55 protein-coding genes and 1 pseudogene (2 of these 56 cut by a window edge) are annotated in these 54,663 nt (G+C 70.9%); 27 read left to right on the top strand and 29 right to left on the bottom strand.

Annotated features, from left to right (window positions below; genetic code table 11):
• Positions 1-351: the 3' portion of a PLAT/LH2 domain-containing protein gene (locus IEY88_RS12525; protein ID WP_189154862.1), read on the top strand. Its footprint begins 75 nt before the window's first position; only the last 351 of its 426 coding nucleotides appear in the window; the start codon falls outside the window, past its left edge; its stop codon occupies positions 349-351.
• A gap of 384 nt (positions 352-735) precedes the next feature.
• Here IEY88_RS12525 and IEY88_RS44145 read toward each other — a convergent pair whose 3' ends face one another.
• The 5 genes and pseudogenes from IEY88_RS44145 to IEY88_RS12505 all read right to left on the bottom strand — a co-directional run bounded on the left by IEY88_RS44145 (position 736) and on the right by IEY88_RS12505 (position 5,849).
• Positions 736-885 (bottom strand): hypothetical protein, encoded by a 150-nt coding sequence (locus IEY88_RS44145; RefSeq protein WP_229693314.1) that lies wholly within the window; start codon positions 883-885, stop codon positions 736-738.
• Between the two features lie 109 nt (positions 886-994).
• Positions 995-2,479 (bottom strand): putative bifunctional diguanylate cyclase/phosphodiesterase, encoded by a 1,485-nt coding sequence (locus IEY88_RS12515; RefSeq protein ID WP_373294092.1) that lies wholly within the window; start codon positions 2,477-2,479, stop codon positions 995-997.
• Between the two features lie 24 nt (positions 2,480-2,503).
• Positions 2,504-2,560 (bottom strand): annotated as a pseudogene (locus IEY88_RS45450) (hypothetical protein); the annotation flags it as partial.
• A 684-nt stretch (positions 2,561-3,244) separates the two neighbouring features.
• Entirely contained in the window at positions 3,245-4,636 is a 1,392-nt protein-coding gene (locus tag IEY88_RS12510) for a hypothetical protein (protein WP_189154860.1), read from the bottom strand.
• Between the two features lie 211 nt (positions 4,637-4,847).
• Positions 4,848-5,849, bottom strand: a complete 1,002-nt coding sequence (locus IEY88_RS12505) for a hypothetical protein (protein ID WP_189154859.1) — start codon at positions 5,847-5,849, stop codon at positions 4,848-4,850.
• A gap of 197 nt (positions 5,850-6,046) precedes the next feature.
• Between IEY88_RS12505 and IEY88_RS12500 the strand changes: the two genes are divergently transcribed.
• The 3 genes from IEY88_RS12500 to IEY88_RS12490 all read left to right on the top strand — a co-directional run bounded on the left by IEY88_RS12500 (position 6,047) and on the right by IEY88_RS12490 (position 9,312).
• Positions 6,047-6,616 (top strand): TetR/AcrR family transcriptional regulator, encoded by a 570-nt coding sequence (locus tag IEY88_RS12500; RefSeq protein WP_189155395.1) that lies wholly within the window; start codon positions 6,047-6,049, stop codon positions 6,614-6,616.
• 20 nt (positions 6,617-6,636) lie between these two features.
• A complete protein-coding gene (locus IEY88_RS12495; RefSeq protein ID WP_189155394.1) occupies positions 6,637-8,583 on the top strand; it encodes an ABC transporter ATP-binding protein in 1,947 nt (648 codons plus the stop codon).
• A gap of 69 nt (positions 8,584-8,652) precedes the next feature.
• A complete protein-coding gene (locus tag IEY88_RS12490) occupies positions 8,653-9,312 on the top strand; it encodes a Type 1 glutamine amidotransferase-like domain-containing protein (RefSeq protein WP_189154858.1) in 660 nt (219 codons plus the stop codon).
• Here IEY88_RS12490 and IEY88_RS12485 read toward each other — a convergent pair.
• Positions 9,283-10,116 (bottom strand): aldo/keto reductase, encoded by an 834-nt coding sequence (locus tag IEY88_RS12485; protein ID WP_268241229.1) that lies wholly within the window; start codon positions 10,114-10,116, stop codon positions 9,283-9,285. The two genes, IEY88_RS12490 and IEY88_RS12485, sit on opposite strands and share 30 nt — an antisense overlap.
• Before the next feature lie 98 nt (positions 10,117-10,214).
• On the opposite strand from IEY88_RS12485, the gene IEY88_RS12480 reads away from it, so the two are divergent.
• Both IEY88_RS12480 and IEY88_RS12475 read left to right on the top strand, forming a co-directional pair.
• Positions 10,215-11,132 carry a LysR family transcriptional regulator gene (locus tag IEY88_RS12480; protein ID WP_189154857.1) on the top strand — a complete coding sequence of 306 codons (918 nt, stop codon included), beginning with the start codon at positions 10,215-10,217 and terminating at the stop codon, positions 11,130-11,132.
• Positions 11,133-11,220: 88 nt separating this feature from the next.
• Positions 11,221-11,751, top strand: a complete 531-nt coding sequence (locus IEY88_RS12475; RefSeq protein WP_189154856.1) for a hypothetical protein — start codon at positions 11,221-11,223, stop codon at positions 11,749-11,751.
• Positions 11,752-11,753: 2 nt separating this feature from the next.
• Here IEY88_RS12475 and IEY88_RS12470 read toward each other — a convergent pair whose 3' ends face one another.
• Positions 11,754-12,020 carry a UBP-type zinc finger domain-containing protein gene (locus tag IEY88_RS12470; RefSeq protein WP_189154855.1) on the bottom strand — a complete coding sequence of 89 codons (267 nt, stop codon included), beginning with the start codon at positions 12,018-12,020 and terminating at the stop codon, positions 11,754-11,756.
• 56 nt (positions 12,021-12,076) lie between these two features.
• Here IEY88_RS12470 and IEY88_RS12465 point away from each other — a divergent pair, with 56 nt between their 5' ends.
• The 3 genes from IEY88_RS12465 (at position 12,077) to IEY88_RS12455 (ending at position 15,551) form a co-directional block, all read left to right on the top strand.
• Positions 12,077-13,744 (top strand): NAD(P)/FAD-dependent oxidoreductase, encoded by a 1,668-nt coding sequence (locus tag IEY88_RS12465; protein ID WP_189154854.1) that lies wholly within the window; start codon positions 12,077-12,079, stop codon positions 13,742-13,744.
• Positions 13,744-15,156 carry an ATP-binding protein gene (locus IEY88_RS12460; RefSeq protein WP_189154853.1) on the top strand — a complete coding sequence of 471 codons (1,413 nt, stop codon included), beginning with the start codon at positions 13,744-13,746 and terminating at the stop codon, positions 15,154-15,156. The genes IEY88_RS12465 and IEY88_RS12460 overlap by 1 nt, the downstream gene beginning before the upstream one ends.
• A gap of 80 nt (positions 15,157-15,236) precedes the next feature.
• A complete protein-coding gene (locus IEY88_RS12455) occupies positions 15,237-15,551 on the top strand; it encodes a hypothetical protein (protein WP_189154852.1) in 315 nt (104 codons plus the stop codon).
• Here the strand turns inward: IEY88_RS12455 and IEY88_RS12450 are convergent.
• On the bottom strand, positions 15,538-16,458 hold the full coding sequence (locus tag IEY88_RS12450) for a LysR substrate-binding domain-containing protein (RefSeq protein ID WP_189154851.1): 921 nt from the start codon (positions 16,456-16,458) through the stop codon (positions 15,538-15,540). The genes IEY88_RS12455 and IEY88_RS12450 overlap by 14 nt on opposite strands.
• A gap of 78 nt (positions 16,459-16,536) precedes the next feature.
• Between IEY88_RS12450 and IEY88_RS12445 the strand changes: the two genes are divergently transcribed.
• The 4 genes from IEY88_RS12445 to IEY88_RS12430 are packed head-to-tail and all read left to right on the top strand — an operon-like array spanning position 16,537 to position 19,940.
• Positions 16,537-17,748 carry an acetyl-CoA C-acetyltransferase gene (locus IEY88_RS12445; protein ID WP_189154850.1) on the top strand — a complete coding sequence of 404 codons (1,212 nt, stop codon included), beginning with the start codon at positions 16,537-16,539 and terminating at the stop codon, positions 17,746-17,748.
• A complete protein-coding gene (gene pcaD / locus IEY88_RS12440; protein WP_189154849.1) occupies positions 17,748-18,512 on the top strand; it encodes a 3-oxoadipate enol-lactonase in 765 nt (254 codons plus the stop codon). Before IEY88_RS12445 ends, pcaD begins: the two co-directional genes overlap by 1 nt.
• Positions 18,509-19,285 (top strand): CoA transferase subunit A, encoded by a 777-nt coding sequence (locus tag IEY88_RS12435; protein ID WP_189154848.1) that lies wholly within the window; start codon positions 18,509-18,511, stop codon positions 19,283-19,285. Before pcaD ends, IEY88_RS12435 begins: the two co-directional genes overlap by 4 nt.
• Position 19,286: 1 nt before the next feature.
• Positions 19,287-19,940: a CoA transferase subunit B gene (locus tag IEY88_RS12430; RefSeq protein WP_189154847.1), complete on the top strand. Its 654-nt coding sequence runs from the start codon at positions 19,287-19,289 to the stop codon at positions 19,938-19,940.
• On the opposite strand, the gene IEY88_RS12425 is transcribed toward IEY88_RS12430, so the two are convergent.
• The 3 genes from IEY88_RS12425 to IEY88_RS12415 form a co-directional block, all read right to left on the bottom strand.
• Positions 19,909-20,580: a DUF4166 domain-containing protein gene (locus tag IEY88_RS12425; RefSeq protein WP_189154846.1), complete on the bottom strand. Its 672-nt coding sequence runs from the start codon at positions 20,578-20,580 to the stop codon at positions 19,909-19,911. The genes IEY88_RS12430 and IEY88_RS12425 overlap by 32 nt on opposite strands.
• Entirely contained in the window at positions 20,577-21,287 is a 711-nt protein-coding gene (locus tag IEY88_RS12420; RefSeq protein WP_189154845.1) for a hypothetical protein, read from the bottom strand. Before IEY88_RS12420 ends, IEY88_RS12425 begins: the two co-directional genes overlap by 4 nt.
• 61 nt (positions 21,288-21,348) lie before the next feature.
• Entirely contained in the window at positions 21,349-21,984 is a 636-nt protein-coding gene (locus IEY88_RS12415) for a TetR/AcrR family transcriptional regulator (protein WP_189154844.1), read from the bottom strand.
• Between the two features lie 77 nt (positions 21,985-22,061).
• Here IEY88_RS12415 and IEY88_RS12410 point away from each other — a divergent pair, with 77 nt between their 5' ends.
• Positions 22,062-22,724 (top strand): RraA family protein, encoded by a 663-nt coding sequence (locus IEY88_RS12410; protein ID WP_189154843.1) that lies wholly within the window; start codon positions 22,062-22,064, stop codon positions 22,722-22,724.
• 6 nt (positions 22,725-22,730) lie between these two features.
• Here IEY88_RS12410 and IEY88_RS12405 read toward each other — a convergent pair whose 3' ends face one another.
• Both IEY88_RS12405 and IEY88_RS12400 read right to left on the bottom strand, forming a co-directional pair.
• Positions 22,731-23,894 (bottom strand): LLM class flavin-dependent oxidoreductase, encoded by a 1,164-nt coding sequence (locus IEY88_RS12405; RefSeq protein ID WP_189154842.1) that lies wholly within the window; start codon positions 23,892-23,894, stop codon positions 22,731-22,733.
• Positions 23,895-24,011: 117 nt separating this feature from the next.
• On the bottom strand, positions 24,012-24,734 hold the full coding sequence (locus tag IEY88_RS12400) for a GntR family transcriptional regulator (protein ID WP_189155392.1): 723 nt from the start codon (positions 24,732-24,734) through the stop codon (positions 24,012-24,014).
• A 108-nt stretch (positions 24,735-24,842) separates the two neighbouring features.
• Between IEY88_RS12400 and IEY88_RS12395 the strand changes: the two genes are divergently transcribed.
• The 3 genes from IEY88_RS12395 to IEY88_RS12385 are packed head-to-tail and all read left to right on the top strand — an operon-like array spanning position 24,843 to position 27,806.
• Positions 24,843-26,099, top strand: a complete 1,257-nt coding sequence (locus tag IEY88_RS12395) for an MFS transporter (RefSeq protein ID WP_189154841.1) — start codon at positions 24,843-24,845, stop codon at positions 26,097-26,099.
• Between the two features lie 20 nt (positions 26,100-26,119).
• Positions 26,120-27,502: an acyclic terpene utilization AtuA family protein gene (locus tag IEY88_RS12390; protein WP_189154840.1), complete on the top strand. Its 1,383-nt coding sequence runs from the start codon at positions 26,120-26,122 to the stop codon at positions 27,500-27,502.
• A complete protein-coding gene (locus IEY88_RS12385) occupies positions 27,495-27,806 on the top strand; it encodes a DUF4387 domain-containing protein (RefSeq protein WP_189154839.1) in 312 nt (103 codons plus the stop codon). Before IEY88_RS12390 ends, IEY88_RS12385 begins: the two co-directional genes overlap by 8 nt.
• On the opposite strand, the gene IEY88_RS12380 is transcribed toward IEY88_RS12385, so the two are convergent.
• The 3 genes from IEY88_RS12380 to IEY88_RS12370 all read right to left on the bottom strand — a co-directional run bounded on the left by IEY88_RS12380 (position 27,793) and on the right by IEY88_RS12370 (position 31,796).
• Positions 27,793-30,027, bottom strand: a complete 2,235-nt coding sequence (locus tag IEY88_RS12380; RefSeq protein ID WP_189154838.1) for a molybdopterin-dependent oxidoreductase — start codon at positions 30,025-30,027, stop codon at positions 27,793-27,795. The two genes, IEY88_RS12385 and IEY88_RS12380, sit on opposite strands and share 14 nt — an antisense overlap.
• An 11-nt stretch (positions 30,028-30,038) precedes the next feature.
• Positions 30,039-30,614, bottom strand: coding sequence for a TetR/AcrR family transcriptional regulator (locus IEY88_RS12375; RefSeq protein WP_229693311.1), 576 nt, complete (start codon positions 30,612-30,614; stop codon positions 30,039-30,041).
• 582 nt (positions 30,615-31,196) lie between these two features.
• Positions 31,197-31,796 carry a sigma-70 family RNA polymerase sigma factor gene (locus tag IEY88_RS12370; RefSeq protein ID WP_189154837.1) on the bottom strand — a complete coding sequence of 200 codons (600 nt, stop codon included), beginning with the start codon at positions 31,794-31,796 and terminating at the stop codon, positions 31,197-31,199.
• Between the two features lie 101 nt (positions 31,797-31,897).
• Between IEY88_RS12370 and IEY88_RS12365 the strand changes: the two genes are divergently transcribed.
• Positions 31,898-32,650, top strand: a complete 753-nt coding sequence (locus IEY88_RS12365) for a zf-HC2 domain-containing protein (RefSeq protein ID WP_189154836.1) — start codon at positions 31,898-31,900, stop codon at positions 32,648-32,650.
• A 49-nt stretch (positions 32,651-32,699) separates the two neighbouring features.
• Here IEY88_RS12365 and IEY88_RS12360 read toward each other — a convergent pair whose 3' ends face one another.
• A complete protein-coding gene (locus tag IEY88_RS12360) occupies positions 32,700-33,776 on the bottom strand; it encodes a BtrH N-terminal domain-containing protein (protein WP_189154835.1) in 1,077 nt (358 codons plus the stop codon).
• Between the two features lie 274 nt (positions 33,777-34,050).
• Between IEY88_RS12360 and IEY88_RS12355 the strand changes: the two genes are divergently transcribed.
• Genes IEY88_RS12355 through IEY88_RS12345 form a run of 3 tightly spaced genes read left to right on the top strand, consistent with a single transcriptional unit; the run spans position 34,051 to position 35,728 of the window.
• Positions 34,051-34,407, top strand: a complete 357-nt coding sequence (locus IEY88_RS12355; RefSeq protein WP_189154834.1) for a P-loop NTPase family protein — start codon at positions 34,051-34,053, stop codon at positions 34,405-34,407.
• On the top strand, positions 34,404-35,291 hold the full coding sequence (locus IEY88_RS12350) for a WXG100 family type VII secretion target (protein ID WP_189154833.1): 888 nt from the start codon (positions 34,404-34,406) through the stop codon (positions 35,289-35,291). The genes IEY88_RS12355 and IEY88_RS12350 overlap by 4 nt, the downstream gene beginning before the upstream one ends.
• On the top strand, positions 35,288-35,728 hold the full coding sequence (locus tag IEY88_RS12345) for a hypothetical protein (RefSeq protein ID WP_189154832.1): 441 nt from the start codon (positions 35,288-35,290) through the stop codon (positions 35,726-35,728). The genes IEY88_RS12350 and IEY88_RS12345 overlap by 4 nt, the downstream gene beginning before the upstream one ends.
• 57 nt (positions 35,729-35,785) lie before the next feature.
• Here IEY88_RS12345 and IEY88_RS12340 read toward each other — a convergent pair whose 3' ends face one another.
• Together IEY88_RS12340 and IEY88_RS12335 are read right to left on the bottom strand one after the other, a co-directional pair.
• The gene (locus tag IEY88_RS12340; protein ID WP_189154831.1) at positions 35,786-36,784 is read right to left on the bottom strand and encodes a glycosyl hydrolase; all 999 of its coding nucleotides are present in this window, start codon (positions 36,782-36,784) and stop codon (positions 35,786-35,788) included.
• 156 nt (positions 36,785-36,940) lie between these two features.
• Positions 36,941-38,008, bottom strand: coding sequence for a LacI family DNA-binding transcriptional regulator (locus IEY88_RS12335; protein ID WP_229693309.1), 1,068 nt, complete (start codon positions 38,006-38,008; stop codon positions 36,941-36,943).
• A 121-nt stretch (positions 38,009-38,129) separates the two neighbouring features.
• On the opposite strand from IEY88_RS12335, the gene IEY88_RS12330 reads away from it, so the two are divergent.
• Positions 38,130-39,155, top strand: coding sequence for a LacI family DNA-binding transcriptional regulator (locus IEY88_RS12330; protein ID WP_189154830.1), 1,026 nt, complete (start codon positions 38,130-38,132; stop codon positions 39,153-39,155).
• On the opposite strand, the gene IEY88_RS12325 is transcribed toward IEY88_RS12330, so the two are convergent.
• Genes IEY88_RS12325 through IEY88_RS12310 form a run of 4 tightly spaced genes read right to left on the bottom strand, consistent with a single transcriptional unit; the run spans position 39,152 to position 44,546 of the window.
• Positions 39,152-41,512 carry a glycoside hydrolase family 2 protein gene (locus IEY88_RS12325; RefSeq protein ID WP_189154829.1) on the bottom strand — a complete coding sequence of 787 codons (2,361 nt, stop codon included), beginning with the start codon at positions 41,510-41,512 and terminating at the stop codon, positions 39,152-39,154. The genes IEY88_RS12330 and IEY88_RS12325 overlap by 4 nt on opposite strands.
• 21 nt (positions 41,513-41,533) lie before the next feature.
• Positions 41,534-42,367 carry a carbohydrate ABC transporter permease gene (locus IEY88_RS12320; RefSeq protein WP_189154828.1) on the bottom strand — a complete coding sequence of 278 codons (834 nt, stop codon included), beginning with the start codon at positions 42,365-42,367 and terminating at the stop codon, positions 41,534-41,536.
• A complete protein-coding gene (locus IEY88_RS12315; protein ID WP_189154827.1) occupies positions 42,364-43,224 on the bottom strand; it encodes a carbohydrate ABC transporter permease in 861 nt (286 codons plus the stop codon). The genes IEY88_RS12320 and IEY88_RS12315 overlap by 4 nt, the downstream gene beginning before the upstream one ends.
• Before the next feature lie 8 nt (positions 43,225-43,232).
• The gene (locus tag IEY88_RS12310) at positions 43,233-44,546 is read right to left on the bottom strand and encodes an ABC transporter substrate-binding protein (RefSeq protein ID WP_189154826.1); all 1,314 of its coding nucleotides are present in this window, start codon (positions 44,544-44,546) and stop codon (positions 43,233-43,235) included.
• A 195-nt stretch (positions 44,547-44,741) separates the two neighbouring features.
• Between IEY88_RS12310 and IEY88_RS12305 the strand changes: the two genes are divergently transcribed.
• Positions 44,742-45,341, top strand: a complete 600-nt coding sequence (locus IEY88_RS12305; protein WP_189154825.1) for a hypothetical protein — start codon at positions 44,742-44,744, stop codon at positions 45,339-45,341.
• Here IEY88_RS12305 and IEY88_RS12300 read toward each other — a convergent pair.
• Complete coding sequence (locus IEY88_RS12300; RefSeq protein ID WP_229693308.1) at positions 45,338-46,315, bottom strand: ADP-ribosylglycohydrolase family protein; 978 nt, start codon at positions 46,313-46,315, stop codon at positions 45,338-45,340. The genes IEY88_RS12305 and IEY88_RS12300 overlap by 4 nt on opposite strands.
• A gap of 18 nt (positions 46,316-46,333) precedes the next feature.
• Positions 46,334-47,062 (bottom strand): SDR family oxidoreductase, encoded by a 729-nt coding sequence (locus IEY88_RS12295; RefSeq protein WP_189154824.1) that lies wholly within the window; start codon positions 47,060-47,062, stop codon positions 46,334-46,336.
• 88 nt (positions 47,063-47,150) lie between these two features.
• On the opposite strand from IEY88_RS12295, the gene IEY88_RS12290 reads away from it, so the two are divergent.
• A complete protein-coding gene (locus IEY88_RS12290) occupies positions 47,151-47,741 on the top strand; it encodes a TetR/AcrR family transcriptional regulator (protein WP_229693307.1) in 591 nt (196 codons plus the stop codon).
• Here the strand turns inward: IEY88_RS12290 and IEY88_RS12285 are convergent.
• Both IEY88_RS12285 and IEY88_RS12280 read right to left on the bottom strand, forming a co-directional pair.
• Positions 47,721-48,827, bottom strand: a complete 1,107-nt coding sequence (locus tag IEY88_RS12285; RefSeq protein WP_189154823.1) for a DNA alkylation repair protein — start codon at positions 48,825-48,827, stop codon at positions 47,721-47,723. The two genes, IEY88_RS12290 and IEY88_RS12285, sit on opposite strands and share 21 nt — an antisense overlap.
• Before the next feature lie 25 nt (positions 48,828-48,852).
• A complete protein-coding gene (locus IEY88_RS12280) occupies positions 48,853-49,815 on the bottom strand; it encodes a helix-turn-helix transcriptional regulator (RefSeq protein WP_189154822.1) in 963 nt (320 codons plus the stop codon).
• Positions 49,816-49,890: 75 nt separating this feature from the next.
• Here IEY88_RS12280 and IEY88_RS12275 point away from each other — a divergent pair, with 75 nt between their 5' ends.
• On the top strand, positions 49,891-50,301 hold the full coding sequence (locus IEY88_RS12275) for a hypothetical protein (RefSeq protein WP_189154821.1): 411 nt from the start codon (positions 49,891-49,893) through the stop codon (positions 50,299-50,301).
• An 8-nt stretch (positions 50,302-50,309) separates the two neighbouring features.
• Here the strand turns inward: IEY88_RS12275 and IEY88_RS12270 are convergent, their stop codons facing one another.
• A complete protein-coding gene (locus IEY88_RS12270; RefSeq protein ID WP_229693306.1) occupies positions 50,310-51,515 on the bottom strand; it encodes a multidrug effflux MFS transporter in 1,206 nt (401 codons plus the stop codon).
• Positions 51,516-51,569: 54 nt separating this feature from the next.
• Here IEY88_RS12270 and IEY88_RS12265 point away from each other — a divergent pair, with 54 nt between their 5' ends.
• A complete protein-coding gene (locus IEY88_RS12265) occupies positions 51,570-52,046 on the top strand; it encodes a MarR family winged helix-turn-helix transcriptional regulator (RefSeq protein WP_189154820.1) in 477 nt (158 codons plus the stop codon).
• A gap of 240 nt (positions 52,047-52,286) precedes the next feature.
• Here IEY88_RS12265 and IEY88_RS12260 read toward each other — a convergent pair whose 3' ends face one another.
• Entirely contained in the window at positions 52,287-53,270 is a 984-nt protein-coding gene (locus tag IEY88_RS12260) for a hypothetical protein (protein WP_189154819.1), read from the bottom strand.
• A 561-nt stretch (positions 53,271-53,831) separates the two neighbouring features.
• Between IEY88_RS12260 and IEY88_RS12255 the strand changes: the two genes are divergently transcribed.
• Positions 53,832-54,663, top strand: partial view of a glycoside hydrolase family 10 protein gene (locus tag IEY88_RS12255; RefSeq protein WP_189154818.1) — the 5' portion only. The gene runs 512 nt beyond the window's last position; 832 of the gene's 1,344 nt are visible here — the first part of the coding sequence; its start codon is at positions 53,832-53,834; its stop codon lies off the right edge, out of view.

The raw sequence follows: 54,663 nt of genomic DNA, 5'->3' as shown, positions 1-54,663 counted from the left end.
GCCGCCGATGGCATCAGCACCTACTACCTCACCTTCCGCACCGGCAACCTGACGAACGCGGACACCGAGGACCCGGTCCGGGTGACGATGTTCGGCACCGAGGGCAAGTCCGACCCGATGCAGTTCGACCGGGACTTCCGCCGCGGCGAGACGTGGACGTCCGGACCGCACCGGCACCCGTCCTTCGGCACCATCGGCTACATCAGCCTCGGCAAGGGCGGCCGGGAGTCCGACGCCTGGTACTCCGAGTACGTCGCCATCCACGAGGAGAGCACCGGCAGGGTCTACCACTGCGCGGTCAACGAGTGGTTCCCGCAGAGCAGCCTGACGCGGTACTACGCCTGCTCGTGAGCTGAGCACCCGGTGCGGGCGGACTCCCGCCCGCACCGGGTGGCGCCGGTGTCCGCTCCGCTACGCCCGCGTCCGTCCGATGTAGACGTTGCGAGCGCGGTAGACCGTCTCCGCGGTCGGCCCCGGGCTGCCCGACGAGCCCTCCATCTGCAGGTTGAGGATCAGCAACAGCGGTTTGCCCGCGAAGTTCCTCCCCGTGTGCTTCGCGATCCACCTGCCGTCGCGCCGGAGTGGTAGCGGATGGGCAGGTGCGGGTCGGCGCTGCTGTTGCCTCGTTCCACGAGATCCGCGTGGCCTTCACCATGAGCACGCCGCCCGACAACGACACGTGGTTGTGGTCGTGGCGCTCGCGTACATGCGGGCGGTGCCGTTGTGGTCGGAACCTCACGGGTACCGGTAGTTCCACTCCGACTCCAGCGCGCCGTGGCCGCCGAAGGAACCCGGCCCGATCACGTCCTCCCACACGGCGGCCCGCGCGGGACTCGGGAGGCCGCTCATGAGCACGAGCACGAGTCCGGTCGCCGCGATTCTCATGGATCGCACCGTGGGGCAGGGAGTTGCTGCGGCGCGACGACTTCCGCGATTCGACCGCCGTTCGACTCGAATCCGTCGGGGTCGGTGGCGTGTGGCCGTGGAGCGGAGGTCACCAGCCCGGGGACGCCGCCGACGAGTGCGCGTGCCAGCTCGCCGCGTCCGCCGGCCTGCCGAAGAGGTAGCCCTGCGCGTAGGAACAGCCGGCGTCGCGGAGCCAGTCGGCCTGCTCCGGTGTCTCGATCCCCTCGGCGACGGTCTTCGCGCCCAGCACGTCTGCCAGCGCGATGATGCACCGGATCACGCCCTCGGTGCGCCCGTTGCGGCCGAGGGCGCCGGTGAACGAGCGGTCGATCTTCACGACGTCGAACGGGTAGCGCTGCAGGTAGCTCAGCGACGAGTAGCCGGTGCCGAAGTCGTCCAGCGCCACGCGGATCCCCGCGTCCCGCACGGACACCAGGGTCCGCATCGCCGGCTCGTCCGCCCACACGCTCTCGGTCACCTCGATGGTCAACCGGCTCGGCGCCAGCCCCGCGGTGGTGATCACCCGTTCCAGCCGCGGCAGGAAGCCGGGGGTCGCCAGTTCGCGCGTGGAGACGTTCACCGTCACCCCCAGGCACCGGCCCTCCGCGTGCCAGCGCACGGCCTGCTCGCTCGCGGCCTGGAGCACCTTCTCTCCGAGCGGCACGATGAGGCCGGTCTCCTCGGCCAGGCCGATGAACGCGTCGGGACCGAGCAGCCCCACACCGGGACGCTGCCAGCGGACCAGTGCCTCGGCGCCGGCCACCGCGCTCGTCGCCAGGTCGACGATCGGCTGGTAGTGGACGACCAGCTCGCCACCCTCGATCGCGGCGCGCAGGTCCGTCCTGTCGCGTTGCCGGGCGAGCGCCTGCTCCCCCATCTCCTGGCGGAACATCCGCACCCGGTTCCCGCCGTCCCGCTTCGCGACGTACATCGCGGTGTCCGCGTCCCTGAGCAGGTCGGCCACGCCCGCGCCGGTCTGCGAGACCGCGGCACCGACGCTCGCCGCGAACGGCTGCGCGGCACCGTTCAGGCTCGACAGCACGGACTTCGCGAGCCGCACGGTGTCCCGGACGTCGAAGCCGGGCGCGAGCACCGCGAACTCGTCACCACCGAGCCGTCCCGCGACGGCCTTGGGCGGTAGTGCGGATCTCACGCGGCCGGCCGCGGCCTCGATGTACCGGTCGCCCACCTCGTGGCCGTCGGCGTCGTTGACGTCCTTGAACCTGTCCAGGTCCACGACCAGCAGCCCGACGACGGGTTCGAGGGCCATCGCGTCCCGCACGAGGTGCAGGAAGTGCGCCCGGCTGGCCAGGCCGGTCAACGCGTCGCGCTCCGCCCGGTCGCGCAACGCCTCCTCCCACTCCCGGCGCCCGCTCACGTCCACGGCGGCGACCACCACGTGATCAGGCCCGGCGTCCTGTTCGACCGGACCGGTGTGCACGGACAGCACCACCCCGTCGCGCGGCTCCACCTCGACCGCGCGCCCCGCGCACCCCTCGCGGCACTGGATGATGCCGACGCCGTGCGGGCACAGCACCGTGCTCGCCTCGACGTCGTCGTCCCAGCCGAACATCTCCCGGGCACGGAGGTTGTGCAGCAGCGGAGTTCCCCGCTCGTCGAGGACGGCCAGCCCGACCGGACTCGCCTGCAGCACCGCCCCCACCGTCCTGCGGGCGGCTGCTGCGCGCGGACCGCACGCACCGTCTCGTGCAGCGCGAACGTCCCGATCACCAGGCCCAGCAACGGCATCACCCCGGCCATCACCACGCCCGGATCGACCCGGTCGAGCCGCGACAACGACACGCACAGCCCTCCCACGTAACCGCCCAGGCTGACGAGCGACCTCACCGGATACCGCCCCGGACCGCCGTGCAACGCGCGCCGCGTCGTCGTGCCGAACAGGAACGCGAGCACCGGCTGGGCGTTCGGGAGGACCACCACCGCGCCCGCCGTGACCACGCCTTCGGCGACCGCGACCGCCCAGCCGTCGTGACGCGGCCACCACAACCACGTCCCCACCACGAGCACGACCACCGCGGCCAGCGGGAAGCGGACGATCCCGTCACCGGCGAAGACGAGGTTGCCGGCCAGTGCGGCGGCACCGAGCCAGGCGAACACGTTGGTGAGCGATCGAACCGTGCGCACCGAAGCACGGGTCGCGCGGCTCACCGACCCGTCGACCAGCCCCGTTGCCGTCGCACTGGAACGGTGCGAACCTGCCACGGCCCGATGCCCCCATGGATTCGACGTAGCTCGGCTGTACAGCCCAACAAAATGTGCACTATCTGCCGAAAACCAGTCACCGTACAGCCGCCGTTCGGGTACCGAGCAGCTCGGCTCAGCCGGAGCCGGTCTCCCTCGCCCGCAGCCACCCCGGCTCCGTGATCGTCCACGCCGGTTCCCGCCGCCATCGGCCGAGCACGTCACACGGCTGCCACGGCGCGTCCGGGTGCTCACGCGTCGCCTCGCCGGCCGGCGACCAGCGGATGAACCTCATGAAGCCCGGTTCCCCGTTGACGATCTGGAAGTAGCGGGTCTCACCGGACAGCCGTGCCGCGATCGCGTGCAGGTCGGCCGCGCCGATCGGCTTCGTGACGAGGCTCAGCGGCCCGCTGGTCGGCAGCCATTCACCGGCGCGCAGGAACAGCTCCCACCGCGGTGCGGAGTCCGCGGGGCAGCGGATCAGCGAGACGGCCCGGCCCGCGTCCGCGGCGTCGCGCAGCGAGTCCAGCACGGCGAAGTAGTAGTGGCCGTCGACGGGCCGGGCCTCGCGGCGGGCGAGGCGCAGACTGAGCCGCAGGAAGAGGCGGTAGGCCTCGAAGTCGGTCAACGGCAGGCTGACGCCCTCGCTCTCGGGGACCGGCTCGCGGGAGATCCCGATCGCCGAGTCGAGGTCGAGCACGTCGACCTGGCGCTGGAACGTGGCGTAGCCGCCGGTCAGCTTGGCGCGGTCCTGGTCCCTGCGGAAGCAGACGAGTGCGGCCATGACCCTGACCGCGTAGTCGTACGGCACCTCCTCGGCCGCCGCGATCGGGTCCTGCTGGGCCCTGCTCACGAGCTCGCCCGGCGCGAACTCGCCCTTGTCGTCGTCGAAGACCATCTCCTGCACCGAGGCACTGGCGCTGCGGGACCTCGCGGCCACGGCGGCCGGGTTGCCGTTCACCGTGATCACGTAGTGGCGCAGGGCCTCGTTCGCCCACCACGCGTCGAGCCGCTGCCTGAACTCCGCCGCCTCCTGCGCGCTGATCGCGACGTAGTCGCCCTGCATGTCCTCGCCGCGGTCGACGTCGTGGGGACGGTCGGTGTCCTCCCACGTGTTGTGTCCCATGTACTCCTGGTCGCCGTAGTACTCGGGGCGCCGGATGAGCGCGTGCGCTTTGCGGAGGTCGAGGACGTCCACCGTCTGGCGGAAGTAGGCGAAGTACTTGTAGTCCGCGAACTCCGAGAGATGTGTCCGGGCGCGGACCACCTGGACCATCTCGACGAGGAAACCGTTGGCGTAGCCGACGTTCGCGGGTTTCGCGGTCCACGTCGGCTCGCTGGGAACCCGGCTCAGCAGGGTCGACGGCTCCCAGCGCAGCTCGTGGGTGAAGGCTTCTTCGACGCCACCGGTCAGGCGCACGACGGCGAGCGGAAGTGCTTGTCCCGCAACGAGGATGATGGTGTACGTGACGTTCGGGTCCTCGTCGCCCGCGTAGAAGTCGCGGAGACCCCAATCAGAGTCGAACATGTGAACCGCCCCCCAGGGTGATCTTTTGGGGAGTCTACGACAGGGAGGCGCTCGCGGGACAGGTTTCGCACGAGATCACACCCAGCCGGACAGCGGCAACCCAGAGTACACAGTGGAGGGTCGCCTGCGGCTGCGGCAGAAGTGGGAGCGCTTCGGCCCCAACGCCTCTGCGGTCATCTCCTACCTGGACCAGGTCGGCTGAGCGGCCTCGTCAGGCCGAGCCGAGGGGAACCTGCACCCGCACGTCGTGGAGTCCGGCGAGGGGCCAGGCGATCACGAGGTCGAGCACGTCGTGGTCCGGGCGCTTCAACGTGAACTCCTGGATGGACGAGAAAGCCTGGTCGCCGCCGGAGGCCCCCCGGTCGCCCGACCGGACCCAGACGGCCTCGTGTCCCCGGATGATCGCCACTGAGGCGCCAGGACCTGCCGCCCGCGCCTGGGCCGGGTCGTCCACAACAGGTTCGGCACGTCTCGAAAGGTCGAAGGCCACGGCGTTGATCCTGTCGGCGGGATCGCCCTTGGCGACGCAGAGCAGTTCCATGGACAGCAGCGAGTCCGTGGCGGCCAGTCGCGTGAGCACGACGGCCGCGTGATCGTCGCGGTGCAGCACCCGTGGCGCCGCGACGCTCGTGCCCGTCTCGAGGTCGACCGCGTCGTAGCTCGGGTCGGCGCGGTGGGTGAGGCCTTCCGGCAGGGGCCGGACGTCCAGTGGCGCCTGCCAGATCGAGGTGGTGGCCTGCTCGACGGTGTCGCGGTCGGGCAACGGCAGGGTGAGGACCACTTCCGGGAACCCGATCTCCGGCCACGCGAGCACGAGTGACATCCGGCCGAACGCCGGCGGGAACCGGAACGCGGCGCGGTAGCTGGGACCGGACGAGCTGAGGAAGTGGTCGCCGCCGTTCGACGAGTAGGAGGTGGCGAACTCCCAGTGCGCCCGGCCGTCGTCATCGAGCCAGCCGACGCGCAGGTCCATGCCCTCGTCCCACGCCGGCAGCAACCTGCGGGGCGCGACCGGCGGGCCCGCGAGCCCTGCACGGATGTCCTGCTGCCGTTCGGTCGCGCTGCGGCGGTCCAGCGGGCGGCGGGCCAGCAACTCGATCTCCAACCCCGAGAGCCGGGACAGCGCGCGCACGACGCCTACGGTCAGCTCCGGTCGTTGCATGAGAAAGCCGCCTGGATGTGCCACGGCCCCCAGGAATTCAGTCGTGTCCACCGCTTCACCATCCCACGGTCTCCTCGCGTGCCGCAGCGGTCAGGAGTGCGTGCCGCCGATCGGACCATCGACGTCACGAGCCGTGAAGGACTCGCTCGTGGGGCACACGACACCGAACCCATTTGACGGAGTGAGCGCTCACTCCGCACACTGGAGGCATGACACCAGCATCCGAAGCCCGGCGACGAGCGCCGAGCATGAGCGCCGAGGACCGGCGCGCGATGATCGTGCACGCCGTGCTGCCGCTCCTGATCGAGCACGGCGCGAACGTGACGAGCAGCCAGATCGCCCGCGCCGCCGGCATCGGCGAAGGCACCATCTTCCGTGCGTTCAAGGACAAGGACGAGCTGTTCGACGCCTGCACCGCCGAGGCGCTGCGGCCCGACCACGTGCTCGACGCGATCGCCGAGATCCCCGTCGACCAGCCCCTGGAGGATCGGCTCGTCGAGGCCGCCGAAGCACTCGGCGCGCACCTCGAGCGGATGGGCGCGCTGATGGGCGCCCTGCACGCGTCCGGCCGGGTCAAGCACCGCGAGCCCGGACAGCGCGGCAGGGGCGGGCGCCGTGAGTCGATGGCCGCCATCCGCGGGGCGATGGTCGAGCTGTTCACGCCCGGGGAGGACCGGCTGCGGCTGCCGCCCGAGCAGCTCGCGTCCCTCTTCCTGACCCTGCTGTTCGGCGGCCGGCGACTGGCCTCGGACGTCGACGCGCCCACCACGCGCCAGGTGGTCGACTTCTTCCTGCACGGCGCCGTGGAGGCTGGATGATGCCGGGCGGAGGTGGCGGCCTGGAGTTCGCGCTGGGCCGGCGTGGACGGCGGCGGCGCCCCACGACGGTGCCGGACAGCGGGCTCACCGGGCCGGTCGACATCCCCGAACCGGCGCCGGACGACGAACCGAAGGACCTGCGCTCCCGGCTGAAGCGCGCGAGGACGTCCGTCGCGGGCACCGTCCGCGGCTTGCCGAAGGTCGCGCGGCTCACGTGGCAGGCCAGCCCGGTGCTGACCGTCCTGCTGACCTTGATCACGCTCCTGTCCGGACTCCTGCCGACCGCGACCGCCTACATCGCGAAGCTGTTGCTGGACTCCGTCGTCGCGGCGATCCAGCACACCGGCACCACGGACGACATCGTGAAGATCGCGTTGTTGCAGTTCGGCGTGCTCGGCGCGACGGCGGTCAGCAGTGCGCTGACGTCCATCGCGCAGTCGCTGCTGCAGGAACGCATGACGCTGACCATCCGCCACCGGGTGATGGCGCACGCCAGCGAACTGCACCTCGCGTACTTCGAGGGCTCGGCGTCCTACGACATGCTGCGCCAGGCAGCGCAGGAAGCGCCGACGCGGCCGTTGTCGATGATGAACTCGGCGCTCGGGCTGCTGCGGACGCTCATCACGTTCGGCAGCATGATCGCGCTGCTCGTCTCGATCAGCCCGCTGCTGGCCCTGGTCGCGCTGCTGGCGCCGATCCCGGCGTTCATCTCGCAGTCGAAGTACGGCTCGCGCGCGTTCTGGCTGACCTTCGTGATGTCGCCGATCAAGCGCCGGATGGACTACCTGTCGTCGTTGGTCACGACGGACACCTACGCCAAGGAGACGAAGCTGTTCGGGCTCGGCCCGTACTTCGTCGACCGGTTCCGCCGGCTCGGCAGCGTCTCCTACGAGCGGCAGCGGAAGCTGACGATCAACCGCAACATCAGCTCGACGTCGTGGGGGCTGCTCAGCACGCTCGCGGGCTCGGCGATCACGCTGTACATCGCGCTGGAGGCGGTCGGCGGGCGGCTCACGCTCGGAGACCTGGCGCTGTACACGGCCGCGGCGGCGTCCGTGCAGACGTCGGTGTCGGGGCTCTTCACCGCGCTGTCGGGGATGTACGAGAACAACCTGTACCTCGACACGCTGTACAAGTTCCTGGACACCGAGCCGGAGATCACCAAGCCGGCCTCTCCCCGGCCGATGCCGTCCACGGTGGAGGGTCACATCAGGTTCGACGCGGTGACCTTCAGCTACCCCGGCGCGCAGGAGCCCGCGCTGGACCACGTCACCTTCGAGATCCGCCCCGGCGAGACGGTGGCGGTGGTGGGACGCAACGGCGCGGGCAAGTCGACGTTGTTCAAGCTGCTGTGCCGCCTCTACGACCCGACCGGTGGCGCCATCCTGCTCGACGGCGTCGACATCCGCGAGTACGACCCCGACGAGCTGCGCAAGCGGATGAGCGCGATGTTCCAGGACTACGTGACGTACCAGGGCACCGCCGCGGAGAACATCGGACTCGGCGACCTGGCGCGACTGGAGGACCGGCCGCACATCGAGAACTCGGCCCGCCGCGCCGGCGCGGACGAGCGGATCGAGCGGCTCCCCCGCGGGTACGACAGCCCGCTCGGCCGCTGGTTCGACCAGGGCGTCAGCCTGTCCGGCGGTGAGTGGCAGAAGATCGCGCTGGCCAGGGCGTTCCAGCGGGAGGCACCGATCCTGGTGCTCGACGAGCCGACGTCGGCGCTCGACGCACAGGCCGAGCACGACCTGTTCTCACGCCTGCGGGAGCTGTCGGAGGGCCGGACGACGCTGTACATCTCGCACCGGTTCTCAACCGTGCGGCAGGCGGAGCGGATCTTGCTGCTGGAGCACGGGAAGGTCGCCGAGTACGGGACGCACGAGGAGCTGATGGCGGCCAAGGCCGGGTACGCCGAGCTGTTCACGTTGCAGGCGAAGGCGTACCTGGACGAAGTGCCCGGCTGAGCCGCGATGAGTTCCGGCCGGGTCCCTGGTCTGAAGGCACGACCACGTTCCGCGATCCAGGAGGCACCCTTGAAGCTCTTGCTCACCTCAGGTGGCGTCACGAACCCGAGCATCCACTCGGCGCTCGTGCGGCTTCTCGGCAAACCGATCTCCGAGTGCCACGCCCTCTGCGTCCCGACCGCTCTGTGGGGCAGTTCGCCTAGCGCCCCGGCGTCGGTGCGAGGACTCGCCACCGGCGAGGGCCGGTGGCGGCAGTTCACCGGCCTGGGCTGGGCCTCCCTCGGGATGCTCGAACTCACCGCCCTGCCGAGCATCGGCGCGCAACGGTGGGTTCCCTGGGTGCAGGAGGCGGACGTGCTCCTGGTGGACGGCGGGGACGCTACTTACCTGAGCCACTGGATGCGGGAGTCCGGGCTGGCCGACCTGCTGCCCTCCCTGCCCGGCAAGGTGTGGGTGGGGGTGAGCGCCGGGAGCATGGTGCTGACGCCCCGGATCGGTTCGTACTTCGTCGAGTGGCCGGCCGCGCCGGACGACCGCACCCTCGGCGTAGTCGACTTCTCGATCTTCCCGCACCTCGACTTCTTCCCCACGAACACCTTGGCCGACGCGGAGAAGTGGGCCGCCGAGATCGGTGGCCCCGCGTACGCGATCGACGAGCAGACGGCCATCCAGGTCGTCGGCGGGTCCATCGAGGTGGTCTCAGAAGGACACTGGACGAAGTTCGGGTGACAGCCGGTCGAGGAGCGCGAAGTCCTCGTCGGACAGCTCGATGTCGATCGCGCCGACGTTCTCCTCCAGGTGCCGCGGGGAGGATGTGCCGGGGATCGGGAGCACGACCTCCGACCGGCGCAGCAACCACGCCAGCGCGACCTGCGCCGAGGTGACGCCGAGCCGGCGGGCCACCTCGCCCACCGGCGAGTCCGGCCGCACGCTCGGCGCGATCGGCAGCCAGGGCAGGAAGGCGATGCCGTGCCGCTCGCAGTGCTCCAGCACGTCCTCCGAGCGCCGGTCGGCGAGGTTGTACCGGTTCTGCACGCTCACGACCGGGGTGATCCGCCCGGCTTCGACGATCTGGGCGACGGAGACCTCGGACAGTCCGACGTGCCGGACCTTCCCCTCGTCCTGCAGCCGGCGCAACGCGCCGATCTGGTCCGCCAGCGGGACCGCGGGGTCGACCCGGTGCAGCTGGAACAGGTCGATGCGCTCGACCCGCAGCCGCCGCAGGCTGAGCTCGGCCTGCTGGCGCAGGTACTCCGGCCGGCCGAGCGGGATCCACTCGTCGCCGGGGTGGCACTGGCCCGCCTTGGTGGCCACCACGACCCCGTCGGGGTACGGGTGGAGGGCCTCGGCCAGCAGCTCCTCGTTGCGGCCGAGGTCGTAGGAGTCGGCGGTGTCGAGGAAGGTGACGCCGAGCTCGACCGCGCGACGGGCCAGCGCGTGCGCCGCGGCGGGGTCGTCGGCGGGCATCCGCATGGCGCCGAAACCCAGGCGGTGGACGGGGAGGTCGCCGCCGAGGACGAGGTGGGAGTGCACGGGTTCTCCTTGCGAAGGTGACGGTTCGTCCAGCCTGCCGACCCCGCGTCGCTAAGACAATCGAAACATTCTTGGCCTGATTGCGTAGCATCGCTGATGTGTTGAACCTGGAACGCCTGCGCACGCTCCACGCGGTGTCGACGACGGGATCGGTTCGCGGCGCCGCCGAGGCACTGCACGTGACCACCTCCGCGGTGTCGCAGCAACTGTCCAGACTGGAACGCGAGGTCGGGCAGCGCCTGCTGGAAAGGCAGGGGCGCGGCATCCGCCTCACCGACGTCGGCGACCTGCTCGCCGAGCACGCGGGCAGGCTGCTGCGGCAGGTCGAGCTCGTCGAGACCGACCTCGCCGACCACCGCGGCGCCGTGACGGGAACGCTCTCGGTGGCCGCGTTCGCCACGGCCGCCCGCGGTCTGCTGCCGCCGGTGCTGCACTCACTGCGGCACCGGTACCCGTCCCTGGCGGCGCGGCTCGTGGAACTGGAGCCCGTCGAGTCGATCACCCAGCTGCGCCACGCCGACGTCGACATCGCCGTGGTGCAGGACTGGCCGGAGGAACCACTCGCGGTGCCCGAAGGGATCTCGTGCGCCCCGCTCCTGGAGGACGTCCTCGATGTGGCGCTGCCGGCCCCGCACCCGTTCGCCGACCGGCCCGCGGTCACCCTGGACGAGCTGCGCGACGAGGACTGGGTGGGCTGGCCCAGCGACGAGATGTGCCACGGCTGGCTGCGGAACACCCTGCGCCGCAACGGGATCGACCGCCCGATCAGGCACACCGCGTCGGAGCACTCCACCCAGCTCGCGCTCGTGGCGGCGGGGCTCGGCGCCGCGATCATCCCCCGGCTCGGTCGCGGCCCCGCACTGGAGGGCGTGCGGTTCGTGCCGCTGCTGCCGGCACCACGGCGGCGAGTGTTCGCGTTGTGGCGCAACGGGAGCACGAACCGTCCCGCATGCCGGGCGGCGTTGCGGGCCCTGCAGGAGACCGCCCAGCAGTGCGACCTCGGCCGCCCGGAGTAGGCCGGCGGTGGCGCCGCGCGGTGTCCGACAGGAGCGCGTTCCCGTGCGAGACTCCTGCACGGTGATCACGTCTACGAGAGGCCCGTCGATGGTTCCCGAAGACCTCGCAGTCTGGCGCCGCCTGCAGGACGCGGGCAAACCGAACCCCTGGTCGGAGAGCCTGCGCCTGCTCGCCCACGACGAACGGCCGGAGGCGCTCGACACCGGCTACCTCACCGCGGCGGACCTCGCGAATCCGGACATCGTCGCCAACGTGCGCGCGATCGAGGAGACGGCCGCGCTGATCACGTGGGTGGCCGAGGACGGGGACGAGGGCCGGGCGTTCGGGTACTGGCGCGGGCCGGACGACCTCCCGCTCACCGCGGCGCCCGTCGTCAGCCTCGACAACGAGGGCCAGTACCAGCTCCTGCGCGGCACCAGCCTCAGCGAGGCGCTGAGCGACGAGTACGGCCAGTGGTCGGACGACGGTTATGCCGAGGTGGTCGCGCGGTGCCGGGCCCAGGGCGTGCCGATCAGCGCCGACGACCCCGACGACCTGCCGGAGCCGGCGGTGTCGCCGACCCCGGACGAGCACCACGTCGCCCGCTACCGCGAGCTGCTGGCGGCCGGTACAGCCTGACGTCAGACGATCGTGTTGTCCTCGAAGCACCAGCGCCAGGTCTCCCCCGGCTCGAACGAGCGGATGACCGGGTGCCCCTCGTCGACGAAGTGCTTCGAGGCGTGCTTGGCGGGCGAGGAGTCGCAGCACGCGACCTTGCCGCAGCCGAGGCACAGGCGCAGGTGCACCCACCGGCCACCGGCGGCCAGGCAGTCCTCGCACCCCTCCACCGTGGACGGTGCGGGCTCCGGCCCCAGTTCGGCGACGTGTTCACAAGTAGTAGTTGCCACAGCACGAAGGTACCTCGCTCGCGGCCATCGGCGAGTTCTGGTGTTTGACTGGGCTCATGACGACTGCCGGTCGCGTCTCGCGGCCTTCGATCCTCACGGTCGACGACGACCCCGCCGTGTCGCGGGCGGTGGCGCGCGACCTGCGCCGGAAGTACGGCGAGCAGTACCGGATCGTGCGGGCGGAGTCCGGGCCCCAGGCGCTGGAGGCCCTGCACGAGATCAAGCTGCGCGGCGAGGAGGTGGCGGCGTTGCTGGCCGACTACCGGATGCCGCAGATGAGCGGCATCGAGTTCCTCGAGCAGGCGATGGACGTGTTCCCGCAGGCGCGCCGGGTGCTGCTCACGGCGTACGCCGACACCGATGCCGCGATCCAGGCGATCAACGTCGTGGACCTCGACCACTACCTGCTCAAGCCGTGGGACCCGCCGGAGCAGAACCTCTACCCGGTGCTCGACGAGCAGCTGCGCGCGTGGGCCGTGAGCGACCGGCAGCCACCGCAGCGGGTGCGGGTGGTCGGACACCGGTGGTCGCCCCGCTCGTACGAGGTGCGGGACTTCCTGGCACGCAACAACGTCCCGTTCCGCTGGCACGCGCTCGATGAGCCGGAGGCGCGCTGCCTGCTCACCGCCGCGCACCAGGACGGGACGACGCTGCCCGTCGTGGTCACGGCACAGGGCAAGGCCATGGTCGACCCCTCGGACGCGGAACTGGCCGCTGAAGTCGGCCTGAGCACGCAGCCGTCGTCCGAGTTCTACGACCTGATCGTCGTGGGCGGCGGACCGGCGGGGCTCGGCGCCGCGGTGTACGGCGGGTCTGAGGGACTGCGGACCGTCCTGGTGGAACGGATCGCGACCGGTGGCCAGGCCGGCACCAGCAGTCGCATCGAGAACTACCTCGGCTTCCCCGACGGCGTGTCCGGCGGGCAGCTGACCGAACGAGCGCGCAGGCAGGCGGTCAAGTTCGGCGTCGAGCTGCTCACCACGCGCGACGTCGTCTCCCTCGAACGCCGGGGTGCCGCGCGCGTCGTGCGGTTCGGTGACGGCACCGAGCTCTCCGCCCACACCGTCATCCTCGCCACCGGTGTGTCGTACCGGTTGCTCGACGCGCCAGGACTCGGCGAGCTGACCGGGCGGGGCGTGTACTACGGCGCCTCGACCACCGAGGGACCGAACTGCGCCGGTCAGGACGTCTACCTGGTCGGGGGCGCGAACTCGGCGGGCCAGGCGGCCGTCTACTTCGCCGGGCACGCGCGCAGGGTGGTGGTCCTGGTGCGGGGCGACTCGCTGGAGCAGTCGATGTCGCGGTACCTGATCGACCAGCTCGCGGCGATCCCGAACGTGGAGGTGCGCACGCACACCGAGATCCGCGGCGGCTCCGGCGAGGACCACCTGGAGACGCTGACGTTGCTGCACAACAAGACCGGCGAGACGACGACCGTGCCGGCGAGCTGGTTGTTCGCGTTCATCGGCGCCGCCCCGCGCACGGACTGGCTGGACGGCACGCTGGAACGGGACGACCGCGGGTTCCTGCTCGCCGGGCCCGACCTCGGCGGCTCACCTCCCGGCTGGGACCTCGAACGGGCGCCGTACCACCTGGAGACGAACCTGCCGGGCGTGTTCGTCGCGGGCGACGTCCGGGCGGACTCGGTGAAGCGGGTCGCGTCCGCGGTCGGTGAGGGCGCCATGGCCGTCACCCTGGTCCACCGCTACTTGGAGAGGTCCTGATGGAGAGGCTCACCCCGGACGCGCTGCGCGAGCTGTTCCTGTTCGAGAAGCTCGACGCGAACCAGCTCCACTGGCTGGCCGGGCACGGTCACGTCGAGACCCGCGAGGCGGGCACGCCCGTGCTCACCGAGGGCGAGCCCGCGACGTGCTTCTTCGTGCTGCTCGGGGGCACGGTCGCCCTGTGCCGCAACATCGGTGGCCAGCGCGTCGAGGTGAGCCGCAGCGACCTGCGCGGCTCGTACTTCGGCGCCACCCAGGCGTACCTGGAGCTCGACCAGCCGACCTACCAGATGACCGTCGAGTCGATCACCGCCACGTCGATGCTGCAGTTCGACGCCGACGAGTTCGGGCCGATGGTCCGCGCGTGGTTCCCGATGGCGATGCACCTGCTGGAGGGCCTGTTCTGGGGCATGCGGAACACCCAGGCGACGGTGGGCCAGCACGAACGGCTGACCGCGCTCGGCGCCCTGTCCGCGGGCCTCACCCACGAGCTGAACAACCCGGCCGCGGCGGCGGTGCGGGCGACCGCGGCGCTGCGGGAACGGGTCGCGGGGATGCGGCACAAGCTCGCCCTGCTCGCCCAGGGGGCGATCGACCCGGAGGTCCTGCCCTCGCTGGTGAAGCTGCAGGAGAAGGCGGTCGAACGGGTCGCCAAGGCACCGAAGCTCAGCCCGCTGCAGGCGAGCGACGCCGAGGACGAGGTCGCCGACTGGCTCGACGAGCACGGCATCGGCGGCGGCTGGGACGTCGCGCCCGTCCTGGTCGCGGCCGGCCTCGACGTCGAGTGGCTGGAGACGGCACTCGTGCCGTGCCCGGCGGCCGTCACGGGATCCGCCGTGCACTGGCTCAGGTACACGGTCGAGACCGAGATGCTGATGAACGAGATCGAGGACGCGACCACCAGGGTGTCCACTTTGGTCGGTGCGGCCAAGCAGTACTCCCAGATGGACCGCGCGCCGCACCAGGTGGTCGACGTGCACGAGCTGCTCGACTCCACGCTGGTCATGTTCGGCGGGAAGCTCGCGGACGTGACCGTGGTCAGGGACTACGACCGGGCGCTGCCCGCCATCCCCGCGTACGCCGGCGAGCTCAACCAGGTGTGGACGAACATGATCGACAACGCCCTGAGCGCGATGGCCGGTGCGGGCACGCTGACCGTGCGGACCTTCGCGCAGGACAGGCACCTCGTCGTGGAGATCGGCGACACCGGGCCCGGCATCCCGGCCGAGGTGCGGGGCCGGATCTTCGAACCGTTCTTCACGACCAAGCCGGTCGGCGAGGGCACCGGGCTCGGGCTGGAGATCTCGTGGCGGATCGTGGTCAACAAGCACCACGGCGCCATCCGGGTGGAGTCGGTGCCGGGCGACACGCGGTTCCAGGTCGTGCTGCCGGTGGAGGCCGCCGGACCGTGACTGTCGGTCGTTCGACCCACTGTGCGCGGGCTCGGGCGCCGATATCTTGCGGCCGAAGCCCTCGACACCGTAGGAGCACCATGACGACCACCCGGCGCGTTCTCACCGGTCTGGCCACCGCAGGTCTGTTCATCTCGGTTCTCGGCGCGGGTTCCGCCACCGCCGCGACCAAGGGCAAGATCTACATCTCCAACAACTGCGGCAAGGCCGCCAAGACCGAGATCTACCGCGGCGGCTACATGATCGCGGGCACCTCGGCCGCCCCGGCCGGCAGCTACTTCGGCTACCCGGTCAACCCCGGCAGCTACCAGGTCCGCGTCCCCGCCGGGAACAAGAACGTGACGATCCTCGATCTCGGCAGCAAGGCGCACGCGGTCGTCGTCAGGGCCTGCTGACGTCCACAGAGGACACCTGTCTACGCCTTTCCCGCCACCGCTCCAGCAGCCCGAGCGCTCTGGCGAGCACCGGCGAGTCGTCGTCGGCGCGCACGGCGGCCATGAGGTCGATGCTCCGGTCCCCCGCCAACGGCCGGTAGGTCGTGCCCGGCACGCCGAGTTCCGCCACGGGTCGCGGGACCACGGCCACCCCGAGTCCGGACGCGACGAACGTGACGAGCGTCGAGGTCTCCTCGACCTCGTGGCGGATGCGAGGTTCGAACCCGGCCGAGCGGCACAGGTCCGTGACGATGCCGTGCATGACCGAGCGGCCGCGTGCGGCGTGCACGATCAAGTCTTCGTCACGCAGGTCCTCGATCTTCAACCGGCGGCGGCGGGCGAGCCGGTGGTCCTCGGGCAGCGCCACGATGAACTTGTCGTGGCGCACCGTCCGCACCCGCACCGCCGGGTGCTCGACCGGTGGACGCAGCAGCGCGAGGTCGATGCGGCGGGCGAGCAGCGACTCGAGCTGGTCGGGTGCCAGCATCTCGCCCCGGAACACGAAGTCGACGGCCGGCAGCTCGTCGCGCAGGGCCCGGGCGAACGCGGGCAGCAGGCTGTAGGTGGCCGAGCCGACGCAGCCCACGACCAGGCGGCCCTGCAGTCCCTGCGCCACGCGCCTCGCCTCCTCCCCTGCGTCGTCCACGGCGGCCAGCACGGCTCGCGCGCGGTCCAGGTAGACCGTTCCCGCGCCGGTGAGCTCCACCTTGCGGGTCGTGCGCCGCAGCAACGTCACGCCGAGCTCGGCCTCCAGCTGCTGGATCTGCTGGGAGAGCGGCGGTTGCGCCATGTGCAGACGTTCGGCGGCACGCCCGAAGTGCCGTTCCTCGGCGACCGCGACGAAGTAGCGCAGATGACGGAGTTCCACCTATTGATACTCGCAGAGTCTCAGTGGTCGTGAAATGAGTATTTCCATATATGACCGATCCGTCCTAGCGTCGAGGGCATGACCGACGTCGTGATCTGCGAACCCCTCCGGACCCCGGTCGGACGGTTCAGCGGGGCGCTCGCCTCGCTGAGCGCCGCCGACCTCGCCACCGCCGTGCTCACGGAACTGGTGCGCCGCACGGGGCTGCGGGAGGGCGATGTCGACGACGTCGTGCTCGGGCAGAGCTACCCCAACGGCGAGTCGCCGGCGATCGGCCGGGTCGCGGCGCTCGACGCGGGCCTCGGCACCGGGGTTCCGGGCCTCCAGATCGACCGGCGCTGCGGGTCGGGGCTGCAGGCCGTGCTGTACGCGGCGGGGCAGGTGGCGACCGGCGCGGCGAGTGTCGTGATCGCGGGTGGCGCGGAGTCGATGTCGCAGGTCGAGCACTACGCGCTGGGGCTGCGCACGGGTGTGCGCAGCGGCGGCGTGCAGCTCGCCGACCGCCTCGACCGGGCCAGGGAGACCGCGGGCGGCCGGTTCCACCCGGTGCCCGGCGGCATGCTGGAGACGGCCGAGAACCTGCGCCGTGAGTACGGCATCTCGCGCGCCGACCAGGACGAGTTGGCCGTCCGGTCGCAGCGGCGCTGGGGCGCCGCCGACCAGGCCGGCAAGTTCGCCGACGAGCTCGTGCCGGTCACCGTTCCCGGCGGCCGCAAGCCCGACGTCGTGGTCGACCGCGACGAACACCCCCGTCCGGACACGACGCTCGAAGACCTGGCCGGGCTGAAGCCGGTGCGGCTGAAGCTCGACGCCGAGTCCACGGTCACCGCGGGCAACGCCAGCGGCCAGAACGACGGCGCGGCGCTGTGCGTCGTCACGACGCGCGCCGAGGCGGAGAAGCGCGGGCTGCGGCCGGTGCTCGCGCTCAGGTCGTGGGCCGTGGCGGGAGTCGGGCCGGAGGTGATGGGCATCGGCCCCGTCCCCGCCTCGGCCGCCGCGCTCGGCCGGGCCGGGCTCACCCTCGACGACATGGACGTCATCGAGCTCAACGAGGCGTTCGCCGCCCAGGTGCTCGCCTGCCTGAGTGAGTGGAAGATCGACCCGGCGGACGAACGGCTCAACCCCAACGGTTCCGGCATCTCGCTCGGGCACCCGGTGGGCGCGACCGGAGCGCGGATCCTGACCACCCTCGCGCACGAGATGCGCCGCCGCGGCAGCCGCTACGGCCTGGAGACCATGTGCATCGGCGGCGGCCAGGGCCTCGCGGCGGTCTTCGAGGCGGTGCGCTGATGAGCGTCGCCGAGGTCCACCACGTCGTCACGGGCAGGCCGGACGGGCCGGTCGTGGTGCTGTCCAACTCGCTGGGCTCGACGCTGGAGATGTGGGACGCCAACGCCTCCGCGCTCGAAGAGCACTTCCGCGTCGTCCGGTACGACACCCGCGGCCACGGGCGCTCCCCCGTCCTGCCCGGCGCGCACACGATCGACGCGCTGGCCGGCGATCTCGTCGTGCTGCTCAACCGCCTGGGCGTGGAGACGGCGCACCTGGTCGGCCTGTCGCTCGGCGGCATGACGGCGTTGCGCGTCGCCGCCCGCAGCCCCGAACGCGTCGACCGGCTCGCCGTGCTGTGCACCAGCGCCCACCTCGGACCGGCCTCCAGCTGGACTGACCGCGCGGCCCTCGTCCGCGCGCAGGGCACCGGCGCGGTCGCCGAGGCCGTGGTCCAGCGCTGGTTCACCCCGGCCTACCAGGACCGCGCGAGCTGGGAGGCGATGGTGGCCGCCACCCCGCCCGAGGGGTACGCGGGCTGCTGCGAGGCGATCGCGTCCATGGACCAGCGCGCCGACCTGCACCGGATCACCGCGCCGACCCTCGCGATCGCGGGCGCCGACGACCCGGCCACGCCACCGCCGCACCTGGAGCACATCGCCACGTCCGTCCGCGACGGCCGGCTCCTCGTCGTGCCCGGCGCCGCCCACCTCGCCAACGCCGAACAGCCTGACGTCGTGAACGCGGCGCTCGTCGACCACCTCACGAAGGAGAGCCACTCATGAGCCTGGACAAGGTGGTCGGCGGACCGGCCGAGGCCGTGGCGGGCATCCGTCCGGGATCGAGCGTCGCGGTCGGCGGGTTCGGGCTCGCGGGCATCCCGTGGTTCCTGATCGAGGCGTTGCTGGAGCAGGGCGCGGACGACCTCACGATCGTGTCCAACAATTGCGGCGTGGACGGCGCCGGTCTCGGCCTGCTGCTCGAACAGCGCCGCATCAGCCGCGTCGTCGCGTCCTACGTCGGCGAGAACAAGGAGTTCGCCCGGCAGTACCTGGCGGGCGAGCTGACCGTGGAGCTCACTCCACAAGGGACACTCGCGGAACGGCTGCGCGCCGGGGGTTCCGGCGTGGGCGCCTTCTACACCCCGACCGGCGTCGGCACGCTCGTGTCCGAGGGCGGCCTCCCGTGGCGGTACAACGCGGACGGCACCGTCGCTCTGTCCTCACCGCCCAAGGAGGTGCGCACCTTCCACGGCAAGGAGATGGTGCTGGAGGAGTCGATCGTCACCGACGTCGCGCTCATCCGGGCCGCGATCGCCGACCGCGCGGGCAACTGCGTCTTCCACGCCGCCGCCCGCAACTTCAACCCGGCCGCCGCGATGGCCGGCCGGTTCACCGTCGTCGAGGCCGAACGCGTCGTCGAGGTCGGCGAGATCGAGCCCGACCACGTGCACCTGCCCGGCGTCTTCGTGCAGAGCGTCGTCGGGCTCACCCCCGAGCAGGCCGCCCGCAAGGACATCGAGAAGCGCACCACCCGCGCCCGCCAGGAGGCGAACTGACATGGCCTGGAACCGCGACCAGATGGCCGCCCGCGCCGCGCTCGAACTGCGCGACGGCGAGTACGTCAACCTCGGCATCGGCCTGCCCACGCTCATCCCCGACCACCTGCCCGCCGACTCCACCGTCACGTTGCACGCGGAGAACGGCATCCTCGGCGTCGGCCCGTTCCCCTACGACGACGAGGTCGACCCCGACCTGATCAACGCGGGCAAGCAGACCGTCAGCGTGCTGCCGGGAGCGTCGTTCTTCGACTCCCCCACCAGCTTCGCGATGATCCGCGGCGGGCACATCGACACCGCGGTCCTCGGCGGCATGCAGGTCTCCGCGCGCGGCGACCTCGCGAACTGGATGGTGCCCGGCGCGATGGTCAAGGGCATGGGCGGCGCGATGGATCTCGTCAGCGGCGCCCGGCGCGTCATCGTCCTGATGGAGCACAACGCCCGCAACGGCGACGCCAAGCTCGTCGACGCCTGCACCCTGCCGCTCACGGGCCGCGGCGTCGTCTCGCGCGTGATCACCGACCTGGCCGTGCTCGACGTCGAGGACGGCGTCTTCCGCCTGGTCGAGCTCGCACCCGGCAGCACCGTCGAGGACGTCGTGGCCAGGACCGGCGCACCCGTCGTCACACCCTCGCCTGCTCCCGCACCGGCCTGACCGCGTCCGGCACGGCCTCGCTCTCGGGGTAGGAGCACGCGAAGGTGCCGTGATATCCGAAGAGCGGCCCGAACCGGTGGTTGGTCACCTCGACGTTGATGCGGAACCGGCCCAGTTCGTCGTCGTAGGACTCGCGGACCTCCGCGGTGCCGGTGACGAGCATCGGGATGCGGAAGTGGACCGGGCCCTCGTGGAAGCGCTGCTCCCCGCTGCGGATCAGCAGCCCGCCGCGCTCGTCCACGGACAGGTGCAGGTCGACGGCGACGTGCTGGTGCGTGCCCAGGTAGTCGACGACGCAGCCGCGCTCGGGGCTGTAGATCATCGTGGCGTCCCAGCGCTGCGGCCGGTCGAAGGTGAAGGTGCGGACGAAGGTCACCGTCTCCCGCCCGAGCGAGTCGCGGTAGGGGTAGTTCTCGATGGTGAACGGGATGTCGCCGCCGTGGCCCGGCAGCAGGATGTGGCGCTTCGCCCCGAGCCAGAGGAACGGCCGGGTGAAACCGCGGCCGTGCCAGACCCGGTCCATCGTGCCCGTGCCGACGCAGGCGACACCGCCCTCGTCGGAGACGCCGAACCGCCGTTGCAGCTGCGGGTGCAGGCGGTCGAAGTCACGGCCGAGCGCGCGCTGGAAGATCGACGTCATGGGTGCTCCAAAGTGGACAGGGTGGAGGGCGCCGTCGACGAACGCCGGTCCGGCGGGTTCCGGCGGCACCGGCGGGCGGCCGGGGTGGACGGCAGCGGCGGGGCGAGCAGAGCGGCGAGGGTGAGTGCCGCGGCGAGCACGACCGGCGCGGACCACCAGGCGACGGCGCAGACGGCGACCCGCGTGCCCGCGTCCAGCACCGCCGACCGGAACGACACCTCGGGCGCCACGCCGCGTTCGAGCCACAGCCGGAGCCGGTCGAACGACCAGGCCGTCCCCCACCCCATCAGCAGCCGGAACGGGCGGTCGGCCAGCGCGCCCAGCCGGCCCCAGCCGGGCTGGTAGTCGTAGCCGGTGAGGAACCGGACGCCTTCACTGGTCGGCACGTACCGCCAGTAGCCCGCGCCGCTGCGGATCAGGGACAACGGGTGCGCCGAGCTGAACCGCAGCGCCGAGGTCCGCGAGCCGTCGTGCTTCGTGCGCTCGCCGACGCTGACGCCGGTCCCGTCGACCTCCAGCCCGGGCAGGACGCGAACCGCGTACCGGAAGTGCTGCGGCGCGTCCGGATCCGCCTTCGGCAGGTAGTCGATCCGGGTGAACCGGAGGTCCCACCGCTGGTGCGGGTGCGGTTCCTGCGTGTGCCGCCACAGGTCGTCGAGATCGGCCTGGATCAGCGTCTCCACGTAGAGCGCTCGCCGTCGCGCCATGAGGCCACCTCCTGTTTGAGCAACTGCTCAAACAGGAGGGTAGCTGCATTTGAGCAGTTGCTCAAATACGGTTCTTGGCGGTCTTCCGGAGCTTGGCGCGCAGTGCGCGGACCGCGACCGGCCCGAGGTCGTCCACCACCTCGATGAGCACGGCCAGCCGGTCGAGCGCGTCCAGCGCCGCCTGGGCCCCCTCGGGGTCGACGCCCTCGTACAGCTCCAGGCCGATGAAACCCGCGCTCACCGCACGCGCGAGACCCGCCGTGTCGATCAGCTCGGCCACCGGAGAGCCGGCCAGCAACCTCGTCAGGGCGTCCTCGATCGGGGTGATCCACAGCTGCAGCGAGGCCGCGGTGGCCTCGGCGAGCTTGGGATCGGTCTGGGCGCCCGCCAGCAGCTGGGCGAGCACCATCACGTTGCCCTCGGCGCGTTCCGCGGTGTGCAGGGTGCGGCCGAGGGCGAGGAGCTGCCGCAGGTCGGTGATCTTGCCGAGCTGGTCGGCGAACGGCTGCACCCTGGCCCGGGTGGCGGCGAGGCACGCGGCCTGCAGCAGGTCGTGGACGGTGCCGAAGTGGTAGAAGACCAGCGCCTGGTTGACCCCGGCGGTGGCCGCGATGCTCCGTGCCGTGGTGCCGGTCAGACCGTGCGCGCGGATCGTCTCGATCGCGCCGTCGATCAGGCGTTGTCGGGTGTCAGCCACGGCATCACCGTAGACGGGCCGATCCGGCCGGGGTGGGATGGAGGGAGTTCCACCGCCGAGACAAGGGATCGCGCCTCATGCCAGTGAACGACGAACTGCTGGAACGGTTTCTCGCCGTCGACACGACCGCCCTCTGCGACGCGGACCGGACCACGCGGGTCGTGCACAGCGCGATCCGCGCCCGGTCCGCGGCGACCCGGATCTGTGGTCCGGCGTTCACGGTCCGCTGCCGCGAGGACTTCCTGGCCGTGCTGCGCGGGGTCGAGACGGCCGAGCCCGGCGCGGTGATCGTCGTGGACGGCGGCGCACGCGAGACCGCACTCGGTGGCGAGATGTTCGCGCGGGCGGCGCTGGTCCGGAAGCTGGGCGGCATCGTCGTGGACGGCGGCTACCGCGACATGTCCTACGTCTCGACGTGCGCGCTGCCGGTCTACAGCCGGTTCGTCACGCCGCGCGCCGGCACCTCTGTGCAGCTCGGTGAGCTCCAGGTCCCGGTGACCTGCGGCGGTGTCACGGTCAACCCCGGCGACCTGGTCCTCGCCGACGACGAGGGCCTCGTCGTCGTGGCCCCGGCGCGGATCGAGTCGCTCCTCGACGCCGCACTGGCCGTCAAGGAGGCCGAACACCGGGTGATCGGCCTCCTCGACAGCGGCGGCACGTTGAGCGACGCCTTCAACGTCGCCGACCACGTCGCCGCTCTGGAACGCGGCGAGCAGTCGGTGCTGCGGGCCAAGGGCTGACGCGGGTCAGGACCGGTCGAACTCCGGGATCAGCTCCCCGATCAGCCTGATGCTCGTCATCACCTCGTCGTGCCCGATCGGCCCGATCTGCTGCAGGCACATCAGCCGGTCGATCCCGAGGTCCGCGTACTCGCGCAGCTTCTTGCGGCACGTGTCCGGGCTGCCGACGATCAGCGACTGCTGCGCCGACAGCACCTCGAACAGCTCGTCCTCCGGCACGTCCTCGCCCTGGATGATCCGGCCGATCACGAGCTGCGCGTCGGTGGGGGCGGCGTCCACCTCGGCGCGCAGGAACTCAGCCGTGAGGCTGCGGTCGCCGCCCGCGAGGAGGTCCTGGTGGCGTTGCATGGTCGCGGCGAACTCGGCGGCGGCGTTGAAGAAGCGCAACGCCGTCACCGTGTACCAGGCCGCGGCGGCCGCCGCCCCGTTGCGCATGGCCTGCTCGTCGGTCTCGGCGCAGTGCACGAAGGTGAAGTAGGCGACCTGGTCGTTGACGAACGAGCCGACCGGCTCGGTGCACTCGGAGGCGGCCGCGCGGTAGAGGTCGATCATCCGGGCGACCCGGTCGATGGACTCCCAGATCGTGGTGCCTAGCACGCCGACACCGCGACGACCGGCCTCCTCGAACGACGTCGGGGACGCGGCGGCCTGCCACAGCGGCGGGTGCGGCGTCTGCAGGGGCTTGGGGACGATGGAGACGTCGGAGATGTCGTAGTGCGCGCCGCTGTGGGAGAAGTGGTCGGTGGTCCACATCTTCGGCACCATCTCGAACGCCTCGGCCGTCTGGGCACGCGCGTCGGCGGGCTCGACGCCGAAGAGGTTCCACTCGGGGATGGTCGAGCGCGTGAGGCCGAGCTCGACGCGCCCGCCGCTGAGGTGGTCGAGGGTGGCGGCGCGTTCGGCGACGCGGATCGGGTGGTTGAAGCGGCCGGGTGCGAGCACGGCGGCGTGGCCGAGCCGCATGCGGGAGGTCTGCTGGGACAGGGCGGCGAGCATCAGCTCGGGGGCGGAGGACAGGCTGAACTCGCCCGCGCCGTGGTGCTCGACCTGCCACCAGCAGCCGTAGCCGAGCTCGTCGGCGAGACGGGCCTGGTCGAGGGCCTGGCGGAAGCGGAACTGCTCGGGGGCAGGGCCGGGGTTCTGGATCTCGTTGAACAGGTCGATCTTCATCGGCACACCCTCACCTCGTGCGGACACCAAGGCTGATGTCTCCGTGAGCGATCGGGTCGTTACGCCGGGCAACACCGATCTCCTGAACGGAGCAGCGCCTCCACGCGAAGGGCGTGCTCATTTCCCGGTCGGCACCCTGACGGGCTCGCCGCGCAGGTCGTCCAGGCCGCCGCGGACGTCGTCCATCGCGATCTGCTCCGCGGCGGCCGAGTCGCCCGCGCGCAGGGCGCGGACCAGGGCGCGGTGGCTCGCGTAGCGGTCGAGGCCGAACTGGTGGTTCGCGGCCGCCCGCTCCAGCATGCGGGCCCGGCGCTCGGCCTGGGAGAACACCCTGGTCTGTTCGAGCAGCCGGACCAGGATGGCGTTGCCCGCGCAGGACGCCACCGCGTCGTTGAAGCGCCGCATGGTGTCCAGCAGGGCGTTCAGGTGCTTGTCGGCCGGACGGCCGTCGGCGGCGCGCTGCTTGATGACGATCAGCAGGTCGTCCGCCTCGTCCAGGATCCCGTCGAGCTCGTCGAGTTGCGCGGGGCCGGCGTGCCGGGCGGCGAAGCGGGCGATGAGGCCCCGCAACGCGATCTCGACCTCGGCCAGGTCCTCGACGGCGGAGGCGCCGATGTCCGCGACGACGACCGTGCGCGGGCCGGTCCTCCTGATCAGCCCGTCCTGCTCCAGCCGGCGGATGGCCTCGCGGACCGGGGTGGGGCTCATCGACAGCCTCTCGGCGAGGCCGCGTTCGGTGACCTTCTCGCCGGGGGCCAGCTCACCCGCCGCGATGGCGTCGTGGACCGAGCGGTAGGCCCGGCCGGCCAGCGTGCCGGACTGAGGATCTTTCTCCGCCATCACGAGCGCCGATACTACGGCAAGCGCCTAAGCTATTGCTTGCTAATTTTGCTATAGCATCCTAGCTTGGTGACGCCGCGACGTTCCCGAGCCAACGGAGGCTTCCCGATGTCGTCACTCGCCGCGCCGGTCGACCGGCGGCTCGCCAGGCGCATCACGTTCTTCGTCGCGCTGGCCGTGTTCGCGCAGGAGGCGACCTGGGACTTCTACGACGCCCAGGTGCCGCCGCTGCTGCGGGAGCACATCGCCAGCACCGCGGTCGTCGGCCTGCTCATGGGCATGGACAACCTGCTCGGCATCTTCGTGCAGCCGTGGATCGCCAACCGGTCGGACAACACCCGCACGCGGTGGGGCCGCCGGATTCCCTACCTGGCGGTGGGCATGCCGCTCGCCGCGCTGCTGTTCGTCCTGATCCCGCTGGCGACGGCACTGCCCGCACTGATCGCGGTGATCTTCGTGTACTCGTTGGTGGGCAACAGCTTCAAGCCGATCGCGCAGGCGTTGCTGCCCGACTTCATCGAGCCGGAACGCCGGGGCAGGGCGAACGCGGCGGTGAAGATCGCCTCGGGCCTGACCGTCATCGTGTCCGCGCTCATCAGCGCACTGCTGGTGGACGACCACCCGAAGCTCGCGTTCACCGTTCCCGCGCTGCTCATGCTGGTGTGCACGGCGGTGCTCGTCTCGCGGGTGCGGGACAGCACCTCGCGGGCCTACCAGCTCGCGCTCACCGAGGACGCCCGCGACGAGACGTCCGTGCGGCTGCGCGACCTGCTCAAGGACATCCTCCGCGATCCGAACCGCAGCCGGCTCCTCCTCGTCACCGCGGTCCTGCTGTTCGCCTCGGCCTGGTTCTCCTCGCGGTCGCTGTTCACCCCGTACGGCATGGAGACCCTGGGCCTGTCCCGTGGCGCGGCGGGCTCGCTCACGTTCCCCAGCGGCGTCGCGTTCCTCGTGGCCGCCTACCCCGCCGCCCTGCTCGCCGAACGGATCGGGCGCGTCCGGACGATGACGATCGGGATGGTCGTCTTCGGTGTCTCGCTCGCCTTCGGCACCCTCGTGCCGACCCCCGCCGCGACCGTCGCCGCCTTCTGCGTCGCGGCCGCCGGCGCGTCCGGGTTCCTGATCAACGCCGCCGTCGTCCTGTGGAACCTGGCCCCGTCCGCCCGCGTGATCGGCGTGTACACGGGCCTCTACACGGTGAGCTGGGCGACGGGCGGGTTCATCGGGCCGGGGATCGTCGGCGCGATGGTCGACATCACCGGGTGGCGCTACATGCTCCTCGACATCGCCCTGCTCAGCGCGCTCGCCATCGCCGTGATCCTGCGCGTCGCCGTCCTGAGCCGCCGCCACGCGGTCTCCCTGTGACAACCGGAAGGAACTCGCACATGAACGCTCCCGACGGAGCCGTCCGCGTCCTGACGCCCACGGGCATGCTCGGCGCCGGCTTCACCCAGTCCTCAGTGGACCGAGGGCTGGAGCTCGGCGCCGACGTCATCGCCGTGGACGGCGGATCGACCGACTCGGGCCCGCACTACCTCGGTTCGGGCACCGCCAAGACGACCGCCGCAGCCGTCGCTCGCGACCTGCGGATCCTCCTGCGTGCCAGCGCGCAGGCCCGCATCCCTCTCATCGTCGGGTCCTGCGGCACCAGCGGCACCGACTCGGGTGTCGCCTGGGTCGCCGGGATCGTCGACGACATCCTGTGCGAGGAGGAGCTCGACCTGTCCGTGGCGACGATCTTCAGCGAGCAGCGCGCCGACTTCGTCAAGGCACGGCTGCGCGACCGCGCGGTGCACCCGTTGCCCCCGGCGGCAGCCCTGGACGAGGCCACTGTGGACAGTTGCACGCACGTCGTCGGGATGATGGGCCACGAACCGATCGAGGAAGCGTTGCGCGCCGGTGCCGACGTGGTGCTCGCGGGCCGCGCTACCGACACCGCCCTCGCCGCCGCCTTCCCGTTGCTGAAGGGCATGCCGGCGGGGCCCGTGTGGCACGCGGCGAAGATCGTCGAGTGCGGTGGCCAGTGCACGACGAACCCCCGTGCGGGCGGTGTCCTCGCCACCATCGACCGCACCGGCTTCACCATCGAACCGCTCGACCCGGACGCCGCCTGCACGCCGATCTCCGTTGCCGCGCACATGCTCTACGAGACGGTGAACCCGTTCCGCATGCGCGAACCGGCCGGCGAACTGGACGTCACGGAGGCGACCTACACGGCCCTGGACGAACGGCGTGTCCGCGTCGAGGGTTCGCGGTTCCGCCCGGCGGACCATCACACGATCAAGCTCGAGGGCGCCCGGATCACCGGCTACGAGACGATGTCGTTCACGGCCATCCGGGACGAGCACATCCTCGCGAACATCGAGGAGTGGACCGACCTGTTCGTCAAGGTCTTCACGGGCCGCGTCGCGCAGACCCTCGGGCTCGACAGCGACGACTACGCGTTCGACCTGCGCCGCTACGGCCACGACGCCGTGCTGGGCTCGTTGGACCCGGCGACGCGGCCACCGCGCGAGATCGGCGTGATGCTCCTGGTGCGCGCGCGGACCCAGGAGCTCGCGACCGCCGTCGCCAAGGTCGCCAACCCGTTGATGCTGCACCTGCCGACCCCGGACATGGCCTACCTGCCCAGCCTCGCGTTCGCGACCTCCCCCGCGGAGACCGAACGGGGACCGGTCTACGAGTTCGTGCTCCACCACGTCGTCGACACCCTCACTCCCACCGAGATGTTCCGCACCGAGCACCGGAAGGCCCACTCCCATGACTGAGCAGCCCACGTTCGGCGATCTCGCGCTGGAGGTCCGTTCCAAGAACGCCGGACCGTTCTGGGTGACGATGGAGCTCTTCATGCGCGACGAGGCCGGGTACGCGCTCGCGGCCGAGACCGTCGACGAGGCCGTCGTCGCGTCCCTGTACGACGTGCGTGCCGAGGACGTCCAGATCTTCCGGATCCCCTCGCTGAACGTCGTCAAGATCTCGTTCCCCCGTCCGGTCCCGCAGGGAGGACTGCGGGACCGCGACGTCCACGCCGGTCAGCACCACGTGCCGCTGGCGTCGCTCAGGGTGCGGTGACCGGTTCGAGCCGGGCCGGAACGTGCTTGTGCCACGGCGTACCGGCCCACTCGTCACGGTCTTCGGCCGCGGTCAGCTCGTTGGGAGCGACGCCCGTGCGCTCCTGGACGGTGAGCCCGAAGCCGTTGGGCAGCGAGATGTGACCGGAGCGCATGGTGTCCGTGGCGTCCACGGACACCTCCGCGCTGCCACGCCGGGTGGTGAGCCGGACCCGGTCGCCCGTCGTGACGCCCAGCCGCATCGCGTCGGCGGTGCTCATGCGGAGGCGGCCGTCGGCGTCGCGCCGCCGCCAGGTCGGGTCGCGCATGATGGTGTTGGCGGTGAACGCGCGCCGCTCACCCGCCGACAGCACGAACGGCCAGTCCGGATCCTGTTGCGGGACAGGCCTTTCACCCAATGCGGCCACCGCGGCGAGCAGCTCCGGCACGTCGAGGTGGATGCGGTCGCCGGGCAGTCGCCGCCAGGACTCGGCGTAGTCGTCGTCGGTGATGTGCACGCCGTGCTCGCCGTCGACGATCGCGGCGAAGAGCCGCTCGCCCGCTTCGAGCCCGGACCCGTAGCCCGCTTTCTCGACACCGGCCGGGTTCTTGCGGGCGCACTCGTGCGCGGCCATCCACAGCACGGCGGCCGCTGAGGCGTCGTGCGGCAGCGTCGGGCCGAGCGTGCGGTACAGCAGGACGGACGCGAGCCGCCGCTTCACCGGGTCCGCGAGCGCGCCGAGGAACGCCTGGGCGAACTGCGCGCGTCCGGCCGCCGCGGCCGCGCGCAGCGGTGCGTAGTCCTCTTCGGACAGTGCGCCGGACGCCTCGACCAGCCGGGCGTGGATCTCCGGTTCGGGCAGCACGCCCTGCGGCGCGGGCACGACCGGGTGCCGCAGGTGGAAGATGTTGCGCGGGAAGTCGAAGTTGAAGAACGTGGCCTCGAACTTCTCGAACTGCGTCGGCGCGGGCAGCACGTAGTCGGCCAGGCGCGCGGTCTCGGTCATCGCCACGTCGATCACGACCACGAGCTCCAGCGCGGCGAGGGCCTCACGCATCTTCGCCGAGTCGGCCAGCGAGTGGGCGGGGTTGGCGCTCTCGACCAGCATCGCGCGGTAGCGGGCCGGGTGGTCGGTGAGGATCTCCTCGGCGATCACGTTGGACGGCACGAGACCGCTGATGATCCGTGCGCCCGCGACCGGGCTGCGCGGCCCCGCGTCACCGGCGTGCCCGCGGTCGCGGCCGATCGGCACGAGGCTCGACGGCACGTACTGGGTGCCGCGCTTGCCGAAGTTGCCGGTGAGCAGCCAGACGAGCTTCTCGACGTAGCTCACCAGCGTGGAGTCGCGGTTCATCTGGACCCCGAGGTCCTCGAACACGGCCGCGGACCCCGCGGCGGCGATCCGGGCAGCAACCGCCCGCACCAGCGTCTCCTCGACGTCGGCGACCGCGCAGTACTCCCCCACCGGCACCTGCCGCAGGACGGCGGTGACGGCGTCGAGGCCGTCCGCGTGCTCGGCGAGCCAGTCCGCGGCGACCAGGTCCTCCTGCACGAGCACCGCGGCCAGCGCGGTCAGCAGGTAGAGGTCGGTGCCGGGCCGGACCTGGAGGTGGAAGTCGGAGAGCTCCGCGGTCTCGGTCCGCACGGGGTCGATCACGATCATCGACCGGGCGGGGTCCTTCGCGATCTCCTTGAGCACCGAACGGGCTCGCGGGAAACCGTGCGACTGGTAGGGGTTCTTGCCGACGAACAGCGCGACCTCGCAGTGCTCGAAGTCGGCGCGGGTGATGTTGCCGAGCATGCGGGCGTTCACCCAGAACTCGCCGGTCTTCTCCTGCGCGAGCGCGGACGAGCGGTACCGGGCACCGAAGGCGGCGAGCGTGGCGGGCGAGTACGCGCCACCGAGGTGGTTGCCCTGGCCGCCGCCACCGTAGTAGAAGATCGTCTCGCCGCCGAAGGTGTCGCGGACCTCGCCGAGGCGGGCCGCGATCTCCCCGATCGCGGTGTCCCAGTCGATCTCCTCGAACGTGCCGTCGGCCCTGCGGCGCAACGGACGCGTGATCCGGCCGGTGTCGCCGTTCTGGTGCAGGCCGAGACGCAGCGCCTTGTTGCACGTGTAGCCGGCGGAGGCGGGGTGGAGCTTGTCGCCGCGGATCTTGTCGAACGACCGGCCGTCCTCGCCGACGAGGATCTCGATGCCGCAGTTGCACTCGCAGAGGATGCAGGCGCTGGGTTTCCACATGGGCCGGGCTCCTAGTGGTGTGGTTGGAGCAGGGGCGCGATCTCGGTGAGCACGTCGTCGAGCGGGCCCAGGTCGCGGTGTGCGCGGCAGAGGATGATCGCCCCTTCGACCGAGGACACGACCAACGTCGCCAGCCGCTGCGCGCGGGCCACCTCAAAACCGTTGCGGGACAACGCTTCTGCGATGCTGCCCTGCCAGCGGGCGAAGATCTCCCGCACGACGTCGACGGCGTCGGGGACGGTGTCGCGGCTGTCCATGGCCATCGCGGCGGCGGGACAGCCCGCCCGGAAGCCGGTCTTGGTCAGCGACCGCTTCCAGAAGGCGACGAGACGCTCCAGCAACAGCCGGACGTCACCCTCCGCCGCCGCCTCGCTGACCATCGCGTCGATGTAGTCGCCGGCCTGGCGGACCGCGCCGAGCACCATCTCGTTCCGGCCGCCGGGGAAGTGGTGGTAGACGGACCCGCGCGGCGCACCGCTGTGGGCCAGCACCGCGTCCACCGTGACGCCGGCCGCGCCGCGTTCGCGCAGCAACAGCACCGCGCTGTCCAGCATCCGCTGCTTGGTGCCCCGCCTGCTGTCGCTCATCGCACCTCCCGGTTCGGGAGTATGGCAGAGACCATAGTCGGTGTCAGCAGGCCGCGACTCTCCCGGAAGCCTGGCGCGGAAGGAGAGGCCGCGGTGAGCAGGGTTGGGGAGGCGGAACTGTCAGCGCGAAGTCGGGGAACGCCCGCCGACTCGCGGACCGGTTGTCCGGCCGAACGGCCTGCGAGGTCCCCGGACGCCGAACGCGGCACCCCTGAGCGGCATGCGACTCAGGTGCTGTCAGGCCTGGTCACCGCCCGCCACTTCGGGGCCTGCGGGGCCGGTGTGCGGCCTCCCGTGCTCGCGGCTCAGGTGACGTCAGGCATGGCCACCGCCCGCACTTCGGGGCCTGCGGGGCCGGTGTGCGGCCTCCCGTGCTCGCGGCTCAGGTGACGTCAGGCACGGTCACCGCCCACCACTTCGGGAGGCTGCGGGGCCGGTGTCCGGCCTCCCGTGCTCCCGGCTCAGGTGACGTCAGGCCTGGCCACCGCCCGCACTTCGGGACGCTGCGGGACCGGTGTCCAGCCTCCCGTGCTCGCGGCTCAGGTGACGTCAGGCATGGTCACCGTGCGCCGCACGCGAGCCTCAGCCCGTCTCGCTGGCGTCGCGTCCGGTGGCCCTGACCAGGTCCTCCCGCGCCCGCGCCACCCGCGAGCGGATCGTCCCGATCGGGCAGCCGACGACCTCGGCCGCCTCGGCGTAGCCCAGGCCGAGCACCTGCGTGAGCACCAGGGCCTCGCGCCGGTCGGCCGCCAGTTCGTCGAGCAGCAGGTTGAGCTCGACCACGCCGGTGAAGCCGGACGAGGCGCCGCGCTCGCGGTCCGCCGCCTGCACCCAGTCGACGTCCGGGGACACCCGCGGCCTCGACCGCGCCATCCGCACCTGGTCGACCACGACCCGCCGGGCGATCGAGAGGAGCCACGTCGTCGCCGAGGACCTCGCCTCGAAGTTGCGCAGGCTCGGCAGCGCGCGCAGGAAGGTCTCCTGCGTGAGGTCGTCCGCCACGCCCACGTCCTCGAGGTGAGCGACGAAACGCCACACGTCGCGCTGGGTCGCCCGCACGAACCGTTCCAGGGCGTCCCGGTCACCGTCCCGGGCCTGCAAAGCCCATCGGGTCACCTCGTCATCGGCGAAGTCCACGAGGCCGAAGCCTAACGGGCGAACGTCCGGCAGCTGACCGGCCATTCGGACCGATCGGTGGTACGAGTGCCCGGGCGCGACGGCTGACCAGGGCGAACAGGCTCCTTCCGCACCGCTCGCAGATCGCCGGGAACCAACCGGGCCGCATGACCGACAATGTGTACGTGGACTGCAGCACCTGCCGCGAAGCCCTCTCCGCGCGACTCGACGGGGAGGACGAGGGCGTGCCCGCCGCCGAGGTGGACGCGCACCTGGAGACGTGCGCGGACTGCCGGGAGTGGCAGGACACCGCCACGTCCCTGAACCGCACCCTGCGCGTGCGGGCGGCGACCCCCGTGCCCGACCTCGCGGCCGCGATCCTCGACGCCGCTCCCCCGATCACCCCGCCCGCGCCGCGCGGCTGGCTCGTCCGCACGGTGCTCGGCGGTGTCGCGGTCGCCCAGCTGACGCTCGGGCTCGCCCAGGTGCTGGGCACCGGGTCGTCCGTGCACGGCGGCCACGCCTCCGGTCTCGACAGCAGCCACCTGTTCAACGAGAGCACCGCCTGGAACCTCGCGGTCGGCCTCGGCCTGCTCTGGACCGCGCTGCGCCCCGCCGCGACCGCGGGCATGCTGCCCGTCACCGCGGCGTTCGTCGCCGTGCTGATCCCCTACTCGGCCAGCGACCTGGTCGACGGCACCGCCACCGCGGGCCGCGTGCTGTCCCACTCGCTGCTGCTCGCGGCACTCGCGCTGCTGGCGATCACGCACTTCCGCGACCGAGGCCCCGGCGGCCGCACCACGTCATCGGACAGCGACACCGCCGGCACCGGGGACTCCTCGGAGTCCTCGCGCTCCGAGGAGAAGCCCCGCGCCCGTCGCGTCCGGCTGCGGCCGGTGAGCCGGCGCCACGTCGCCTGACCCCCGCCGGACAGGCCGCGGGACGCTCGTCCCGCGGCCCCGCCGACGATCAGCCCACAGCGGCCTTCAGCTTGGCGATCGCGTCGGTCTCCGCCTCGTACAGCTCAGCGAGCCGCGCACCCATGGCCGGGAAGTCCGTCAACTCCCCCAACCCGTTCCACATCTCGCCGATCTCCCGCCACCGCGGCGCCAGCCCGGAATGGCCCGCCTGGTCGAGGAAGTCCGCGAACAACGGCCGCAGGTTCCCGCCCGTGACCCCGTACCGGCCGTCCACGCCCTCCCGGACGCTCTGGAACGCGTGGTCGAGCCCCTGCCCGTCGGCGAACACCTTGGGCCACGCCTTGGCCGCCTTGGTGTCGGTCATCATCCGGGACCACTTGCGCCACGCCGGCAGCGAGAACGAGTCCGACTTCTGCGACAGGTGCTCGACGACGTCCCGCAGGCCCTCGCGCACGGCGGCCTCGACGTCGGGCTCGCGGCCGGAGTCGGTGACCACGACCGCCTGGTTCTTCCACGTGCCGACCCGTGCGACGGCCCGGTCCAGGTCCGCACGGGCGACGGTCAGCGGCGCCAGGTTCCGGTCGTCCACGTACACCCGGTCGCCGGTCGTGCCGCACACCACGACCGGATGCCCGCCGTGACCGTCGAGCGCCTCCGGCAGGTCCCAGTAGCCGATCTGGTACCGGTCGGGCCACACCATCACGGCGTCACCGGCGTCGAGCCGGCCGGTCAGCCACGCCTGCGCGGCCTTGGGCGCGGACCGGTGCCACTCGTGTGCGACGCCCAGTCGCGTGAGGACCTTCTCGGTGCGGCGGGTGACGTACTGCCACGAGTTGGAGAACCCGATCGTGACGTGCCGGCCGTTGTCGTGCTTGAACTCCCACAGGATGTAGCCCGCGCCGATGCCGCCGCCGATGCCGAACAGCAACGCCTCGTTCAGGCCGGAGATGCCGCGGGCGGCGAGCATGGCGTCCAGGCCCGCCGCATCGGGGTCCGTGCCTCCGCGCAACACCCAGCCGCCGTCCGGCGACGCACCGCTCAGGTGCGCGAGGGCGGTCGTGTAGCGCTCACCGGTCTTGGCCATGCGGGCGCGGACCTGAGCCTTGAACTGCTTGCGTGACGTCATCACCGAACTCCCCGGCCATCGCAACGGACACCCGAACCCCACGCGCCCCGATGCCACGACAGCCTTGGTCAGGCGTGACGAAGACGGCGTTCCCAGGCACACAGGTCCCGTTTGCCTCCGCGTCAGCCGGGTTGCGTGGGCACCCGGTCAGGAGGTTGGGCGTGGAACTCGCCGGTGGTCATCGTAACCGGGACGATCCCGCGGTGCGCGGACCGCCGCGATTCGTGTTTTTATAGCCCGGAATACGAAGGAGCCGCACATTAAAGTCGGCCGGATGGGAGAGAGGTTCCACGTCGAGCCGGACGAGCTGCGTGGGTACAGCGGACTCCTCGAACGTCAGGCCGAGCACTTCCTGACGATCCGGGAGCACGCGATCGACAAGGGTGGGGACACGGCCGGGTTCACCGGGCTGCTGTCGCTGCTCGACCCCGTCGTGACCGGGGTCGCGCAGCTCTACGGCGAGACGCTCGAGGCCGCGAACAAGAAGATGACCCAGGACGCCGAGTCGTTGGTCAAGGCGGCCGTCGCCTACGAGAAGGCGGACCAGGTCGGTGTCTGCCTGATCGACACCGCGGGCGGGAAGACGGAGGCCCCCTCGTGGCTGGGGCGGTTCCTGGGGGTGGGCGAATGACCGGCGGGGTCTGCAACGGCTACCAGGACATCGAGGATCCGAATGTCGCGCTGCGCGCGGCGCCCGACAACCGGCCCGGCCGGCAGACAATCAAGGAGCTGATCGAGGCCGCCGGCTGGAAGATCCAGGGCGTCAACTGGATCTACCAGCAGGTCACCGGCGACGACCTGGTGCGCGACCTGGTCATGCCGCTGGCGGGCGACTTCGAGAAGATCGACGCGAACGCCGCCGCGTGGGACCGGATCGCCAAGTCGCTCGACAACGTGCGGCACAACGTGAACAACGGCATCGAGGAGCTCTCGCCGCACTGGGACGGCGGCGCCGCGCAGAGCTTCGAGAACCGCGTGCGCCGCACGTGGACCACGGCGATCGAGTGGGACTCGCAGGTCGCGAAGTTCATCGGCGACCGGTTCAAGAACATGGCGGCCTCCTGCCGATCGGCCGCGAAGCTCGCGCTGACCCTGCTCGACAAGATCTGCGACAAGCTGATGAAGGCCGCGATGACGGCGTGGATCCCGCTCGTCGGCTGGGGCCGTGCCGTGTGGATGGTCTACGACGTGGTCAACATCGTCGACCAGGTGCGCAAGCTCATCCAGTCCATGCAGACCCTCATCGAGGGCGTCCAGGGCATGATCGCCGGCATCCGGCTGATGGGCACCGCGCTGGCCAGGATCCCGGACGTGCGGGACGTCAACGACTTCTTCGACGTGGTCGACACGTGGCAGGACGGCACGGAGAAGCTCGGTGACGGCGTGTCCGCCGTGGGCAGTGGCGCGTGGGGCGCGGTGAAGAGCGGCTACAAGGGGCACAGCAAGTACAGGGACGCCCAGAAGGAAGAACGCTGGGCCGAGCCCAGCACCTCGGGCTCGGGCGGTGCGCAATGACGTTCCCGTACGAGAGCGCCCGCCAGCAGTTGCAGACGTGGCAACAGGATCTCGACGCCAAGGGCGCACGGCTGGAGAAGGTCGCGCTCGAAGCGTCCAGGGCGCAGACCCGCGGCGCCGACCTGTCCCCCGCGGACATCGCCGAGATCGAGAAGTTCGCCCGGTCGAAGGACGCCCCGAACGCGTTGAAAGACTTGCAGCGCAAGGTCGACTCGGGCGAACTCTCCTGGCGGGACATCGCGTCCGGCAGGGCCGTGAACGATCCCGAGGTGCAACGGGCGATGCAGACCAGCATGCCGTCGCTGAAGCGCGCGTACACGGCGATCAAGGAGGGGCAGGACCTCGACGAGATCGTCGCGGCGGGTCAGCAGCGCACCAGGCGGTCGCACGGCGGCGACGACGACATGCCGAGCGACTTCACCGAGGACGCCTTCTGACCCCGCCGCGACACCGCCGCCACCCGCGCCGCTGGATCCTCCGTCCGAAGTGGACGGCTAGGGGGCGATGGTGAACTCGCCCTGGTTCAGCGTGCGCGGGTGGAAGTAGCCGGCCTGGACCTCCGCCGGGGTGTTGTTGCCGCGCAGGTGTTCCGACCACACCATGAAGTAGCTCCAGCGGGTCTGGCTGCCGAGGAACGCGGCGTTCGGCACCTTGCCGGTCTCGGCGAGCGCGATGGGCTTGCCGTTCGCGATGGCCTGGATCTGCTGGTAGTCACCGGAAGCAGGCAGGCCCTTGTACCAGACGTCCAGCGACACGACGTCCACGTACTGCGCGCCGGGGTAGTACGAGGCCCAGTTCCCCGCGGGGTTGTCCTGGACGTTCCACACCCAGATCAGGTTGTCGAGGCCCTTGGACACCAGGTGGTCGCGGGTGATGCGGTAGAGCTTCGCGCTGCCTTCCGGGCCCGGCCGGTTGCCCCACCAGTTCCAGGCCTCGTTCATCTCGTGCAACGGGCGGAACAACACCGGCACGCCCGCGTCCTTGAGCTGTCGCAGGTACGGCACCACCTCGTCGAGGCGGCGCTTCCACGCGTTGTTGAGTCCTGTGCCGTTGGTGACCATCTCGGTGAATTGACTCTGGCTGATCTGCGTCTTGACGCCGCCGTCGAACTGGCAGGTGCTGCCGCCGGTCGGCGTGCACACGTGCCAGGTCAACGTGACCAGGGAGCCGTTGGCCCACTCGGTCCTGGCCTGGTCGACGACGCGCTGCCGGTTCGCCACGTCCTCCGGCCGGAACATCAGGTCGCCGCCCCACAGGCCGGGGTACTGGCCGGTGATGTCCTTGACCTGCTGCGTGTACTGGCCGGGGTTGCTCGCCGGTTCCTTGTTGTGCTGGCCGGAGACGACGTTCCGGCCGGTGATGGAGCTCAGGTAGTTGATCACTTGCTGCCGTGACGACCTCGGGAACGCCTGCGCCTGCGGTGCCACCGCGACCAGGACGCCGAGGAAGGTCAGGACCGCGGTCAGTGCCGCGCCGAACCGATGGTGTCGCACTCGCTCCTCCTCGTGGAACCCGCTCCTCGCTGAGCGGGACTACGCGAACGGCTGCGGCGGCAAGCCGATGAACTAAAACGCTTAATCTGCATTACCGCCTGAAGATAAGCGCAATCCGATGAGTCTGTCCATAGAGCGTTTTAGTTCCGGAACGGTTCAGTCGCGCGGCGGCGCGGTCGACGCCCGCGGGACCAGCCTCGGGGCGTGCGCCAGGCGTTGTGCCGGAGCCCGGCCGGCCATCACGTCGAACAACGTCTCCGCGGCCTGCGCGCCGAACGAGAAGACGTCGTGGCGCATGGCCGAGAGCGTCGGCCTGGTGAGCTGGCACAGCTGCGAGTCGTCCCAGGCCAGCAGGGACAGGTCGGCGGGCACCGACAGGCCGAACTCCGCGGCGACTCCCAGCGCCGCGACGGCCATGACGTCGTTGTCGAACACGATGGCGGTTGGGCGTTGCGGCGAGAGCAGCAGCGTGCGGCAGGCCCGGCTGCCCTGGTCCGCCGAGAAGTCCGCCACGACCGTGCGGGCGTCCAGCCCGAGGTCCCGCGCCGCGGCGGTGAACGCGGCCGTCCGGATCGCGCTGTGCCCCAGTTCCGGCGGCCCGCTCACCCGTGCGATGCGGCGATGTCCCAGTGCGGCGAGGTAGCGCACGGCCTCCGTGATCGCCTCGGCGTCCTCGGTCCACACCGACGTGAAGGGGCCTGCCAGGCTCGGATGACCCACCACGACCGCGGGCAGCCCCAGGTCCGCCAGCGCAGGGATGCGCGGGTCGTCCACGTGCAGGTCGACGAGGAGGCTGCCGTTGACCCGCCCGCCCTGCCACCACTCGCGGTGGACTTCGATCTCCTCGGTGCCGTCCGCCAGCCGCAGCAGCAACGAGCACGACCGCCGCACCAGCACGCTCTCGATGCCCGAGATGAACTCCATGTAGAACGGTTCGAGCCCCAGCAGGCGGGCCGGCCGCGCGATCACGAGCCCGACCGTGTGCAGGCGCCGCCCGGACAGCGACGAGGCCGCGAGGTTGGGCCGCCAGCCCAGCTCGCGTGCGGCCGTGAGGATGCGCTCCTTGGTCGCGGCGGACACACCGGGCCGGTCGTGCAGGGCGATCGACACGGCCGCCGGGGACACCCCGGCGCGCGCGGCGACGTCCCTGATGGTGGTCCTGCGCTCGCCGGCGGTCGAGTCGTTCTGGCTCACCCGGAGGAACCGCCTCACCTGCGCACGCACTGCTGGACCGTGCCAGTCTAACCGGGAGCGCTCCCAGGAACCGCCCTCGTGGCGTGCTGATGAAACGCTTCAGTTGTTGCGCTGCTATGTTTTGATCTCCGCAGCCGACGAGGAGGTCCGGATGAAGCGGCCGACGATCTCCGACGTCGCGCAACGAGCCGGGGTGTCGATCAGCGCCGCGTCGTTCGCCCTCAACGGGCGGCCCGGTGTCTCCGACCGGACCCGGCAGCGTGTCCTCGAGGCCGCCGACGAGATCGGGTGGCACCGCAACAGCGCGGCCCGCGTGCTGTCCGGCGGCACCACGAACGTGATCGGCATGGCGATCCCCCGGCCCGCCGCCACCCTGGGCGTGGAACCGTTCTTCATGGAGCTGGTCAGCGGCATCGAGTCGGTGCTGGCGACGCCGGGCTACGCGCTGATGATGCAGGTCGTCGCGAGCGTCGACGCCGAGCTCAAGGTCTACCGGTCGTGGTGGGGCGAGCACCGGGTCGACGGGATCATCGTGGTCGACCTGCGCGGCGACGACCCCCGCGTCGGCCTGCTGGAGCAGCTCGGACTGCCCGCCGTCGTGGTGGGCGGTCCCGCCGACGTGGGCACGCTGCCGCACGTCTGGGCGGACGACGCCGCGGCCGCCGCCGAGACCGTCGGTTACCTGGCCGCGCTCGGTCACCGCCGGATCGGCCGGGTCGCGGGCCTGCCAGACCTGCTGCACACCCGGCGCCGCGACGAGGCGTTCCGCGAGGCGAGCACCCGGTACGGGATCGAGTCGATCGAGGTCGTGCACACCGACTACACGGGACTCGAGGGCGCGCAGGCCACGCGCAGGCTGCTGACCTCGCCCGAGCGTCCGACGGCGATCCTCTACGACAACAGCATCATGGCCGTCGCGGGGATGTCGGTCGCCGACGAGATGCGGCTCTCGGTGCCCACGGACCTGTCGATCGTCGCGTGGGACGACTCGCAGCTGTGCCAGGTGATCCGGCCGGCGATCACCGCGCTCGCCCGGGACGTCGCCGCCTACGGTGCCCGCGTCGCGCAGTTGCTGCTCGACGTGGTCGCGAAGAACGGCGCCGTCGAGCAGCGCGGTGTGGAGGTGCCGGCGCCGAGGCTCGTCCCGCGGTCGAGCACAGCACCTCCGCAACGCTAGACCAGTTGGTTCGCTGACCGCAGGACGTCAGCCGCCAGCAACAACTCCGGCGCGAACCGCGCCGCCGTGCGCACGGCGAACACAGCCGACTCCCCCGGCAGCAACGAGATCAGCCCGCGGTCGACGACGCCGTCCGCCGCCACCTTGTCGGCCAGCAGTGTCAGGTCCTTCAGCACCGACCGGGCGGTCACGGTGACGCGGTAGCCGCCGTCGACAGCCTCCGCCGTCGCGTCGAAAGCGGCTTCCGGCAAGGCTTCCCCGTCCGGGAACGCGAACGCCCTGACCTCGCCCACGGACGCCACGACGAGGCCACCGGCCGGGTCCACCGGGACGGTCGTGGCCGAACGCGGAGCCACCACGAGCGGCAGCACCACGTCCGCCACCTCCGCACCGTCGAGCCGCACCCGCCGCACCCGCAGTTCGCCCGCCCACTCCCGCGCGGTGTCGTTCACCGCGACGACGGCGTCCGGCCTGATCGTCAGCAACCGGTCGGCGTAGCTCGCGCGCAACGCGTACCAGGCGGGCTTGAGGCGGCCGTAGCCGTCGACGACCGCCCACGAGGTCACCGGCCAGCAGTCGTTGAGCTGCCACAGGATCGTGCCGGAGCACTTCGGGGTCAGCGACCGGAAGTGCCCGATCCCGGTGCTGACGGCGTGGGCCTGGTTGAGTTGCGCGGCCCAGTGCCAGTCGTCGAAGCCCCGCACGTCCTGGAAGTGCTCGGCGAGCCTGCGCGCGATCTTGCGGTTGCCGTCGTCGGCCTTGATGTGGGCGGTCATGCGGCGCCCGTACGGCGCGGGTGGGGTGTCGCGTATCGCCTTCTTCACCGTCGCCGCGGCGGGCGGTCCGCAGAACCCGAACTCCGCCACGAACCGCGGTTCGTACTCGAGGTAGGCCGTGTAGTCGCGGTCGTTCCAGACGTCCCAGATGTGCGTGCAGCCGTGCGCCGGGTCGTTCGGGTGCAGGTCCTCCGAGACCGAGTACGGGCTGCTCGGCAGGTACGGACGGCCCGGGTCCAGCTCGGCGACGATCTTCGGGAGGACGTCGGTGTAGTAGCCGACGCCCCAGGTCCGCTCGCCGAGCTGCTCCTGCCAGCCCCAGTCGTGGTAGCCCCAGACGTTCTCGTTGCCGCCGTTCCAGGCGATGAGGCTCGGGTGCGCGGCCAGCCGGTTGACGGCGTCCCGGGCCTCCGCGACGACCTCGCCGCGCAGCGGTTCCTCCTCGGGGTAGGCCGCGCAGGCGAACAGGAAGTCCTGCCACACCAGCAGTCCCAGCTCGTCGGCGAGCGCGTAGAAGTCGTCGGACTCGTAGATGCCGCCGCCCCAGACGCGCAGGAGGTTGACGCCCGCGTCGAGGGCCTGGCCGAACCGCTCCCGCAGCCGTTCCGCACCGACGCGGTGCGGGAAGCAGTCGTCCGGGATCCAGTTGACGCCCTTGACGAAGACGCGCTCCCCGTTGATCCGGAACGTGAACTCGGTGCCGTCGTCGTCGGCGTTCGTGAGCAGCTCGACCGTGCGGAACCCGACCTCGCCCCGCCAGGTGTCCCCTGTGGACAGTGAGACCTCCATGGGGTGCAATGTCTGCGCGCCATAGCCGCGTGGCCACCACAGGTCGACGTCGCCGAGTTCCATCCGCAGCACCGTTCCGCCGGCACCGGGCAGGAGGTCGGACCGGACCTCGTGCTCGCCGATGCGCGCGACGACCGTCAGCGGTTCGTCGCCGGTCCGTTCGACGTCGACGTGCACCTCCGCACGGCCGTCCATGCTCGTGAGGGGGCGGACGGCCGCGATCCGCGCCGCCTGCCACTCCTCGATCGCGATCGGCCGCCAGATCCCGGCGGTGACGAGGACCGGGCCCCAGTCCCAGCCGAAGTTGCAGGCCATCTTGCGGATCATGTTGTACGGGTGGGCGTTGACGTGCGGTCGCGCGCCGAGCAGCCGTTCCTGTTCCTCGGCGTGGGCCAGCGCGCTCGTGAACGTCACCGAGAGCGTGTTCTCGCCGTCGCGCAGGGCCGCCCGGACGTCGAAGCGGTAACCGCGGTGCATGTTGGCCGTGGAGGCGATCTCGTGGCCGTTCAGCTCGATCCTGGCGACCGTGTCCAGGCCGTCGCACACCAGCTCGACCCGGGTGTCACCGGCCGCGCTGTAGTGGAAGGTCGTCTCGTAGCGCCAGTCGGTCCGGCCGATCCACGCGAGCTTCGCCTCGTTCTCGTCGAGGTACGGATCGGGGATGAGCCCGGCCGCGAGCAGGTCGGTGTGCACGGAGCCCGGCACCGTGGCGGGCACTTCCCTCTCGCCGATCTTGCTCGGGCTCTCGGAGCGGAGGACCCAGCCGTCGTGGAGTTCGGTTCTGGTCACCATGTTCTGCTTCTCCTGAAGTGGTTATTTGACCGCGCCCGCGGTGAGCCCGCCGTAGATGAAGCGCTGCAACACGAGGAACACGACCAGGGTCGGGAGGATGACGAGGACCGTGCCCGCCGAGATGACCTCCCAGTGGGCGCCGTACGGGCCCTTGAACCGGAACAGCGCGGTCGAGATGGTGCCGAGCTTCTCCGAGGGCATGTACAGGAACGGGATGTAGAAGTCGTTGTAGATCGCGACGCCCTTGACGATCACGACGGTGACGATCGCGGGCCGCAGCAGCGGCAGGACGATCCGCCAGTAGATCGTGAGGGAGCCGGCGCCGTCGATCCGCGCCGCCTCGTCGAGCGCGACCGGGATGGAACGCATGAACTGCAGGAAGATGTACACGGCCACGATGTCCGTGCCGGTGTAGAGCAGGATCGGCGCCCACCGGGTGCCGTTGACGCCCAGCGCGCTGATCACCTCGTAGGTCGCGACCTGCGTGGTCACACTGGGCACCAGCGTCGCGACGAGGAACAGGGCCATGACGAGCTTCTTGGCCCTGAAGTGGAACCGGTCGACGGCGTAGGCGGTCATCGAGCCGATGAGCACGGTGCCGATCAGCGCGAAGACGAGGATGAACGTCGTGTTCCACAGCGCCCGCGCCATCTGCCCGTCGGTGAAGGCGATGGCGAAGTTGCCGAGGTTGAACCAGTCGGCCGGCGCGGCCAGCGGGTTGCGGCCGGCGGTGGCCTCCTCGCTGGTGCGCAACGAGGTGAGCAGCACGGCCAGCAACGGCAGCACCACCGCGACGCTGGCGAGCACCAGGCTGAGGTACTTGAGGAATGCGGCGAGCGCGTGGCGTGCGGTCATGACTGCTCGACCCTCTCCTCGGGGACGAGCGTCCGCTGCAACCACGTCACCAGCAGCACGATGACGAGCAGGACCACCGCGGCCGCCGACGCCAGGCCGACCTTGTTGAAGGTGAACGCCAGCTTGATCGTCTGGATCACGAACGTCTCGCTGTTGTTCGCTCCCCCGGTCATGATGAACGGGATCTCGAACACCGACAGCGCGCCGGACACCGCGAGGATCACGCACAGGCTGATGATCGGTTTGATGCTGGGCACGATGATGTGGCGGAACTGCTGCCACCGGTTCGCTCCGTCCAAAGTGGCCGCTTCGTACAGGTGCGGCGGGATCGACTGGATGGCGCCGAGGAACAGCACGAGGTTCAGCCCGGCGTAGCGCCAGACGGAGACCCCGGCGAGCGAGGTGTTGACGAGGTCGGGATCGCCCAGCCACAACCGGGGCTGCACGCCGAACACCGCGAGCGTGGTGTCCAGCGTGCCGCCGGGCTGGAAGAAGTAGAGGAACACGAACCCGATCGCGACGCCGTTGATGAGGTAGGGGAAGAAGAAGATGCCCTTGAACAGGCCCCGCAGCCGCGTGCCGAAGCTCAGGACGGTCGCGAAGTACAGCGCCAGCCCCGTCTGCAGCAACGCGCCCGCGAGGTAGAAGAGGCTGACCGCGAACACCTGGAACAGCTGCGGCCGGGTGAAGAGGTCGACGTAGTTCTCGGCGCCGACGAACTCCCGGTCGCGGCTGAGGCCGTCCCAGTCCGTGAAGCTGTGCACCACCATGCTCACGACCGGCACGTAGGTGAACGCCACCAGGAACGCGAGCGGGACGAGCAGGTAGAGCCACGGCACGTGGGCGCGTTGCGTCATGGGGGCGCTCAGCCGATCTCGGCCTGCGCTTCCGCCCACCTCTTGTTGAGGTCGGCGAACACGCCCGCGAGATCACCCGGTGCCGCTCCCCTGGCGACGTCGACGATGCGCTGCGGGTAGTCCTTGGCGCTCAGCCCCACCTCGGACGCCTTGTCGATCTGACTGACCAGGTTGTTCTTCGCCCAGCCGAGCCGCACGAGCTCGACCTTCTCCTCCTCGAACGGCTTGAGGCTCTCCGGCAGCGGCGCACCCTTGAGCGCGGAGATCGACAGCGACTTCTGCGCGTCGCCGGACTTCGAGATGTACCAGTCGATCCACGCCCGCGCGGCTTCCTTCGCCTTGCTGTGCTTGTTGATCGCGAACAGGTAGTCGGGCCGCACCACCGAGCAGAACTTCCCGCCGACCTGTGCGGGGAACGGCATGAACCCGATGTCCTGCGGGTCGCGCCCGGCCTTGCGCGCGGCCTCCCGCATCTGGACCACCGCCCACGACCCGAGCCACATGGTCGCGACCTCGCCGGTGCCGAGGAGGTTCTTGGAGTTCTCCCAGTTGGTGGTGTTCGGGTCGGCCTCGGAGAGTCCGGTGTGGACGATGTCGTGCAGCAGCGTGTCCACGACGTTCAGGTCCGTGCCCGGCGCCCACGGTTCCTTCGTCTCGGCCAGCTTGTCGTTGGCCGCGACGTCACAGCTCGGCGAGCCGAGGCCGCTGCCCCAGTTCGTCAGCGGCCAGCCGTCCTTGTAGTTCGTGTAGTACGGCGTGGACCCGGTCTTGTCCTTGATCGCCCTGAGCGCGGTGAGGAACTCCGCGGGCGTCCTCGGCCACTCGGTGACACCGGCTTTCTGCCAGACGGCCCTGTTGTAGACGAACCCGTTGGCGGTGCCGATGTTCGCGAGCCCGTAGACCTTGCCGTCCACAGTGGCCTTGTCGGTGAAGTCGTACTTGGGCTGCAACTCCTCGGTGGTTCCCAGCGGAGCGAAGAACTGCGGGTACTGGTTGGAGTCGACCGAACCGGGGATGAGCACCACGTCGCCGTAGTCCTCGCCGCTCATCCGGATCCGGACCTCGCCCTCGTAGTCGGTGAGGCCCTGGAACTCCACCGTGACACCGGGATAGGTCTTCTTGAACTCGTCGGCGTACTTCTGGGTCGTGCCGTCCTGCACCTGGTCGGTCCGGTTGGTCAGGACCGTGATGGTCCCGGTGACCTTCGCCGGGTCGGCGGGAACGGCGACGACCGCCTCGCCGTCCGCCCCGCCACCGCCGCCGCAGGCGGAGAGAGCCAGCACGAGAACCGTCCCGGCCACCGTTGCGCGAGTCGCAGCCACTTCGCCTCCGAACTTAAGCGTTTTAGTTGACGAGCCCGAAACAACCCCCGGCTTTGACGGGAGAAGATCGGGGTGATGAGCGCTTAACCTAGACGCAACGTGAATCGCTGTCTATAACGCTTTAGCAGGCATCCGTGGGTGACAGCTGACAGAAATGCTTCGAACCTCGCGGACGAGCCGTGCGATGCTCCGCCGATGAAGATCGGCCGCCGCGACGCGTGGATGTTCGACCTGACCGCTCGTGACGACGTCGTCCGCGGCCGGGCTCTGGCACGGCACCGGGCGCTGGTGGAGACGGGAACCGGCGTGTCGCGCTACGAACCCGACGAGGAGCGGACGATCTTCTGGTACGTCGCGACCGCGTGGGACCTGGACTTCCGGAACACCGCCGTGAGCGTGGAGCGCTGGCCGTTCATGGCGCTGTACCTGCGGTGGGAGGGGCTGTTCCCCGACGAGTGGCGTTCGCGGGGTTCCCACCCGTGGTCACCGTGGTCGATGAAGGAAGGGGTGCTCGAGCACCTGAGGCGGAACGGAACGGTGGCGGAGGTGCGGCAGGAGGCGGCCGATCTGCTGATCGACGCGATCCACCGCTCCTACCGTTGCAAGGACTGGATGTACGCGTCCCTGGTGCACCACGTCGCCGACACGGACTTCCGCGACCGGCTGACGATTCTCACCGGCGCGGACGATCCTCTCGTCCGGCTTCGAGCCCGGTTCCTCCTCGATCTCGCCGACCGTCCCGAAGTCCGGGTCAAGCGACACACTTGGGGCAAGTGGCTCGACAGCCGAACCTAGGCGGTGAGCGCGGCCAGCTGGTCCGCGTACTCGATGCGTTCGACCCAGTCCGCCGGCCAGGCGTCCAGACCGTGCGCGGCACCCACGAACGCCCCGGCCAACGCGGCGATCGAGTCCGAGTCGCCACTGGTCCGCGCCGCCCGCACCAGGCAGGCCACCGGGTCGTCGGCGTGCCGGATCGCGCAGTACAGCCCGGTCGCCAGCGCCTCCTCGGCGATCCAGCCCTCGCCGGTGGCGAGGCACGCGTCCTCGCCGTCGTCGGGCCTCGCCAGAGCGGCCACCAGCCGTTCGAGGATCTCGGCGCACTCGTCCCAGCCGCGGGCGATGAAGTCGGCGGGAGTGGTCGCCCCCGGCATCTGCCACAGGGATCCCAGCCACTCCTCCAGGTAGACCGAACGCCGCTCGGCGCAGCGGGCCAGCAGGGCGGCGGGCACGTCGGCCAGGTCGGCGCCGTCGACCAGCACGCGCGTCGCGTAGGCCGTGAGCTCGGACGCGGCAAGCGCCGTGGGATGGCCGTGGGTCATCGCGGCCTGCAACTGCGACACCCCGGCGAGCACGTCGAGGTCGAGGCCGGGCACCAGACCGACCGGGGTCACGCGCATGTTCGCGCCGCATCCCTTGGAGCCGGTGATGGTCGCCTCCACCCACGGGGCGCCCTCCGCCAGCCCGCCGCACGCGCGCAGGCACGTCATCCCCGGCGCACGGTTGTTCTCCGGGCTGTGCGCCCACGCGACGAACCGCTCCCGCAGGCGCGGTTCGAGTGCTTCGGCGGTGTACTGGTCGACGTCACGCAGCGCCCACGCCACCGCGAGCGCCATCTGCGTGTCGTCGGTGACCAGCGCGGGATCGCCTGTCAGGTCGTCCGGCCCGGCACCGAACTCGCGCTCGATCTCCGCGACGGTCAGGAACTCCGTCGGCTTGGCGAGCGCGTCCCCGAAAGCCAGTCCGTACAACGATCCCGCGATGCGATCCACGGCCCCGACCCTACGTGGCTACAACTGGTTCTCGCCGCCGTCGACGTAGAGGTTGGCGCCGACGATGAAGCTGCTCTGGTCCGAGGCGAGGAACGCGACCGCGTCCGCCACCTCGTCCGCCGTCCCGATCCTGCCGATCGGCACCCCCGCCGCGAAGCCCTCCCTGGCCTCCTCGGACAGGCCGGCGAGGGCGGGCGTGTCGATCGTGCCCGGTGAGATCGCGTTGACGCGGACGCCCCGGCCCTTGAGCTCGTTGGCCCAGGTGCGGACGTACGAGCGCAGCGCGGCCTTGGTCGCCGCGTAGGTGCCGAACTCCGCGACGCCGTCGTCGGCGCGGACCGAGCAGTTCACGATCACCGCGGCGCCGTCGTTGAGCAGCGGCAGCGCCTTCTGGACGCTGAACAGCGTGCCGCGCACGTTGACGCCGAAGATCAGGTCGAAGTGCTCCTCGGTCGTGTCCTCGAGCGCCGCGAACCCGCCGATGCCCGCGTTGGCGAACAGCGCGTCCACTCCCCTGCCCCTGGCGCGGACCGCGTCGTAGAGCCGGTCGAGGTCCGCCGGGTCGGCCACGTCCCCCCGCACTGCCGTGGCGTCACCGATCAGCTCCACCGCCGCGTCCAGCTCGCCCTGACGCCTGCCGGTGATGAACACGTGCGCGCCCTCGCCCGCGAACCGCCGGGCGGCGGCGAGGCCGATGCCGCTGCTCCCGCCGGTCACGACCACCGTCTTGCCCTCGAACTGAGGCATGAGCCCTCCAGATATTCGGTACCGATCGGTACGTAAGTCGACAGTAGCACTTCCGGACCGATCGGTACCGAAGGGGTAGGCTGAGGGGGTGACGGTGATCGGCAGGCCCAGGGGCTTCGACGCGGACGAGGCGTTGCACGCGGCCATGCTGGTGTTCTGGAGGCAGGGCTACGAGGGCGCGAGCCTCGCCGATCTCACCGGCGCCATGGGCATCACCAAGACGAGCATGTACGCGGCGTTCGGCAACAAGGAACAGCTCTTCCGCAAAGCCCTGGCACGCTACGACGAGGGGCCGGCGTCCTACGCGTTGCGCGCGGTCGAGAAGCCGACGGCGCGCGAGGTGGCGACGGCGTTCCTCACGGGCTCGGTGCACACCACGACCCAGCCGGGAGGTCCGGCCGGGTGCCTGGGTGTGCAGGGGTCGCTGGCGGCGGGAGACGCCGGCGAACCGGCGCGCGAGATCCTGGCCGAGTGGCGCACCAACGGCCGCCAGCTCCTCGAAACGCGGTTTCGGCGTGCCGTCGACGAGGGCGACCTGCCGCCGGGGACCGACGCGCGCAGGCTCGCCCTGTTCGTCATGACGGTCGCTTTCGGGATCGCCGTCCAGGCCGCGAGCGGCGTCAGCCGCACCGACCTCCAGGAGATCGCCGACACTGCTCTACACCACTGGCCCGTCTAGCTCGAACTCCCTGCGGTCCGTCTCCACTCCGTTGACCTGCAACGAGATCGCGTGCCCGCCTGGGTGGTAGCGGCGCGTCGTGATCGGCCGGAACGAGTGCTCCCGCGTCACCTGCATCCGTTCGCCCGGAGCCAATGTCCGGGTGGTGAGCTTGAACGTCTTGCCGGTCTGGCCGCCGTTGGCCTTGCGGTGGTGCACGACGTAGTCGATCGCGAGCGCCGCCTCGGTGTCGCCGGCGTTGTGGATCGAGGCGGTGAACCGGACGCTGCCGCCGAACGGGACGACGTCCTGCTCCAGGTGCGGCCCGTCGACCTCCACCGTCGCGGGCGCGAACCCCAGCAGTGCGAGCGCGCCGCGGTCACCGCGCTTCACGAGGGTGCGCAACCCGTGGCGGACAAGGCGTCCGGTGTCCGCGTCACCGTTCTCCAGCCAGCGCCGCGCCGTGTCCACGACGAGGTCCGGGTGGTCGCGGCTGAGGTCGTTGAGGTGGTTGGCGACCGACCGGCGAACGTAGTCGCTCTCGTCGCGGTGGAGAGCGTCCAGAATGGACAGTGTGACCCCGGGGCGGGTCAGGACCTCCGGCACCCGCACCGCCCAGGGGAGGTAGGGACGGGTGCCCTCGGAGGCCAGTCTGCGCACGTGCTCGTCGGCGGACCCGGTCCAGTCGCCGATGATGCCGAGGGCGCGGTCGAGGTCGTGCCGCAGCAGCGTCCTGATCGCGAACTCGGCGGTGAGCCGCCCGGTGAGGCCGGCGAGCAACGCCATCGCGTCGTCGAACGCGGCGGTGTCCTCCCGGACGGCCTGGGTGGCGAGCGCGCTGGTGACCGGCCAGATCAGCCAGCCGGTGAACTCCGGCGAGCGTTCCTGGGCGGAGCGGACGGTGCTGGCGAGTGCGGCGTAGCCACCGGGCAGGTCCGCCAGCAGGGCGTCCCGCAGCAGATCGGCGCGTTCCCGCAGCGACAACGGGGCGATCTGCCTCGGCGCCGCCCGCAACGCCCTGAGGTCGGCGTCCGGAGCGGCGACCTGGATCGCCCGCACGAGGCTGGTGACGGCGGAACGTCCGAGGAGTTCTTCGGCGGTGGGCATGCTCCCACCCTAGAAAACGACCCGGTCAGAACCTGTCCTGGTCATGGAGCGCATCCAGCTGCGACTGGAGGCGCCCACGCAGCACCGCGCGCAGTTCTGAAGGCTCGACCGCGGACAGCGGCACAGCCAACGCGATCAGCCGAGTCGCGAGCTCGTCCAGGGAACTGCCACCGAGGGTCACCCTCGTGCCGTCCGGGCCGACGCTCTCGTGCGTGCCCGACCCCGGCGGCACGAGGCATTGAGCTTCCTCGATCGGCACCGGCAGCACCGCGGTCGCGTAGAACGGGTAGTCGCTGGTCAGCATGTCGGCGACCAGCCGTGCGGCGTCCGGCGGACTCTCGATCCGCACCGGCTGCCCGGTGGGCCGCACGTCCACGGCGCGGTCCGCCCGGAACGTGCGCCACTGACCGCGTTCAACGTCCAGCGCGACCAGGTACCAGCGGTGGCGGGTCCGCACGAGCCGATGGGGATCAACGGCGCGTTCGGTGAGCCGGCCGGCGCTGTCGCGGTACTCCAGCCGCAGGCGGTGTCCGTGGCGGCAGGCGTCGGCGAGCTTCAGCAGCACCTCGAACGACACCGGATCACCCGGCCCCTGCGCGGTGTGCACGACGGACTCGGCGAACGCGCTGAGCCGGTCGGCCACCCGGCGCGGCAGCATCCGCTGGAGCTTGCCCAACGCCGACAGCGCGGCCTGGTCGCTGCCCAGCACGCCGCGCTGGGCCGCCTCCCGCAACGAGACCGCCACCGCCAGGGCCTCGTCGTCGTCCAGGCTCAACGGCGGGACCGCGGCGCCCTGACCGAGGCGGTATCCGCCCCACGGCCCCGGATCGGACTCGATCCCGTACCCGAGGTCCCGCAGCCGGGCCACGTCGCGCCGCACCGTGCGGTCGTCGACGCCCATGCGTCCGGCCAGCTCGCGGTTCGTCCAGGCCGGCCGCGTGGACAGCAACGACAGCAACCGCAACAACCTGACCGGCGTGCTCGACACACCGCGACAGTAGACCGGCCGGCTGTCCGAGCACTCCCCCGCCACTAGATCATCCAGAGCCGCCACGCGGCGCCCGTGGCGCGTGGTTCCATTGGGCCTCAACAAGATCGCGCCCGCGCGATCACCTGGGACGAGATCGAGGCCGTCCACCAGATCTCCACCGACAACTACGTCAACTACCAGCACGTCCTCATCGTCTACGCCTACAAGCTCGTGCTGCGGGACGACGAGCTGGTCGTCTTCCGGGGCGTCGAGCAGCCGGACGAGGGCCGGACCGTCCCCTTCGGCCCGCTCGCCCTGTCGGGATCCGGGATCGTCACGCCCGGCGGTCTCGTGGCGTGGGACGAGATCGAGGACCTGTCGACCAAGGCGGGTGACGTCGTGCTCACCGCGACGAGGCGCAAGCCGGGGAACTACGCGATCGGTGACATCCCCGACTTCGAGGTCTTCTGGACGCTGGCGCAGAACCTCCGCGACCAGAACTGAAGCTTCTGTCAGACGGCGAGCGCTTCGACGGGTTCGGGGACGTCCCGTGAGGCGAGCAACCGGGAGGCGCAGACCGCGATGGCGGCGAGTACGGCGATGAGGATCGCCATCGGCAACGCGGAATGGGCGCTGCCGACGCTCACCAGCGGGGACACGGCCGCGCCGAGCCCGAACTGCGCGGCGCCCAGCACAGCCGATCCCGTGCCGGCAGCCCCCGGCACCGCGTCGAGCGCGAGGGCCGTGGCCGGGCCGAGGACGAAGCCGAGCGACGCCACCGCGAAGAAGATCGGCACCATCAGCCAGGCTGCGCTGATCGGCAGGAGCGCGAGGACCAGCAGCACCACGGCGGCGCCGAGCAGCCAGCTCGTGCCGATGGTGAGGACCCGGCGCGGGTGGCTGTGGCGCAGCAACCGGGACGCGGCCGCACTGCTCGCGATCAGCCCCAGTGCGTTGAGCGCGAACAGCACGCCGTAGCTGACCGGCCCCATCCCGATGACGACCTGGTACAGGAACGGCGATGCCGAGATGTAGGCCATCAGCACGGCGAACGAGAAGACGAACGTGGCCGTGGCGGCGAGGTAGGCGCGCCGGCCCAGTGCCCGGAACCCGCCTGCCTGCGCGGTACCGCGCCGTTCGCGCGGATGGGTCTCCCGCACGCCCACCGCCGAGCCGGCGAGCATCGCGACCGCCAGACCGGCGAGGACGAGCAGCACTCCCCGCCACCCGATCCCGTCGACCATCAGGCTGCCCAGCAGCGGCGCCACCACGGGCGCCACCCCGCTGACGATCATCATGAGGCTGAACGCACGCGCGGCGGCGCGTCCGGTGGCGAGGTCCGCGATGACCGCGCGGCCGATGACCATGCCGGCCGCCGCGGTCAGCCCCTGGACGAGACGGGCGCCGAGCAGGACCCCGATCGTGGGCGCGACGGCGGCGAGCACGCTGGCCGCCACGAACACCGCCGAGCCCGCCAGCAACGGCCCGCGCCTGCCCCACCGGTCCGAGAGCGGCCCGAAGACCAGCTGCCCCGCGGCGAGGCCGAGCAGGAACATCGTGAGCGTGAGCTGGATGGCCGTGTCGCTCGTCGCGAGTTCGGCGGCCATGCGCGGGAACGCGGGCAGGTAGAGGTCGATGCCGAACGGGGCGACGCTCGCCAGCAGGGCGAGCACGAGCAGGAGCGGCACGGGGATCGTGCTGCGGGACGGCGCGTTCACCACATCTCCTATCAACTGATAGCTATCAATCGACAGGAAAAGTACCATGGTCACGTGGACGAAGACCAAAAGGCCCGGTTGTTCGAGCTCGCCGACCTGATCGCCGCGGTCGGCCGCCAGATCCACGCCGCCAAGGAGGGCCTGAGCGAGGACCGGTGGTCAGCGCTGGACATCGCCGTGATGCGGTACATCGACCGCAACCCCGGCACGTCCGCCCGCGCCGCCGCCGACGCCACGCAGCAGATCTCCAGCAACTTCAGCCGCGCGCTGCGAGGCCTCGAGAGCAAGGGCCTCGTCCACCGCGAGGCCGACCAGGAGGACGCCCGCCGCGTCCGCCTCTACCCCACCGCCCGCGCGCAGGCGAACCTCCAGCGGCTGCACGGCATCTGGAGCGACCTGCTCGACGGCGTCGTGTCCGACGAGGACGAGGTCGACGGCATGATCACGACGTTGCGGCGCATGGAGGCGGGCCTTGCCGAGAAGGCGCTCGGCCGGTCGGCGCGGGGCGAGAAGGGCGGCGGGATCCAGTAGGCCGGGCCGGCGCGGGGCGCGAAGGGCGGCGGGGTCCAGCAGGCCGGGCCGGTGTGTCTCCGAGTGCGGTGGTTGCCGCCGCGGACGGGTGGTCACCGCTGCGGGCGGCGGAGGCCTCCAGGCCCCTGCCGGCAGCGCCCGCCACCACCCGCGTCCGGACCCGCCCCAGGTCAGCGCCACCAGGCCAGACCGTCGGCCCCCAGACCCCAATCCGCCCGAGCTGTCAGACCGCCCGCGCCGTCAGACCGCCCGCGCGATGGCGATGTTGCCCGACAACCGGTCCCCGGCCTCGTAGATCATGTACTCCCGGCCCTGGTACGTGCCGAACGACGGCGCGGCGGCCCGGCCGTTGTCCGGCGAACCCGCCAGCGAGTCGTGGAAGACGCCGAGGTGGTTGCGCTTGCCGAAGTCGAGACCGACCTCGGTGATGAGGATGTTGCCACCGCTGCCGATGTCGGTGTTGTAGACCACGTACACGCTGTTGTTGCGGAACAACAGGTGCGGTCCGCCGACGTTGACCGCGCCCACGTCCTGGTGCCGGACCAGCGGGGTCTGCGCGAACGTCCAGTCGCGGGCGTTGGCCGACCAGCCCCAGCCGATGTCGCGCCGGTTGGTGGTGTTGTTGAGCATGAACACCATGACGTACCGGGCGCCCCGGGACGGCAGGTCGTGCCGGAACACCCTGGCGTAGGAGGTCTCGGTCGTGCCGGCGGGGAGCAGGCGGGTGGACAGGACCTCCTTCTCGTAGGAGAAGTGGATGCCGTCGGCGGAGCTGGCGAGCCGGGTCACGGTGTTCTCGCCGTGGAAATACAGATACATGCGCTTGGCGTCGTCGTTCCACATGGCGTGCGGCGAGGACACGTGCGACACGCTGTACTCGCCGGGCCAGTTCCTCGTGATGATCGGGTTTCCGGCGTACTCGGTGAACTCCTCCTCCAGCGAGTTCGCGTACGCCAGGCAGATGCCGCCGGGGGCGTCGTGCGGCGCGTAGTAGAGGTAGTACGCGGCCAGGGCGCCGGAGATCCGGTTCTTCGTGCCGCGGATGGTCGGGAAGATGAGTTCGTTGGTGGGGTTGTAGCGGAGCTTGCTCTTCACCAGCGCGAGCCTGCGGTACCGGTAGTCCGGGAACCCGGCGGGCGCGGCGGCGGCGGTTCCCCCTGCGCTCGCTCCCAGCAGGGCCGCGCTCGCGGTGCCGATCAGCAGCTGACGGCGGTTCGGTGCCATGAGGGACGCTCCTTCGCGTTGGAGGGACTCCGCGTTTTCGGACCGTAGAGGCGAACCTGCGACGAAACAAGGTTGTAATACGAATTATCAGGGGACGCCCCCACGGGCCGTGGACGCTTCGGTCACGGTGACGCCGAGGCGTCCCGACTCGTCGAGATGCCCCGACTCCTCGACGGAATTCACGCCGTTCGCAGCGTGACGAACTACACCCGGTCGGCCCAGCGGCCGTCCCAAGCCCGTCAGTGCGTCGATTTTCGAAACTTTCACAAATTAGACCTCGCGCACCTCATTCACACCCCCGGCGACACATTGTCGATCATGCCGCCGACCTGTGCATTCGACGGATGTTCGACGGGCCGGGCATCTGATCATCCGGTTCAGCCCGGTGAACACCGGTGCGGGAGCTCCAGTGGAACGAGGGTTGATCGGACGTGCCGAGTCGGCTGTACTGCTTCGTGTTCCCAGTCGAACGGCGTGGATTTGGCGCAATCCACACCACTGGACTGTCGAGCGATTCCATTTCCACCCGTGCTCTCGCGGGTTTACCAGAAAGCGCCGAACATGACACTGACACCGAAGTCAGTCGCACGGATCTCACTCGTGTCCAGCCTCGTCCTCGCCGCTGCGGGCGCCGCGGTTCTCGCGGCGGCACCCGCCAGTGGCGCCGCCTCCACCCTCGGTGCGGCGGCCCAGCAGAGCGGCCGGTACTTCGGTACCGCGGTGGCCGCGAACAAGCTCGGCGACTCGACCTACGTGGGGATCCTGAACCGCGAGTTCGACATGGTCACGGCCGAGAACGAGATGAAGATGGACGCGACCGAGCCGAACCAGAACCAGTTCAGCTACGGCAACGCGGACCGGATCGTGAACCAGGCCCGCAATCAAGGTAAGCGGGTACGTGGACACGCGTTGGCGTGGCACTCGCAGCAGCCGGGCTGGATGCAGAACATGTCCGGCACGGCTCTGCGCAACGCGATGCTCAACCACGTGACGCAGGTCGCGACCTACTACCGCGGCAAGATCTACGCCTGGGACGTCGTCAACGAGGCGTTCGCCGACGGCAGCAGCGGCGGCCGTCGTGACTCCAACCTCCAGCGCACCGGCAACGACTGGATCGAGGCCGCCTTCCGCGCGGCCCGTGCCGCCGACCCCGGCGCGAAGCTCTGCTACAACGACTACAACACCGACAACTGGTCGCACGCCAAGACCCAGGGCGTCTACCGGATGGTGCAGGACTTCAGGTCCCGCGGCGTCCCGATCGACTGCGTCGGCTTCCAGGCCCACTTCAACAGCGGCAACCCGGTGCCGTCGAACTACCACACGACGCTGCAGAACTTCGCCGCGCTGGGCGTCGACGTGCAGATCACCGAGCTGGACATCGAGGGCTCCGGCA

This window comes from Lentzea pudingi (genome assembly GCF_014646255.1).
GTDB classification, from domain to species: Bacteria; Actinomycetota; Actinomycetes; order Mycobacteriales; family Pseudonocardiaceae; genus Lentzea; species Lentzea pudingi.
Note: the sequence above shows the minus strand (reverse complement) of the source record. Positions and strands in the feature narration are given on the sequence as shown.

Excerpts from the sequence above, each read along its gene's own strand:
- IEY88_RS44145 (WP_229693314.1), bottom strand. The coding sequence starts at position 885 with ATGAGAATCGCGGCGACCGGACTCGTGCTCGTGCTCATGAGCGGCCTC.
- IEY88_RS12515 (WP_373294092.1), bottom strand. The coding sequence starts at position 2,479 with ATGTTCGGCTGGGACGACGACGTCGAGGCGAGCACGGTGCTGTGCCCG.
- IEY88_RS12510 (WP_189154860.1), bottom strand. The coding sequence starts at position 4,636 with ATGTTCGACTCTGATTGGGGTCTCCGCGACTTCTACGCGGGCGACGAG.
- IEY88_RS12500 (WP_189155395.1), top strand. The coding sequence starts at position 6,047 with ATGAGCGCCGAGGACCGGCGCGCGATGATCGTGCACGCCGTGCTGCCG.
- IEY88_RS12475 (WP_189154856.1), top strand. The coding sequence starts at position 11,221 with ATGGTTCCCGAAGACCTCGCAGTCTGGCGCCGCCTGCAGGACGCGGGC.
- IEY88_RS12465 (WP_189154854.1), top strand. The coding sequence starts at position 12,077 with ATGACGACTGCCGGTCGCGTCTCGCGGCCTTCGATCCTCACGGTCGAC.
- IEY88_RS12460 (WP_189154853.1), top strand. The coding sequence starts at position 13,744 with ATGGAGAGGCTCACCCCGGACGCGCTGCGCGAGCTGTTCCTGTTCGAG.
- IEY88_RS12455 (WP_189154852.1), top strand. The coding sequence starts at position 15,237 with ATGACGACCACCCGGCGCGTTCTCACCGGTCTGGCCACCGCAGGTCTG.
- IEY88_RS12445 (WP_189154850.1), top strand. The coding sequence starts at position 16,537 with ATGACCGACGTCGTGATCTGCGAACCCCTCCGGACCCCGGTCGGACGG.
- pcaD (WP_189154849.1), top strand. The coding sequence starts at position 17,748 with ATGAGCGTCGCCGAGGTCCACCACGTCGTCACGGGCAGGCCGGACGGG.
- IEY88_RS12435 (WP_189154848.1), top strand. The coding sequence starts at position 18,509 with ATGAGCCTGGACAAGGTGGTCGGCGGACCGGCCGAGGCCGTGGCGGGC.
- IEY88_RS12430 (WP_189154847.1), top strand. The coding sequence starts at position 19,287 with ATGGCCTGGAACCGCGACCAGATGGCCGCCCGCGCCGCGCTCGAACTG.
- IEY88_RS12425 (WP_189154846.1), bottom strand. The coding sequence starts at position 20,580 with ATGACGTCGATCTTCCAGCGCGCGCTCGGCCGTGACTTCGACCGCCTG.
- IEY88_RS12420 (WP_189154845.1), bottom strand. The coding sequence starts at position 21,287 with ATGGCGCGACGGCGAGCGCTCTACGTGGAGACGCTGATCCAGGCCGAT.
- IEY88_RS12410 (WP_189154843.1), top strand. The coding sequence starts at position 22,062 with ATGCCAGTGAACGACGAACTGCTGGAACGGTTTCTCGCCGTCGACACG.
- IEY88_RS12405 (WP_189154842.1), bottom strand. The coding sequence starts at position 23,894 with ATGAAGATCGACCTGTTCAACGAGATCCAGAACCCCGGCCCTGCCCCC.
- IEY88_RS12400 (WP_189155392.1), bottom strand. The coding sequence starts at position 24,734 with ATGGCGGAGAAAGATCCTCAGTCCGGCACGCTGGCCGGCCGGGCCTAC.
- IEY88_RS12395 (WP_189154841.1), top strand. The coding sequence starts at position 24,843 with ATGTCGTCACTCGCCGCGCCGGTCGACCGGCGGCTCGCCAGGCGCATC.
- IEY88_RS12390 (WP_189154840.1), top strand. The coding sequence starts at position 26,120 with ATGAACGCTCCCGACGGAGCCGTCCGCGTCCTGACGCCCACGGGCATG.
- IEY88_RS12385 (WP_189154839.1), top strand. The coding sequence starts at position 27,495 with ATGACTGAGCAGCCCACGTTCGGCGATCTCGCGCTGGAGGTCCGTTCC.
- IEY88_RS12380 (WP_189154838.1), bottom strand. The coding sequence starts at position 30,027 with ATGTGGAAACCCAGCGCCTGCATCCTCTGCGAGTGCAACTGCGGCATC.
- IEY88_RS12375 (WP_229693311.1), bottom strand. The coding sequence starts at position 30,614 with ATGAGCGACAGCAGGCGGGGCACCAAGCAGCGGATGCTGGACAGCGCG.
- IEY88_RS12370 (WP_189154837.1), bottom strand. The coding sequence starts at position 31,796 with ATGGCCGGTCAGCTGCCGGACGTTCGCCCGTTAGGCTTCGGCCTCGTG.
- IEY88_RS12365 (WP_189154836.1), top strand. The coding sequence starts at position 31,898 with ATGACCGACAATGTGTACGTGGACTGCAGCACCTGCCGCGAAGCCCTC.
- IEY88_RS12360 (WP_189154835.1), bottom strand. The coding sequence starts at position 33,776 with ATGACGTCACGCAAGCAGTTCAAGGCTCAGGTCCGCGCCCGCATGGCC.
- IEY88_RS12355 (WP_189154834.1), top strand. The coding sequence starts at position 34,051 with ATGGGAGAGAGGTTCCACGTCGAGCCGGACGAGCTGCGTGGGTACAGC.
- IEY88_RS12350 (WP_189154833.1), top strand. The coding sequence starts at position 34,404 with ATGACCGGCGGGGTCTGCAACGGCTACCAGGACATCGAGGATCCGAAT.
- IEY88_RS12345 (WP_189154832.1), top strand. The coding sequence starts at position 35,288 with ATGACGTTCCCGTACGAGAGCGCCCGCCAGCAGTTGCAGACGTGGCAA.
- IEY88_RS12330 (WP_189154830.1), top strand. The coding sequence starts at position 38,130 with ATGAAGCGGCCGACGATCTCCGACGTCGCGCAACGAGCCGGGGTGTCG.
- IEY88_RS12325 (WP_189154829.1), bottom strand. The coding sequence starts at position 41,512 with ATGGTGACCAGAACCGAACTCCACGACGGCTGGGTCCTCCGCTCCGAG.
- IEY88_RS12320 (WP_189154828.1), bottom strand. The coding sequence starts at position 42,367 with ATGACCGCACGCCACGCGCTCGCCGCATTCCTCAAGTACCTCAGCCTG.
- IEY88_RS12315 (WP_189154827.1), bottom strand. The coding sequence starts at position 43,224 with ATGACGCAACGCGCCCACGTGCCGTGGCTCTACCTGCTCGTCCCGCTC.
- IEY88_RS12305 (WP_189154825.1), top strand. The coding sequence starts at position 44,742 with ATGAAGATCGGCCGCCGCGACGCGTGGATGTTCGACCTGACCGCTCGT.
- IEY88_RS12295 (WP_189154824.1), bottom strand. The coding sequence starts at position 47,062 with ATGCCTCAGTTCGAGGGCAAGACGGTGGTCGTGACCGGCGGGAGCAGC.
- IEY88_RS12285 (WP_189154823.1), bottom strand. The coding sequence starts at position 48,827 with ATGCCCACCGCCGAAGAACTCCTCGGACGTTCCGCCGTCACCAGCCTC.
- IEY88_RS12260 (WP_189154819.1), bottom strand. The coding sequence starts at position 53,270 with ATGGCACCGAACCGCCGTCAGCTGCTGATCGGCACCGCGAGCGCGGCC.